Origin of the sequence: Roseospira navarrensis, from assembly GCF_009601025.1 — a bacterium.
Classification (GTDB): domain Bacteria; phylum Pseudomonadota; class Alphaproteobacteria; order Rhodospirillales; family Rhodospirillaceae; genus Rhodospira; species Rhodospira navarrensis.
Genome location: NZ_WIVE01000013.1, coordinates 1 through 57,671, shown reverse-complemented (window position 1 = coordinate 57,671; position 57,671 = coordinate 1). Strand labels below are relative to the sequence as shown.

General features: G+C 72.0%; 50 protein-coding genes and 2 tRNA genes (1 of these 52 running past the window's edge). 29 read left to right on the top strand and 23 right to left on the bottom strand.

Annotated features, from left to right (window positions below):
* The 14 genes from GHC57_RS06360 to GHC57_RS06295 form a co-directional block, all read left to right on the top strand.
* Positions 1-674: the 3' portion of an ABC transporter permease gene (locus GHC57_RS06360; RefSeq protein WP_153342332.1), read on the top strand. It extends 208 nt beyond the left edge of the window; 674 of the gene's 882 nt are visible here — the last part of the coding sequence; its start codon lies off the left edge, out of view; it ends in the stop codon at positions 672-674.
* Between the two features lie 25 nt (positions 675-699).
* Positions 700-1,500, top strand: coding sequence for an ABC transporter permease (locus tag GHC57_RS06355; protein WP_153342330.1), 801 nt, complete (start codon positions 700-702; stop codon positions 1,498-1,500).
* 46 nt (positions 1,501-1,546) lie between these two features.
* Positions 1,547-2,701 carry an ABC transporter substrate-binding protein gene (locus GHC57_RS06350; RefSeq protein ID WP_153342328.1) on the top strand — a complete coding sequence of 385 codons (1,155 nt, stop codon included), beginning with the start codon at positions 1,547-1,549 and terminating at the stop codon, positions 2,699-2,701.
* Positions 2,702-2,856: 155 nt separating this feature from the next.
* Positions 2,857-3,984, top strand: a complete 1,128-nt coding sequence (locus tag GHC57_RS06345; RefSeq protein WP_153342326.1) for an ABC transporter ATP-binding protein — start codon at positions 2,857-2,859, stop codon at positions 3,982-3,984.
* Positions 3,985-4,270: 286 nt separating this feature from the next.
* Positions 4,271-5,683: an aminotransferase family protein gene (locus tag GHC57_RS06340; protein WP_246152166.1), complete on the top strand. Its 1,413-nt coding sequence runs from the start codon at positions 4,271-4,273 to the stop codon at positions 5,681-5,683.
* Positions 5,680-6,609, top strand: a complete 930-nt coding sequence (kce, locus tag GHC57_RS06335) for a 3,5-dioxohexanoate:acetyl-CoA acetone transferase (protein WP_153342323.1) — start codon at positions 5,680-5,682, stop codon at positions 6,607-6,609. The genes GHC57_RS06340 and kce overlap by 4 nt, the downstream gene beginning before the upstream one ends.
* Positions 6,610-6,697: 88 nt before the next feature.
* On the top strand, positions 6,698-7,729 hold the full coding sequence (locus GHC57_RS06330) for a histone deacetylase family protein (protein ID WP_153342321.1): 1,032 nt from the start codon (positions 6,698-6,700) through the stop codon (positions 7,727-7,729).
* Complete coding sequence (locus tag GHC57_RS06325) at positions 7,722-8,918, top strand: NAD(P)/FAD-dependent oxidoreductase (protein WP_153342319.1); 1,197 nt, start codon at positions 7,722-7,724, stop codon at positions 8,916-8,918. The genes GHC57_RS06330 and GHC57_RS06325 overlap by 8 nt, the downstream gene beginning before the upstream one ends.
* On the top strand, positions 8,915-10,216 hold the full coding sequence (locus GHC57_RS06320) for a M20 family metallopeptidase (RefSeq protein ID WP_153342317.1): 1,302 nt from the start codon (positions 8,915-8,917) through the stop codon (positions 10,214-10,216). The genes GHC57_RS06325 and GHC57_RS06320 overlap by 4 nt, the downstream gene beginning before the upstream one ends.
* 417 nt (positions 10,217-10,633) lie before the next feature.
* Entirely contained in the window at positions 10,634-12,037 is a 1,404-nt protein-coding gene (gene lpdA / locus GHC57_RS06315) for a dihydrolipoyl dehydrogenase (protein WP_170294722.1), read from the top strand.
* 13 nt (positions 12,038-12,050) lie between these two features.
* Positions 12,051-13,055, top strand: coding sequence for a lipoyl synthase (gene lipA, locus GHC57_RS06310; protein WP_425500647.1), 1,005 nt, complete (start codon positions 12,051-12,053; stop codon positions 13,053-13,055).
* Positions 13,056-13,059: 4 nt separating this feature from the next.
* A complete protein-coding gene (locus GHC57_RS06305; protein ID WP_153342313.1) occupies positions 13,060-13,551 on the top strand; it encodes a type II toxin-antitoxin system RatA family toxin in 492 nt (163 codons plus the stop codon).
* 135 nt (positions 13,552-13,686) lie between these two features.
* On the top strand, positions 13,687-14,490 hold the full coding sequence (locus GHC57_RS06300; protein WP_153342311.1) for a hypothetical protein: 804 nt from the start codon (positions 13,687-13,689) through the stop codon (positions 14,488-14,490).
* Between the two features lie 184 nt (positions 14,491-14,674).
* Positions 14,675-14,750: transfer RNA gene (locus GHC57_RS06295), tRNA-Glu, on the top strand.
* Positions 14,751-14,852: 102 nt separating this feature from the next.
* Here the strand turns inward: GHC57_RS06295 and GHC57_RS06290 are convergent.
* A complete protein-coding gene (locus GHC57_RS06290) occupies positions 14,853-15,917 on the bottom strand; it encodes a hypothetical protein (RefSeq protein WP_246152165.1) in 1,065 nt (354 codons plus the stop codon).
* Between the two features lie 122 nt (positions 15,918-16,039).
* Between GHC57_RS06290 and GHC57_RS06285 the strand changes: the two genes are divergently transcribed.
* Positions 16,040-17,290, top strand: coding sequence for an MFS transporter (locus GHC57_RS06285; protein ID WP_343031125.1), 1,251 nt, complete (start codon positions 16,040-16,042; stop codon positions 17,288-17,290).
* Here GHC57_RS06285 and mobA read toward each other — a convergent pair.
* The 13 genes from mobA to GHC57_RS06220 form a co-directional block, all read right to left on the bottom strand.
* Entirely contained in the window at positions 17,271-17,897 is a 627-nt protein-coding gene (gene mobA / locus GHC57_RS06280; protein ID WP_153342307.1) for a molybdenum cofactor guanylyltransferase MobA, read from the bottom strand. The two genes, GHC57_RS06285 and mobA, sit on opposite strands and share 20 nt — an antisense overlap.
* On the bottom strand, positions 17,894-18,703 hold the full coding sequence (locus GHC57_RS06275; protein ID WP_153342305.1) for a HesA/MoeB/ThiF family protein: 810 nt from the start codon (positions 18,701-18,703) through the stop codon (positions 17,894-17,896). Before GHC57_RS06275 ends, mobA begins: the two co-directional genes overlap by 4 nt.
* 33 nt (positions 18,704-18,736) lie before the next feature.
* Positions 18,737-20,338, bottom strand: coding sequence for a c-type cytochrome biogenesis protein CcmI (gene ccmI / locus GHC57_RS06270; protein WP_153342303.1), 1,602 nt, complete (start codon positions 20,336-20,338; stop codon positions 18,737-18,739).
* Positions 20,335-20,919: a cytochrome c-type biogenesis protein gene (locus tag GHC57_RS06265; protein WP_343031124.1), complete on the bottom strand. Its 585-nt coding sequence runs from the start codon at positions 20,917-20,919 to the stop codon at positions 20,335-20,337. The genes ccmI and GHC57_RS06265 overlap by 4 nt, the downstream gene beginning before the upstream one ends.
* Positions 20,916-21,458: a DsbE family thiol:disulfide interchange protein gene (locus GHC57_RS06260; RefSeq protein ID WP_153342301.1), complete on the bottom strand. Its 543-nt coding sequence runs from the start codon at positions 21,456-21,458 to the stop codon at positions 20,916-20,918. Before GHC57_RS06260 ends, GHC57_RS06265 begins: the two co-directional genes overlap by 4 nt.
* Positions 21,455-23,503, bottom strand: coding sequence for a heme lyase CcmF/NrfE family subunit (locus GHC57_RS06255; protein WP_153342299.1), 2,049 nt, complete (start codon positions 23,501-23,503; stop codon positions 21,455-21,457). The genes GHC57_RS06260 and GHC57_RS06255 overlap by 4 nt, the downstream gene beginning before the upstream one ends.
* 467 nt (positions 23,504-23,970) lie before the next feature.
* Complete coding sequence (gene ccmE, locus GHC57_RS06250) at positions 23,971-24,477, bottom strand: cytochrome c maturation protein CcmE (protein ID WP_170294721.1); 507 nt, start codon at positions 24,475-24,477, stop codon at positions 23,971-23,973.
* Positions 24,474-24,770 (bottom strand): heme exporter protein CcmD, encoded by a 297-nt coding sequence (gene ccmD / locus GHC57_RS06245; RefSeq protein WP_153342297.1) that lies wholly within the window; start codon positions 24,768-24,770, stop codon positions 24,474-24,476. Before ccmD ends, ccmE begins: the two co-directional genes overlap by 4 nt.
* Before the next feature lie 64 nt (positions 24,771-24,834).
* The gene (locus GHC57_RS06240; RefSeq protein WP_153342295.1) at positions 24,835-25,563 is read right to left on the bottom strand and encodes a heme ABC transporter permease; all 729 of its coding nucleotides are present in this window, start codon (positions 25,561-25,563) and stop codon (positions 24,835-24,837) included.
* Positions 25,564-25,675: 112 nt separating this feature from the next.
* Positions 25,676-26,344: an SCO family protein gene (locus tag GHC57_RS06235; protein WP_153342293.1), complete on the bottom strand. Its 669-nt coding sequence runs from the start codon at positions 26,342-26,344 to the stop codon at positions 25,676-25,678.
* A 33-nt stretch (positions 26,345-26,377) separates the two neighbouring features.
* Positions 26,378-27,145, bottom strand: a complete 768-nt coding sequence (locus GHC57_RS06230; RefSeq protein WP_170294720.1) for an urease accessory protein UreH domain-containing protein — start codon at positions 27,143-27,145, stop codon at positions 26,378-26,380.
* 99 nt (positions 27,146-27,244) lie between these two features.
* Entirely contained in the window at positions 27,245-28,315 is a 1,071-nt protein-coding gene (locus GHC57_RS06225; protein ID WP_153342291.1) for an alpha/beta hydrolase, read from the bottom strand.
* Positions 28,316-28,359: 44 nt separating this feature from the next.
* The gene (locus GHC57_RS06220; protein ID WP_153342289.1) at positions 28,360-29,127 is read right to left on the bottom strand and encodes a DsbA family protein; all 768 of its coding nucleotides are present in this window, start codon (positions 29,125-29,127) and stop codon (positions 28,360-28,362) included.
* Positions 29,128-29,470: 343 nt separating this feature from the next.
* On the opposite strand from GHC57_RS06220, the gene GHC57_RS06215 reads away from it, so the two are divergent.
* Positions 29,471-32,278: a phosphoenolpyruvate carboxylase gene (locus GHC57_RS06215; RefSeq protein ID WP_153342287.1), complete on the top strand. Its 2,808-nt coding sequence runs from the start codon at positions 29,471-29,473 to the stop codon at positions 32,276-32,278.
* A 470-nt stretch (positions 32,279-32,748) separates the two neighbouring features.
* On the opposite strand, the gene GHC57_RS06210 is transcribed toward GHC57_RS06215, so the two are convergent.
* The gene (locus GHC57_RS06210) at positions 32,749-34,095 is read right to left on the bottom strand and encodes a glutamine synthetase family protein (protein WP_153342285.1); all 1,347 of its coding nucleotides are present in this window, start codon (positions 34,093-34,095) and stop codon (positions 32,749-32,751) included.
* Between the two features lie 223 nt (positions 34,096-34,318).
* Here GHC57_RS06210 and GHC57_RS06205 point away from each other — a divergent pair, with 223 nt between their 5' ends.
* From GHC57_RS06205 to GHC57_RS06195, 3 genes are read left to right on the top strand one after another with little or no spacing between them, the layout of a single operon-like run.
* A complete protein-coding gene (locus tag GHC57_RS06205) occupies positions 34,319-34,735 on the top strand; it encodes a hypothetical protein (RefSeq protein ID WP_153342283.1) in 417 nt (138 codons plus the stop codon).
* The gene (locus tag GHC57_RS06200; protein WP_153342282.1) at positions 34,722-35,678 is read left to right on the top strand and encodes a transporter substrate-binding domain-containing protein; all 957 of its coding nucleotides are present in this window, start codon (positions 34,722-34,724) and stop codon (positions 35,676-35,678) included. The genes GHC57_RS06205 and GHC57_RS06200 overlap by 14 nt, the downstream gene beginning before the upstream one ends.
* Complete coding sequence (locus GHC57_RS06195; RefSeq protein ID WP_153342280.1) at positions 35,675-37,780, top strand: HAMP domain-containing histidine kinase; 2,106 nt, start codon at positions 35,675-35,677, stop codon at positions 37,778-37,780. Before GHC57_RS06200 ends, GHC57_RS06195 begins: the two co-directional genes overlap by 4 nt.
* Here GHC57_RS06195 and GHC57_RS06190 read toward each other — a convergent pair.
* A complete protein-coding gene (locus GHC57_RS06190) occupies positions 37,767-38,642 on the bottom strand; it encodes a thermonuclease family protein (RefSeq protein WP_170294719.1) in 876 nt (291 codons plus the stop codon). The genes GHC57_RS06195 and GHC57_RS06190 overlap by 14 nt on opposite strands.
* A gap of 100 nt (positions 38,643-38,742) precedes the next feature.
* Here GHC57_RS06190 and GHC57_RS06185 point away from each other — a divergent pair, with 100 nt between their 5' ends.
* Both GHC57_RS06185 and GHC57_RS06180 read left to right on the top strand, forming a co-directional pair.
* Positions 38,743-39,528 carry a dienelactone hydrolase family protein gene (locus GHC57_RS06185; protein WP_153342276.1) on the top strand — a complete coding sequence of 262 codons (786 nt, stop codon included), beginning with the start codon at positions 38,743-38,745 and terminating at the stop codon, positions 39,526-39,528.
* Between the two features lie 307 nt (positions 39,529-39,835).
* Complete coding sequence (locus GHC57_RS06180; RefSeq protein WP_246152168.1) at positions 39,836-40,285, top strand: hypothetical protein; 450 nt, start codon at positions 39,836-39,838, stop codon at positions 40,283-40,285.
* Positions 40,286-40,395: 110 nt separating this feature from the next.
* On the opposite strand, the gene ribA is transcribed toward GHC57_RS06180, so the two are convergent.
* Complete coding sequence (gene ribA, locus GHC57_RS06175) at positions 40,396-41,565, bottom strand: GTP cyclohydrolase II (RefSeq protein ID WP_153342271.1); 1,170 nt, start codon at positions 41,563-41,565, stop codon at positions 40,396-40,398.
* 203 nt (positions 41,566-41,768) lie between these two features.
* On the opposite strand from ribA, the gene GHC57_RS06170 reads away from it, so the two are divergent.
* Positions 41,769-42,443 carry a winged helix-turn-helix domain-containing protein gene (locus GHC57_RS06170; protein ID WP_153342269.1) on the top strand — a complete coding sequence of 225 codons (675 nt, stop codon included), beginning with the start codon at positions 41,769-41,771 and terminating at the stop codon, positions 42,441-42,443.
* A gap of 115 nt (positions 42,444-42,558) precedes the next feature.
* On the opposite strand, the gene GHC57_RS06165 is transcribed toward GHC57_RS06170, so the two are convergent.
* The 4 genes from GHC57_RS06165 to GHC57_RS06150 form a co-directional block, all read right to left on the bottom strand.
* Positions 42,559-43,923 carry a TRAP transporter large permease gene (locus GHC57_RS06165; RefSeq protein WP_343031123.1) on the bottom strand — a complete coding sequence of 455 codons (1,365 nt, stop codon included), beginning with the start codon at positions 43,921-43,923 and terminating at the stop codon, positions 42,559-42,561.
* Positions 43,911-44,462 carry a TRAP transporter small permease subunit gene (locus tag GHC57_RS06160; protein WP_153342267.1) on the bottom strand — a complete coding sequence of 184 codons (552 nt, stop codon included), beginning with the start codon at positions 44,460-44,462 and terminating at the stop codon, positions 43,911-43,913. Before GHC57_RS06160 ends, GHC57_RS06165 begins: the two co-directional genes overlap by 13 nt.
* A 67-nt stretch (positions 44,463-44,529) precedes the next feature.
* Complete coding sequence (locus tag GHC57_RS06155) at positions 44,530-45,567, bottom strand: TRAP transporter substrate-binding protein (protein WP_211369130.1); 1,038 nt, start codon at positions 45,565-45,567, stop codon at positions 44,530-44,532.
* 61 nt (positions 45,568-45,628) lie between these two features.
* Entirely contained in the window at positions 45,629-46,489 is an 861-nt protein-coding gene (locus GHC57_RS06150; protein ID WP_153342265.1) for a branched-chain amino acid aminotransferase, read from the bottom strand.
* A gap of 146 nt (positions 46,490-46,635) precedes the next feature.
* Here GHC57_RS06150 and GHC57_RS06145 point away from each other — a divergent pair, with 146 nt between their 5' ends.
* From GHC57_RS06145 to GHC57_RS06115, 7 genes are all read left to right on the top strand, one after another.
* Complete coding sequence (locus tag GHC57_RS06145; protein ID WP_153342263.1) at positions 46,636-48,582, top strand: autotransporter assembly complex protein TamA; 1,947 nt, start codon at positions 46,636-46,638, stop codon at positions 48,580-48,582.
* A 1-nt stretch (position 48,583) separates the two neighbouring features.
* Positions 48,584-53,116 carry a translocation/assembly module TamB domain-containing protein gene (locus GHC57_RS06140; RefSeq protein ID WP_153342261.1) on the top strand — a complete coding sequence of 1,511 codons (4,533 nt, stop codon included), beginning with the start codon at positions 48,584-48,586 and terminating at the stop codon, positions 53,114-53,116.
* A complete protein-coding gene (locus tag GHC57_RS06135) occupies positions 53,116-53,745 on the top strand; it encodes a hypothetical protein (protein ID WP_153342259.1) in 630 nt (209 codons plus the stop codon). Before GHC57_RS06140 ends, GHC57_RS06135 begins: the two co-directional genes overlap by 1 nt.
* A 124-nt stretch (positions 53,746-53,869) precedes the next feature.
* Positions 53,870-54,670, top strand: coding sequence for an AzlC family ABC transporter permease (locus GHC57_RS06130; RefSeq protein WP_153342257.1), 801 nt, complete (start codon positions 53,870-53,872; stop codon positions 54,668-54,670).
* Entirely contained in the window at positions 54,667-55,023 is a 357-nt protein-coding gene (locus tag GHC57_RS06125) for an AzlD domain-containing protein (protein ID WP_153342255.1), read from the top strand. The genes GHC57_RS06130 and GHC57_RS06125 overlap by 4 nt, the downstream gene beginning before the upstream one ends.
* A 39-nt stretch (positions 55,024-55,062) precedes the next feature.
* Positions 55,063-55,881 carry an alpha/beta fold hydrolase gene (locus GHC57_RS06120; RefSeq protein WP_153342253.1) on the top strand — a complete coding sequence of 273 codons (819 nt, stop codon included), beginning with the start codon at positions 55,063-55,065 and terminating at the stop codon, positions 55,879-55,881.
* Between the two features lie 178 nt (positions 55,882-56,059).
* A tRNA-Arg gene (locus GHC57_RS06115) sits at positions 56,060-56,136 on the top strand.
* 88 nt (positions 56,137-56,224) lie between these two features.
* Here GHC57_RS06115 and GHC57_RS06110 read toward each other — a convergent pair.
* The gene (locus tag GHC57_RS06110; protein ID WP_153342251.1) at positions 56,225-57,421 is read right to left on the bottom strand and encodes an autotransporter outer membrane beta-barrel domain-containing protein; all 1,197 of its coding nucleotides are present in this window, start codon (positions 57,419-57,421) and stop codon (positions 56,225-56,227) included.
* A gap of 57 nt (positions 57,422-57,478) precedes the next feature.
* Positions 57,479-57,671, bottom strand: a 193-nt coding sequence (locus tag GHC57_RS19495) for a hypothetical protein (RefSeq protein WP_211369129.1), incomplete at its 5' end; no start/stop codon positions are given.

The following is a 57,671-nucleotide window of genomic DNA, read 5'->3' as shown; positions in this document are numbered from 1 at the left end:
ACGACATCCTGTTCCAGACGCTTCGCATCGCCGCCATTTCCACGATCATTTGCGCCGTCGTGGGCTACATCCCGGCGTATTTCATCGCGTACACGCCGACCCGTCACAAGACCCTGCTGCTGCTGTTGCTGATGCTGCCCTTCTGGGTCAGCTACATCATCCGCACCATGTCCTGGATCAACATCCTGGGTGTGTCGGGCGCGGTGAACAGCACGCTGATGGCGCTGGGGATCATCACCGAGCCGATCCAGATGCTCTACAACGAGGCCACGGTGATCCTGGGCCTGGTCCACTTCCTGCTGCCGTTCATGATCCTGAACATCTACGTCAGCCTGGACGGCATCGACCGCAGTCTGGCCGACGCCGCGCGGTCGCTGGGCTGCACCGGCTGGCAGGCCTTCCGCGAGGTCACGCTGCCGCTGTCCGTGCCCGGGCTGGCCGCCGGGGCGCTGCTGTGCTTCGTGCTGGGGGCGGGCACCTACATCACCCCCATGGTGCTGGGCGGCCCGCGCAACGCCATGTTCGCCAATCTGGTCTACGAGGCCATCGTGACCCAGCTCAACTGGCCGCTGGGCTCGGCGCTGTCGCTGCTGCTGCTGGCGCTGCTGGGCACGCTGGTGATGGTCTACAGCCGCTTCCTGGGCATCGACCAGATCGCCAAGAGCTTCCGCTAGCCGGGACCGAGGAGGAGACACGCCCATGAGCCTCGCCTGGACCGCGATCCGCCTCGGCACCGTGCTGGTCTACCTGTTCATGTTCGCGCCCATCGCGGTGGTCATGCTGCTGTCGTTCAACGCCAACCAGTTCGGCAGCTTCCCCATGGAGGGGCTGTCGCCGCGCTGGTTCATCGCGCTGATCGAGAACGACGCCATCGTGCGCGCCTTCCAGACCTCGGTGGTGCTGGGGCTGCTGACGGCGATCATCTCCACCACCATGGGGGTGCTCGCCGCCCTGGCCATGGTGCGCTACGACTTCCCCGGCAAGCGCCTGATCTCCACCGCCCTGATCGCGCCCATCCTGGTGCCCGAAGTGGTGCTGGCCGTGGCCCTGCTGCTGTTCCTGCGCTTCCTGGATGTGCCGCGCAGCTTCTTCCTGCTGCTGATGGGCCATGTGATCTTCACCCTGCCGTTCGTGGTGCTGGTGGTGCAGGCGCGGCTGGTGGGCATCCGCCGGGAATACGAGGAAGCGGCCATGAGCCTGGGGGCCAACGCCTTCGAGACCTTCCGCCGCGTGACCCTGCCCCTGATGCTGCCCGCCGTGATGGCCGGCAGCCTGTTCGCCTTCACCATCTCGTTCGACGACATCACCGGCACCCTGTTCTGGAAACCGGGCGGGGTGGAGACGGTGCCGACGCAGATCTTCGCCATGCTGCGCAACTCCATCAGTCCCGAGATCAACGCGCTCGGCACGGTGATGGTGGTGTTCACCGTCGCCCTGCCGCTGCTGGGCGCGGCCCTGGCCCGCCGGCTGGCGGCCGGCATGGCGTCCGGATCGCGGTGACCCCCGTTCAGGCGAGCGTTCACAGTCCAACCGAGGAGACCAAGCCATGGATGACACGACCCGGTATCAGCGCCTGCTGGAGCGCTATCGCAACGGCGACATCGACCGTCGCGGCTTCCTGACCCTGCTGGGGGCGGCCGGCCTGTCCGTCGGCCTCGTCGGCGGTCCGATGGCGGCCCTGTCCCGAAAGGCCCGCGCCGCGACCCCCGACCAGGTGCGCTTCGACGGCTGGGGCGGGGTCGTGTCGGAGGCCTTCCGCGAATACGCCTTCGAGCCCTACACCGAGAAGACCGGGATTGAGGTCGTGGACGGCACCTTCGGCGGCGCCGACGAATACCTGGCCCGGGTGCGCGCCAGCCAGCCCGGCGAATTCAACATCGCCCACCTGTCTGGCGTGTTCGACTACGCGCGCTATCACAACCTCGACCTGTCCACGACCCTGGACGAGGCCAACATCCCCAACCTGGATCTGGTCATCGGCACGCTGCAGACGCCGTTCCGCAAGATCACCGGCGGCAACCTGTCGGCCGCGCCCTACGACTATGGCACCACCGGCATCGCCTACAACCGCAAGCACGTCAGCGACGACGAGGCCAAAGAGCTTGGGGCGAACCTGCTGGTGAAGCCCGAGTTCAAGGGCAAGATCGGCGGCTGGGGCGAGTGGAAAACCCGCATTTGGTATGCCGCCCTGCAGACCGACCAGGACCCCAACGGCATCGAGGACATGGACGCCGTCTGGGACAAGCTGCGCGAGCACCGCGACCTGCTGCTGAAGTACTGGGGATCCGGCGCCGAACTGATGAGCCTGCTCGCCGAGGAAGAAATCTACGTCACCGAAGCCTGGTCCGGCCGCGTCAAGGCGCTGCAGGAGCAGGGCCACGACATCGGCTATCTGGACCCGCCCGGCGGCCTCGCCTGGCAGGAATGCCTGTTCGTCATGAAGGGCAGCCCCATGGCCGCCTGCGAAGAGCTGCTGAACTTCATGCTGGAACCGGAAGTCGCCATCGCGGTCGCCGAGGGCCAGAACTACCCGCCGGCGCTGGACCCGAACAAGGTGGACCTGCCGGAGTCGGTGACCTCGCTGCCGGCGTTCGATCCGACGGGCACGCTGGAGTCGCTGAACTTCTTCGATCCCGACTACTGGAACAGCAACGAAGCCGACTGGTCCAAGACCTTCGGTCGCGTCCAGAAGGGGTACTGAGGCAGCCGCTCGTCTGCCTGCGCGGGCCGGACGGGGGTTGAACCCCCGTCCGGAAGCGTTTGCCGACCGGGTGCGGACTGAAACGGGTCCGGGCGGGAGTGCAACTCCCGCCCGGCAATGACGGCGAAACCAACGACGCCACGGACTCACCGCCCATGACCGATGCCAACCAGAACGCCGTCGAACTGCGGGACGTGGAGAAGCGCTTCGCCGAGTTCGTGGCGGTGCGCAAGACCGACCTGACCGTGCCGGAGGGGTCGTTCGTCACCCTGCTCGGGCCGTCCGGCTGCGGCAAGACCACCACGCTGCGCATGATCGCCGGGCTGCTGGACCCGACCGAGGGCGACATCCGCATCAAGGGCAAGTCGGTCACCGAAGTGCCGATCCACAAGCGCAACCTGGGCCTGGTGTTCCAGAACTACGCCCTGTTCCCGCACAAGAGCGTGTTCGACAACGTGGCGTTCGGCCTGAAGTACCGCGATGTGCCCCGCGACGAGGTCAAGAGGCGGGTGAAGGACGCCCTCCAGCTCGTGCAGTTGCCGCATGTGGAGGACCGCCGCCCCAACCAGCTTTCCGGCGGGCAGCAGCAGCGCATTGCGCTGGCGCGCGCCATCGTCATCCAGCCGGATGTGCTGTTGCTGGATGAGCCCCTGTCCGCGCTGGACGCCAACCTGCGCGAGGAAATGCGCGTCGAACTGAAGCGCATCCAGCGCGAACTGGGCATCGCCACCGTGTTCGTCACCCACGACCAGTCGGAGGCCCTGGCCATGTCCGACACCCTAGTGGTCATGAACAGCGGCTGGGTCGAGCAGATGGGGCCGCCCGATCTGGTCTACAACGAGCCCGCCAGCGCCTTCGTCGCCGACTTCCTGGGGCACTCCAACATCCTGCCCGGCCGGGTGGCCGGCGAGGAGGGCGGCTTCGTCAAGGTCATCACCGACGCGGGCGCCACCATCCTGTGCCACACCCGCGACCGCGCCGGCCGGCCGGAGGGCGAGCGCGTGCGGCTGGTCATGCGGGCCGAACGCCTGCTGCTCGCCGACCGCCACGACCCGGCCCCGGGCACCAGCCTGATGACCGCGCGGGTCAAGACCGTGGACTACCTGGGCCAGAGTGCGCGCTACTTCCTGACCACCACCGGGGCCGACGGAGACCCCGGGGCGGGCGTGGAGCTGCAGGCCATCAACCCCATCGACCGCGCCCCCTTCCCCGAGGGCAGCGAGGTCTGGATCCGCGTGCGCGGCGACGACTGCGTGTTGCTCGACGGCGATGCCGATGCGTAAGGGCCGGTCATCATGACCCGGATCGGTCCGCACCGCCTGCCGCGCGCCGTGAGCGAGGAAACCCAGTGGCCGCCGTGGCGGGCGCGCCGCCGGCCGTTGGCCCTTTGATACTGCGCGGCGATGAACCGGACTCGTCCGGTTCATCGCCTCCGCCGCTTCGCGGCGCCGGCCCAGTCGGGCCGGCCGGTCGACAAAAAGGTCAACCTTTTCGTCCGCCGGGATGACGGCCCGCTGTCGTTCCGCCGCCTGTCCCGATCTCACGGTCCCGATCTCAAGGGGGGTCCCCATGGACCACGTGCCCACTACGCCGTCCCCGGTGCCCGAAGCGCCGGAGGACTACGCCCCCGCCGTCCCCGACATGGACGCCGGCCCGGCGCGCTCGCACCTGTTCTACCAGTCCCGCCAACGCCGGCCCCTGCTGGACCGCGCCCAGGGCGTCCACATGTGGGACGTCACCGGCAAGCGCTACCTGGACGGCTCGTCCGGCGCCATGGTCAGCAACATCGGCCATTCCGACCCCGTGGTGCTGGAGGCCATGCGCCAGCAGATGGAGAAGTCCACCTTCGGCTATCGGCTGCATTTCGAGAATGCGCCGGCCGAGCAGCTCGCCCGGCTGGTGGCCGGGCTGAGCCCGCCCGGGCTGGACCGGGTGTTCTTCGTCTCCGGCGGGTCCGAGGCCGTGGAAAGCTGCCTGAAGCTGGCGCGGCAATACGCCCTGGCCATCGGCGAGGGCAACCGTTTCAAGGTGATCTCGCGCTATCCCAGTTACCACGGGGCCACCCTGGGGGCGCTGGCGGTCACCGGCTACACCACCATGACCGCGCCCTTCGCCCCCATGATGCACGAGATGCCGAAGATCCCGGCGCCGACCTGCTATCTGGATCGCGACGGCCTGACGATGGAAGAGCGCGGCCGGCGCTACGCCGACATGCTGGAGGCGGAGATCCTGCGCCAGGGGCCGGAGACGGTGCTTGCGTTCATCATGGAGCCGGTCGGCGGGGCCTCCACCGGCGCGCTGGTGGCGCCCGACAGCTACTATCCGCGCATCCGCGAGATCTGCGATCACTACGGCGTGCTGTTGATCCACGACGAGGTCATGACCGGCGCCGGGCGCACCGGGGCCTTCCTGGCCGGCGAGCACTGGGGCCTCGTGCCGGACCTGATCGCGCTGTCCAAGGGGTTCGCGGCCGGCTATGCGCCGCTGGGCGCCATGGTGGCGTCGGATAAGGTGGTCGAGGCCGTCATGGACCACGGCGGCTTCATCCACGGCTACACCTACGCCGGCAACCCGCTGGCCTGTGCGGCCGGGCTCGCGGTGCTGCGCGAGACCGTGCGCCGTGATCTCTCCGGCAACGCGGCCCGCATCGGGGACCTGCTGAAGGCGCGGCTGACGGCGCTGATGGACCGCTTCGGCTTCATCGGCGACGTGCGCGGCAAGGGCCTGCTGCTGGCGCTGGAACTGGTCGCCGACCGCGAGACCATGGACCCGCTGCCGCCCGACCGGATGGCGGCGGCGCGGCTGGTGGACCTGGCCTACGACCGGGGCCTGATCGTGTATTGGCGGCGCACCCGGGGCGGTTATGTGGGCGATCACGTGATGGTCTGCCCGCCCCTGATCCTGACCGAACCGGAGATCGACGAGATCATGGATCCCCTGACCGACGCCCTGGAGGTGCTGGAATGGGAGTTGGGGCTATGACGACTCCCGTCATCATCACCTGCGCTGTCACGGGCTCGGTTCATACGCCGACCATGAGCCCGCACCTGCCCATCACGCCAGACGAGATCGCGGAGGCGGCCATCGAAGCCGCCGAGGCCGGCGCGGCCATCCTGCACCTGCACGCCCGCGATCCGGAGACCGGCCAACCCTCGCCCGACCCGGACGTGTTCATGCGCTTCCTGCCGCGCATCAAGCAGGCCACCGATGCGGTGGTGAACATCTCCACCGGCGGCGGCATGCCCATGACGGTGGAACAGCGCATGCAGGCCGCCGACCATGCCGCGCCCGAGATGGCCTCGTGCAACATGGGCACCATGAACTTCGGGCTGTTTCCGGCGCTCGACCGCTGGTCCGACTGGAAACACCCGTGGGAGCCGGCGTTCCTGGAGGCCAGCCGGGACTTCGTGTTCAAGAACACGTTCCAGGATATCGAGGTGCTGCACCACGCCCTGGGGACCGGCCACGGCACCCGGTTCGAGTACGAGTGCTACGACCTGGGCCACCTGTACACGCTGGCGCACTTCGTGGACCGGGGCATTGCCAAACCGCCGCTGTTCCTGCAGTTCTGCCTGGGGATCCTGGGGGGCATCGGGGCCGATCCGGACACTCTGATGACCATGAAGCGCACGGCGGACAAGCTGTTCGGGGACGACTATCAGTTCTCGGTCCTGGGCGTGGGCCGCCATCAAGTGCCGCTCGCGACCATGGCGGCGGCCATGGGCGGCAACGTCCGCGTCGGCCTGGAGGACAACCTTTTCCTGGAGAAGGGTGTTCTGGCCGAGAGCAACGCCCAGCAGGTCCGCCGCATCCGGCAGGTGCTGGAGGGCCTGGGCCGCCCCGTCGCCACGCCCGCCGAGGCCCGCGCCCGGCTCGGCCTGAAGGGCGGCGACCGGGTGGCGTTCTAGCCTTTTTCCCCGGCCCCGGACCCCGTAGGCTGCCCGCGCGCCCCGGGCGGGGCGCAAACGGTCAGGGTCCGGGTGGAGTATCGTGGTCATGCATGCCTTTTTCGATCCCGTTCAGAAGTCCCACGCGCCGGACACGTTCCTGGTCTCCGGGGCGTGGCGGCCCTGCCCGGAGGTGCCGGCCCGCGCCGACGTGTTCGTCGAGGTCGCCGCCGGTCTGGGCCTGCCGGTGTCCGCGCCGCGTGATTTCGGCCTCACCCCGCTGGCCGCCGTCCATACGGCCGAGTACCTGCAGTTCCTGCAGACCATCCACGGCCGCTGGCAGAGCCTGGGCGGCAGCCGCGATGTGCTGCCCAACGTCCACCCGGACCGCCGTGACGGCCCCTATCCGCGCTCACCCGTAGGGCAGGCGGGCTTTCATCTGGGCGATACCGCCTGCCCGGTGACGGCGCAGACCTGGGCCGCCGTCTACCGCAGCGCCCAATGCGCCGTGGCGGCGGCGGATGTGGTGCGGGGCGGCGCCCGTCACGCCTATGCCCTGTGCCGCCCGCCCGGGCACCATGCGGCGGCGGACCTGACGGGCGGCTTCTGCTACCTGAACACCGCCGCCATCGCCGCCCAGCACCTGCGCGCCCGCCATGACCGGGTCGCGGTGCTGGACATCGACCTGCACCACGGCAACGGCACGCAGGCGATCTTCTATGGCCGGGGGGACGTCCTGACGGTGTCGCTGCACGCCGACCCGCTGGACTTCTACCCCTTCTTCTGGGGCCATGCGGCCGAACGCGGCACGGGCGCCGGCCTCGGCGCCAACCTGAACCTGCCGCTGCCCCTGGGCACGCCGGACGGGCCGTGGCTGGCCGCGCTGGATGCCGCGCTGGCCCGCATCAACGCCTTCGCCCCCGGCGCGCTGGTGCTGGCCCTGGGTCTGGACGCCAGCGCGGACGATCCCTTCGGCGGCCTGAAGGTCAGCCCGGAGGGTTTCCGCGCCGCCGGGCACCGCATCGGCGCCCTGGGCCTGCCCACGGTGCTGGTGCAGGAGGGCGGCTACCTGTCCGACTCCCTCGGCCCGTGCCTGCACGCCGCGCTGAGCGGCTTCCAGGAGGGCCGCCGCCATGACTGAGACCGCCACTGAGACGGCCGACATCCTCATTCTGGGCGCGGGCATGGCCGGCGCCTCCGTGGGCTACGCGCTGGCCGGGCGCGGGGTCTCGGTGCTGCTGCTGGAGCGCGAGGACCAGCCCGGCTACCACAGCACGGGCCGGTCCGCCGCCCTGTTCAGCGAGACCTACGGCCCGCCCCTGGTGCGCCGCCTGTCCGCGGCCAGCCGGGCGTTCCTGGACGCGCCGCCGGACGGCTTCACCGAGGTCCCCCTGCTCACCCCCCGGGGCCTGCTGGCCATGGGTCTGCCCGGGCAGGACGAGGCGATCGACGCCCTGGTGGACGAGGCCTGCGCCGGCGGCGGCCCGGGCACCATGGAGCACCTGGACGCGGCCGCTCTGCTGGAGGCCGTGCCCATCCTGCGCCCCGGCGTGTTCACGTCGGGGGCTCTGGAGCCCGGGGCGCGGGACATGGACGTGGATGCGCTCCACACGGGGTTTCTCAAGGGGCTGCGCCGCATGGGCGGCCGCGTCCTGGCCGGGGCCGAGGCCGCCGCCTTGTCCCATGCGGGCGGCGTGTGGCGGGTCGCCACGCGGGGCGGCGCGGTCTGCGAGGCGCCCGTGGTCGTCAACGCCGCCGGGGCCTGGGCCGATGAGGTCGCCGGGCTGGCCGGTGTGCGTCCCCTGGGCCTGACGCCCAAACGCCGCACCGCCCTGCTGGTGGATGCGCCCGCCGGGGCCTCCGTGGCCGGCTGGCCCATGACCGGCGATCTGGACGACACGGTGTACTTCAAGCCCGATGCCGGGCGGTTGCTGCTCTCGCCCGCCGACGCCACCCCGGTGCCGCCGCAGGACGTGCAACCGGAGCTGGAGGACGTGGCCGTCGCCGTGGACCGCTTCCAGCGCATCACCACCCACACGGTGGAGCGCCCGCGCGCCACCTGGGCCGGGCTGCGCAGCTTCGTGCCGGACGGCGTGCCGGTGGCCGGGTTCGCGCCCGAGCCCGACGCGGGCGGCGCGTCCGGCTTCTTCTGGCTCGCGGGCCAGGGCGGCTACGGCATCCAGACCGCCGTCGGGCTGGCCCGGGCGGCCGCCGCGCTGGCGCTGGGCGAGGCCCTGCCGGACGATGTCGCCGCAAAGGGCGTGACCGCGGCGGCGCTGGCGCCTGAGCGCCCCACCCTGTCCGTCCCCAACCCGGAGGCGCCGCGATGACTCCCACCCGGCAGCACGGCCCGGCCATCGCCGAGGCCGTCGCGGCGCAGCGGGACGCCGCCGTCTCGCTGCTGTGCGCCCTGGTGCGCGAGGACAGCCAGATGGGCCGCGAGCAGGGCGCACAGGACCTGATGACCGGCCTGTTCGGCGGCATGGGCCTGGACGTGGACCGCTTCGCCGTGGACCTGGACGCCATCCGCGACCGGCCCGGCTTCTCGCCGCCGGTGCTGGACAGCTACGCCGGGCGGGAGAACGTGGTCGGTGTGCATCGGCCCGCCGCGCCCGCGCCGGGCGGTCGCTCGCTGATCCTGAATGGGCATATCGACGTTGTGCCGCCCGGGTCCGAGCGGCTGTGGACCGACCCGCCGTTCGAACCCGTGGTGCGGGACGGCCGGGTGTTCGGACGCGGCAGCGGCGACATGAAGGCCGGCATCGTGGCCTATTGCATGGCCTTCCTGGCGCTGGCCGAGTTGGGCCTGGAGCCGGCCGCGCCGGTGATCCTGCAATCCGTGATCGAGGAAGAGTGCACCGGCAACGGCGCCCTGGCCTGCCTCGCCCGGGGCTACACCGCCGATGCGGCCATCATCCCCGAACCCTTCGCCCAGTCGCTGCTGGTCGGGCAACTGGGTGTCATGTGGGCGCGCATCCGGGTGGCGGGCAAGCCGGCGCACGTGCTGGACACCTCGGCCGGGCTCAACGCCATCGAGGCCGCCTACCGGCTGTTCGACGCCCTGCACCCGCTGGAAGCGGCGTGGAACGCGCCCGACCACCGCCATCCGCTGTACGCGGACCATGCCCACCCGGTGAACTTCAACCTGGGCCGCATCGCGGGCGGGGACTGGGCCTCCAGCGTCGCCGCCGAAGCCGTCATCGACGTGCGCCTGGGGTTCTATCCCGGCATGCCGCTGGACGAGGTGCGCGCCGCCCTGGAAGGCACCATCGCCGCCGCGCTGGCGGATGACCCGCGGTTGCGGGGGATCACGGCCGACGTGTCCTACCAGGGCTTCCAGGCCGAGGGCTGCGTGATGGACCCGGACCACCCCATGATGACGCTGCTCTCGGATCTGCACGCCCGCGTCATGGGTTCGCCCATCGACCGGCTGGCCTGCACCGCGACCACGGATGCGCGCTTCTTCCAGCTTTACGGGGACATCCCGGCCACCTGCTACGGGCCGGAGGCGACCCACATCCACGGCATCGACGAGTCGGTGTCCATCGACAGCATGATGCAGGTGGCCACCGTGCTGGCGCTGTTCATGGCCGACTGGTGCGGCCTGTCCCCTCGGCCCCGGCGGTGATCGGTGGGGCGACCCTGGACGGGTTCTGAGGCCGGCCCAATGTGTAGAAGCCCCGGTTCGGCCTGGAGCGCAGCCCTCACGCACCTCAAGGAGTCGAAGGGACAGGCTTTCTGCATGCCGGACGGGGCTTGCAGCCCCGTCCGGACCGTTTCGCCCAACGGATGGGGATGATAACGCTCGGGGCGGGAGTGAAACTCCCGCCCGGCATCACGACACCACCTTGGTGCCTTGGTGGTTTTCTGGACAGCGAGGACACGGTGGGCGGGTCGCCTGAGACGAGTCCCTCCACCCGGCACGGCAGCGGATCCCGGTTCGGCCTGGAGCGGCGCTCTCATCAGAGGTATGACGGATCGGAGCACTCGGGCTTTCGGCCGAAAGTCCCCCTGACCCCATTCCCCGACCCGGGAGGCTAAACGCGTGAGCGAAACGACCTTTGACGTGATCGTCGTCGGTGGCGGCCCCGGTGGCTACGTCGCCGCCATCCGCGCCGCCCAGTTGGGCCTGAAGACCGCCGTGGTGGAACGCGAGCACCTGGGCGGCATCTGCCTGAACTGGGGCTGCATCCCGACCAAGGCCCTGCTGCGCTCCGCCGAGGCGCACCGCATCATGCGCCACGCCGCCCACTTCGGGCTGGCGGCGGACAACCTGCGCGTGGACCTGCCGGCCGTGGTCAAGCGCTCGCGCGCCGTCGCCGGGCAACTCACCCGGGGTGTGACGCACCTGCTGAAGAAGAACAAGGTCACGGTGTTCGACGGCCACGGCACGCTTCAGGGCGGCGGCCGGCTGTCGGTCACCAAGGACGGCCAGGGCGTGGCCGACCTGAAGGCCGATCACATCATCCTGGCAACGGGCGCCCGCGCCCGCACCCTGCCGGGCCTGGAGCCGGACGGCAAACTGGTCTGGACCTACAAGGAGGCCATGGTCCCCAAGGCCATGCCGAAATCCCTCCTCGTGGTCGGCTCCGGCGCCATCGGCATCGAGTTCGCCAGTTTCTTTCACGAACTGGGCGCCGAGACCTCGGTCGTGGAGGTCATGGACCGCATCCTGCCCGTGGAGGACCCGGAGATCTCCGCCTTCGCCCGCAAGGCGTTCGAGAAACAGGGGATGCGGATTCATACCGCGACCACCGTGACCGACCTGAAACGCGGGTCCGACTCCGTCACCTGCACCCTGAAGGGGCCGGACGGCAAGGCGCGCGAGATCACCGTGGATCGGGTCATCCTGGCCGTCGGCATCGTCGGCAACGTGGAAAACCTGGGCCTGGAGAAGACCAAGGTCCGGGTGGACCGCAGCCACGTCATCACCGACGACTGGAGCCGCACCGATGAGCCCGGCGTCTACGCCATCGGCGATCTGACCGGGCCGCCCTGGCTCGCCCACAAGGCCAGCCACGAGGGTGTGATCTGCGTCGAGAAGATCGCCGGCGTGCCGGACGTGCATCCGCTGAACACCAACCACATCCCCGGCTGCACCTATTGCCACCCCCAGATCGCCAGCGTCGGCCTGACCGAGCCGCAGGCCAAGGAGCAGGGCCGCATGGTGCGCGTGGGCCGCTTCCCCTTCATGGGCAACGGCAAGGCCATCGCCCTGGGCGAGCCCGAAGGCATGGTCAAGACCGTGTTCGACGCCAGCACGGGCGAGTTGCTGGGTGCGCACATGATCGGGGCCGAGGTCACCGAGCTGATCCAGGGCTACGCCGTGGGCATGACCACGGAAACGACCGAGGCCGAGTTGATGCACACCGTGTTCCCGCACCCCACCCTGTCGGAGATGATGCACGAGTCCGTTCTTGACGCCTACGGACGGGCCATCCATTTCTAGCATCATGAATGACATGAGCATGACATCGGCAGCCCGGGACGCGACCCCGGAGGCCCCAGAGGCTGAGACAGCCGAGGAGGCCCGCGCGGCCCGCCCGCGCCATCCGGAGAAGGCCCGGCGGCCCGACCAGGCCTCGCCGCGCAAGCCGCACTGGATCCGGGCCAAGGCGCCCACCTCGCGCGAGGCCGCCGAAGTGCGCCGGCTGATGCGGGACAAGAAGCTCGCCACCGTGTGCGAGGAGGCCGCCTGCCCGAACATCGGCGAGTGCTGGCAGCGCCGCCATGCCACGTTCATGATCCTGGGCGAGACCTGCACGCGGGCCTGTGCGTTCTGCAACGTGCGCACCGGCCGGCCGGACGCCCTGGACGAGGGCGAGCCGGACCGGGTGGTGGACTCCGTGGCCTCCATGGGCCTGAAGCATGTGGTCATCACCTCGGTGGACCGCGACGACCTGCCCGACGGCGGGGCGCGCCAGTTCCAGCGCTGCGTCGCCGGTATCCACGCCGCGGCGCCCGAGACCACGGTGGAAATCCTGACCCCGGACTTCCGCGACAAGCCGGGCGCGCTCGAAGTCGTCATGGAAAGCCCGCCGGAGGTGTTCAACCACAACCTGGAGACCGTGCCCCGGCTGTACCCGTCCATCCGCCCGGGGGCGCGCTATTTCGCCAGCCTGCGCCTGTTGCAGCGGGCCAAGGAACTGGCGCCCCAGGTCTTCACCAAGTCCGGCATCATGGTCGGGCTGGGCGAGACCCGCGAGGAGGTCTGGCAGGTCATGGACGACCTGCGCGCCGCCGACGTGGACTTCCTGACCATCGGCCAGTACCTGCAGCCGACCCGCAAGCACGTCGCCGTCGCCGAGTACATCACGCCGGAGGCGTTCGAGGACTACGCCCGCGCCGCCCGCGCCAAGGGCTTCCTGCTGGTCTCCGCGACGCCGATGACCCGCTCCTCCTATCACGCCGACCGGGACTTCGCCGCGCTGCGTCAGTCCCGACTCGATCGCCTGAGGACCGCCTGATCCCATGCCCACACACGGCGAAAAGCGATTCCTGCCCTATGAACCCTGGGAGCTGTACGACCTCGTCGCGGACGTGGAGAAGTACCCCAAGTTCCTGCCGTGGTGCCTGGCCTCGCGCATCAAGAAACGCGAAGGGGACGTGTTCTATGCGGACCTGGTGATCGGCTTCAAGATGGTGCGGGAACGCTTTACGTCGCGGGTCCAGTTGACCAGCGGCAACCGGATCGACGTGTCCTATGCCGAAGGGCCGTTTCAGTACCTGAACAATCACTGGATCTTCGAGAAGGTCGAGGGCGGCACCGTCATCGACTTCTATGTGGACTTCGAGTTCAAGTCGGCGTTCCTGCAGAGGATCATGGGCGCACTGTTCAACGAGGCCGTGCGCCGCATGGTGGCCGCGTTCGAGCGCCGGGCCGAGCAGCTCTATGGCCGCCGGCCCGCCCAGCCGGGCGGCGCGCCGCCGCCGCACCCGCGTCCGTCCACATCCACCACCTGATCCGCCCGGTGTGCCTGGGCGACGGCCTCGACACGTGGGCGTGGCTCCGGTAGACACGATGTGGACCAAACCGGATCGGCGGGAGGACCGGCAATGATGGGCGTCGGGCGGACAAGCCCGGGCCGCAGGGCCCTGGTGGTAAGGCTGGCGCTGGCCGCGACTCTGGCCGGCGGTCTGGCGCTTCCGGCCGCGGCCCAGACCGCGATGCCCGAGGACGCGACCCCGGAGACCACGGCGGACGCACCGGACGCCGCGCCCGGAGCCGGGGGGGCCGAGGGGGCTGACGAGGGCGAAACGCCCGCCGATGCGCCCCCCATCGTCATCAGCGAGGTCGAGGCTCAGGCCTGCGCCGCCCGGCTGGAGCCCATGGCCGCCAGCTTCCCCGAGCCCATGGAGAGCATCTACCTGCGCCGCCTCGCGCATGGCGCGTATCAGGTCTGGGCGCCCCGCGACCTTGGGCCCAACGCGCCGCTGCGTCCCTGGTGCAACACCACCCTGACCGCCATCGCCGGCGTGCCCTATCTGTCGGTGGAGACCCGGGCCATGATGATGGACCTCGTCGCCTCCGCCGGGGACGGACCGCCGCCCCCGCCCGATGCCGAAGCGCCGGTGGAGGCGCCGCCGCCGCCGGTGGTCGTCGAGGGCGAGGACGACGCCGAGGCCCCCAAGGGCCTGCCGGCCGCGTTCCAGCGCATGCCGCCCCGGGGCGGACGGTCGGCGGCCGTGCTGGGCCTGCCGCTGCCGCTGATGCCGGGCCTGTACCAGGCGTCCGGGGGCGAGGTGGCGGCCTGCACCGAGGCGGGCGGCCAGCCGAGCGTGCGGGTGGACCGGCTGAGCGGCGCCATCCTGGACAGCGTATGCCTGCTGCCCGACGGCGCCCTGACCCCGCTGCCGACCGTCGCGGCCGAGGTGGCGACCATGCCCGGTCTGTCCCGGTAGCGCACGCGCCCGACCAACCCGCCGCGCCCATCCGAAGACAATGCGGGGCAAAAGGGGCCGAGAGAGGTGGCCGCACAGCGCACCCGACCGGGCCGGTCCGCTGTGCATGGGAAAGCGCGGCACCGCGCGTTGCGGCTGTTGACAGACCCCCCGGCGCCGCCGTACAAACCGCGTCTGGCCTTCAGTCCCCTTCGTCTAGAGGCCTAGGACACCGCCCTCTCACGGCGGCAACAGGGGTTCGAATCCCCTAGGGGACGCCAAATTACTTACCATTCAGCACGTCGTTGAAAAGCCGGGCTTTTTTAGGCCCGGCTTTCAGCGTTTGGTCTTCCGGATGGTGCCGTCGCGCCGCCAAGACGCCCCTACGCCAGCGACGCCATCATGGGCGCCGAATCCTCGATCTTGGTGATGTTGTTCAGGCCCTGGCGGATGTCCGACATGATGAATTCGGAGCGCTTGACCGGCCCGCCGGTGGTCGGCTTGGGGAACAGCCGCACCCAGGCGTTCATCTTCACCGTCAGGCCGCACAGCACGCCGCCGATGGTGATGTGATAGGCCTGGATCAGGTCCTTGACCTTCTGGAAGCGGTCGGCGGATATGTCCTCCCACATGGCCTTGGTGGATCGCTCGAAATTCTCGAAGCGGCCGGTGATGGCGGCCGTCAGTTCGTTGATGGTGTTCTCGATCATGTCGCAGGAGCGCAACAGGTTCTGGTCCTGGCGAAGCTGATAGTTCTTGCGGATGTCGTACATCGAGTTGATGAACACTTCCAGAAGTGGCGCGAGGCGGTCCAGGCACTGCTTGTAGTACGACAGGGACAGGAAGATGTCGCCGTAATCTTCCAGGAACGTAGGGACCTCCATGATCTCGATGCCCAGGGCGTCCGCCATCTGCTGCAGGCGCTGGCGCGCCCGCTTGATGTCCGGGTCGCGGAACAGGGCCACCACGTCCTCGAAACGCTCCACCTGCACGTTCTCGCTGCCGTAGATCTCGGCGATCAGCGGCCGCGTGAACTGGGTCATGTACTGGGTCAGCTCCTGGTTCTTCTCCGGCGAGAGTTGCAGGGCCGCCGCGTTGGTCAGCGGCACACCCATCCGGCGCAGGGTGATGCGCAGCGAGAACACGTCGTAGCTGTGCAGCATGGACAGTTTGCGGATGATGACGTGATCCGGGTGCACCTCTTCGGGCGGCCAGTTCATCATCTTGGGCAGGTCGGCGATCTCGATCTGACCGCTGCCGGTCTGCACGTCCTGGAACAGCTCGATCACGCTGCGCAACTGAGCGTTCTTGATCATCCGCGCCTGACCGAGCGCCGGCGTCTCGAACGGGATGAACGACAGCGGCAGCGTGAACAGGGAGTCCATGTCCCCATCCTCGATGGGGTTCAGGATCTTCTCGTCGGACATGTAGCCCGATTTCGGGACCATGAGGGGCGTCTCCCTGATCGGAAGCGTGCAACGGTGACGCGCGCATGGTAGCGATTTCGGCCCGGCCTGCCCATCACAATTCAGGGCCGACCCCGCCCCGCCGCCCACCGAAAGACCCATCCGTGACCGAGTCCGCCGCCGTCCCCCACCCCCATCCGCGCCTGCTGGTGCTGTCCGCCTGCGCGGGCCTGGTGCTGTGCATGATCGGGGTGTTCGCCTTCGCCGCCCTGCTGCCCACGTTCATGCGGGACTGGGACCTGAGCAACACCGAAGCCGGGTGGATCGGCGGCATCCTGTTCGCGGGCTATGCGGTGGCGGCGCCGGTGCTGGTGTCGCTGACCGACCGCCTCGACGCCCGCCGGGTGTTCGTGGCCGGAGCCGTGGTCGCCGCCGGGGCCAACCTGGCCTTCGCGCTGTTCGCCGAGGGCTTCTGGAGCGCCCTGGCGCTGCGGGCCCTGGCCGGGGTCGGGCTGGCCGGCACCTACATGCCGGGACTGCGGGTCATGGTGGACCGCATCGCGCCCGCGCGCCGGGCCGGCGCGGTGCCGCTGTACACCGCGTCGTTCAGCCTGGGCAGCGCGCTGTCCTATCTGGTGCCCGCGCTGGTGGCCGAGGCGGCGGGCTGGCCGGGCGCGTTCGTGGTCTCGGGCGCGGCGGCGCTGCTGGCCGCCGGGACCGTGGCGTGGATGGCCCCGCACGCCCCGGACCAGCCGGCGGATCCCCGCACCCGCGGCGCGCTGCTGGATTTCCGCCCGGTGCTCGCGAGCCGCGCGGCCATGGGCTACATCCTGGGCTATGTGGCGCACATGTGGGAACTGTTCGCCTTCCGCGCCTGGGTGGTCGCCGTGCTCGGCTTCGCGTTGGTGGCCGACGCCGGACCGTGGGGCGCGGCCGCCGGCGGCCCCGGGTCCCTGCTGGAGCCGGGCGCGGTCGCGAGCTGGGGCGCGCTGGTGGCCATGGCCTGCAGCATCGGCGGGGCGAGGCTGGCCACGCGGCTGGGCCGGGCCCGCACCACCCAGGCCTATATGGTCCTCTCGGCGGTGACGGCGCTCGGCTTCGGCTGGCTGGCGGGCGGCCTGTCCTATCCGCTGGTGGCGGGGCTGGCGATCCTCTATGCCGGGCTCATCCAGCTCGATTCGGCGGCGCTGACCACGGGGGCGGTGGAGACCGCGCCCGCCGGCCGCCGGGGCGCGACGCTGGCCCTGCACTCGCTGCTGGGGTTCGGGGCCGCGTTTCTGGGGCCGGTGGCGTTCGGCATTGTTCTGGATCTGGCCGGCGGCCGGGAGTCCACCGCCGCCTGGGGACTCGCCTTCGGACTGGTCGGGCTGGTGGGGCTGGCCGGCGTGCCCGCGCTCAGACGGGCGAGGGCGTGAGGCGGCGCGCGCGGTCAAGGTCGTCCGGGGTGTTGAGGGACAGGAAGGGGTCCACGGGCTCGACCGCCCAGGGCGCCTGCGCCACCCGATGCCGCCCGGTCCAGGCCCGCACGGCGCGCAGGCCCTCGTCCGCCAGGGCGGTGCGCAAAGCGGGCGCAAGCGCGACCGGCCACAGGGCGGTGGCATGGTGGACCCGCCCGCCCGAGGCCGCGCAGGCGATGTCCGCCCCCGCGTCCGCCCGGGCCGCCGCGAGCCGGTCGCGCAGGTCGCGCGGCACAAGGGGGGTGTCCACGGGCACGGTGACCACGGCCGACACGTCCGGGTGCCCCGCCCGCACCCACTCCAGCACCGCCAGCAGGCCGGCCAGCGGCCCGGCGGGGTCGCCGTCGGGCTCGGTCAGGGAATCGGCCACCACGGGCAGGTCCCAACGGGCGAAGCGCGCGGGGTCACCGTTGGCGTTCAGCACCACCGGCCCCGGCCAGGGCGTGAGACGGTCCAACAGGTGATCCAGCGCGGCGCGGCCGTCGCCCAGCGTCAGCAGCGCCTTGTCCGCGCCGCCCATCCGCCGCCCCTGGCCGCCGGCCAGGATGCCCAGCGCCACGGTCATCCGGCCGCGCCGGTCCCGACGTCGGCATGACCCGACAGGTCCGTGATCGTCGGTGCGCGCCCGCACAGGGGGCAGGCCGGATCCGGTTTGACGGCGATGGTGCGGAACTCGCCGGCGAGCGCGTCGTGGATCAGCAGCCGACCGGCCATGGAGCGGCCCAGGCCGAGGATCTCCTTGACCACCTCGGTGGCCTGCAATGAGCCCATCACCCCCGCCACGGCGCCCAGCACCCCGGCCTCGCCGCAAGAAGGCACGGCATCGGGCGGCGGCGGTGTGGGGAAGATGCAGCGGTAGCACGGCCCGCCCGCGTGGGTCTTGTACACGGACAACTGGCCGTCGAACCGCAGCACGGCGGCCGAGACCAGCGTCTTGCGGGCGAAGTGGCAGGCATCGTTGAGCAGGAAGCGCGTTTCGGCGTTGTCGGTGCCGTCGCACACGATGTCGTAGCCGTCCAGCAGGTCCGCCACCGTGTCCCCGGTCAGGCGGACCGGGTGCGGCACCAGGGTGACGTCGGGATTGAGGCGGGCGACGGCGCGCCGGGCGCTTTCCACCTTGGGCAGGTCCAGGGTGTCGCCGCCGTGCAGCACCTGGCGTTGCAGGTTGGACAGGTCCACGGTGTCGGCATCCACGACGCCGATGGTGCCGACGCCGGCGGCCGCCAGATACAGAATCAGGGGCGAGCCCAGTCCGCCCGCACCGACCACCAGCACGCGGGCGGACAACAGCCGCGCCTGCCCGGTACCGCCCACCTCGCGCAACACGATGTGGCGGGCGTAACGCCGGATCTGTTCCTCGGTGAAGTCCATGGGCGCAACGCCGTCCCGGTGCGAATTGGGGGGCTACTGGGTCGCGTCCGCCGAGGACGGCAGGGCGTCAAGCTGCCGCTGAATGGCGGCGTGGGCCGGTTCGCCCTCGGGAATGCGGGCCAGCAGCCGTTCCCAAAGGCTGCGGGCGCGGTCCACGTTGCCGTCCTTGGCCGCGCCCAGGCCGACGAAGTACAGCGCCTTCGGGTGGTCCGGCCGGGACTCCAGGAGGGTGTCGAACAGGCCGAACACCGCCTCCGGCGGGTCCGGCTCCCCGGCCGCCTGGGCGGCGGCAATCAGGGTGTCGGCGTGGCCTTCCAGCACATCCGGGTCCTCCGGCGCCTGGTCGAGCGCGCGGGCGCTGGCCGCCACGGCGTCGTCCCAGCGGCCGAGCACGCCGTAGGACTGGGCGAGGCGCATCCAGCCCTCGACGTCGTCCGGATTCTCCTCCAGGCGCGCGGCGAGCCCCTCCACCATGCCCTCGATCATGGCGCGCTCGTCCTCGGAGAAGCCCTGCCCGGGCGCGCGACCGGCGTCCGCCTCGGCCCGCATCTGCGCACCGGGGGTCGGACCGCCCTCGGCGCTCCCCCCACCCTGGGCAGAGCCCTCGGGCGCGGCGGGTGGATCGATGCGCTCCACCGGCGCGCCGGCCTCCAGGTCCAGCGGGTGGGCGGGCTTGACCGAGGCCGGCATGATCCCGTTCTGCTGCGCGACCATGCTCATGCTCTGGCGCAGCATGCCCATCCACGGGGCGTCCTGCGGCGACTCCGCCGACAGGTCGCGCCAGATGGCGAGCGCGCGCGCCGGCTCGCCGTCCTGCGCCGCCGCCATGCCCAGATAGAAGCGGGCGCGCGGCTCGGTGCGGTCGAGGCGCAGCGCCTCCAGGAACAGGCCGCGCACGCGCGGGGTCATCTGGCCCTGCTCGCTCAGCAGGCGGGATTCGGCCAGTTCGGAGATCAGGGTCGGCTGGTCCTCCGCCCCCACGCCCAGTTCGCGGGCGCGGTCCAGGGCCTCGACCGCGAGGCCGTGCTGTTCGGCGCGGCGGTAGGCCCGGCCCAGTTCGAACCACGCCTGCGCCTCTTCGGGGCGCTGCTCCACCACGGCCTGCAGCATCTCGATGGTCTCGCGCAGATCGTCGGGGAGCGCGGCCATGCTTTCCTGGGCGGCCAGGGCGATGCGCTGGGCGTGCGGCTGGCCCGGCAGCATGGGCGAGCCGATCACCAGATAGAGCGCCAGCGCCCCCATGGGCACGACCGCGATGACGCCGGCCAGGGTGGCGATGCCCCATGGCCCCTGCTCGATGGCGCGGGGAATCAGGTCCATCATGCGGATCGGGGCCGCGTCGGCCTTGGTCGCCGCGCCGTCGCCCTCGCCCTTGGCGCCGTCCGGGCCGCCGGTGGCGGCCAGCATGCGGCGCTGGACCTCCAGCCGCGCGGCGGCGGCCTGATCCTCGCTCAGCAGGCCGCGGGCCAGATCGCGGTCGATCTCGGACAACTGGTCCTTGTAGACGGTCAGGTCATACTCCGCCCGGTCCGCCGATCCGCCCTTGTCCTCGGACGTCCGGGTCAGCAGCGGGAACATCAGCATCGCCATGACCAGGGCGGAGAACAGGGCGACCATCAACCACAAGACGATCATGCCGCGCCCCCCGGTTTATGGTCATCGGAGCGACCGCCGGCGGGATCGTCGTCCAGCAGGGCGTTCAGGCGCGCCTGTTCGTCGGCGCTGAGCGGCGGCGGCGCGGCCGCCTGGGTGGCGCGGTGGCGGTAAAAGCCATAGGCGGCGGCGACCCCGCCCAGCAGGATCAGCGCCGGGCCGAACCACAGCACATAGGTGGTGGGCTTGAAGGGCGGCTTGAGCAGCACGTAGTCTCCGTAGCGATCGACGAGGTACTGTTTGACGTCCTGGTTGCTGTCGCCTTCCAGCAGGCGGTCGCGCACCAGGATGCGCATGTCCCGGGCCATGTCGGCGTTGGATTCATCGATGCTCTCGTTCTGGCAGACGACGCACCGCAGGTCCCGGCTGATCTCGCGCGCGCGCTGTTCCAGCGCGGGATCGTCCAGCATCTCGTCGGGCTGGACCGCCGCCGCCGGGCCGCCCGCGCCCAGCATCAGGGCGCCCACGAGCAGCGCGGCCGCGAGGCCCGCGCCGCGCCTGCGTCCCTGCTTCCGTCCTGCCGGTCCGGCCCGCATCGCCGGTTCTGGTCTGCCCCGTCTCATCCCTTCTGCAGGTCCTCGATCAGCGGTCTCAACGTGTTGGTCCAGGCCTCTTCCGAGATCGGGCCAACGTGCTTGTGACGGATCACGCCGTCCTTGTCGATCACGAAGGTCTCGGGCGCGCCGGTGATGCCGAACTCGATGGCGATCCGGTTGGTGGTGTCATAGCCGACGGCGTCGTACGGGTCGCCGTGCCGGCCCAGCCAGCGCAGCGTGTCCTCGGGCTGGTCCTTGAACGCGATGCCGTGCAGCGGCACCAGCCCCTCGGCCTGGATGCGCTTGAGCATGGCGTGTTCCTGCAGGCAGGCCACACACCACGAGCCGAAGAAGTTGACCAGCACCACTTCGCCCTGGATCGCGGCCGGGTCGGTCAGGGCCGGGTCCCGCCCGGGCAGACCGGGCAGGGAGAAGTCCGGCACCGGGCGGTCCAGCAGCACGGTGGGCAGCTCGCGCGGATCCTTGGTCAGGCCGACGATGAAGAACCCGATCAGGATCGCCACCACCAGAAGGGGCAGCAGGGAGACAAGGCGTCGGGTCCTCATCGCGCGGCCCCCTCGGTCGCGGGACCGCTGCCGGTCCCGGTTCCACCGCCGGCCACCATGGTGCTGGCCAGCGCCGGTTTGCGCGCGGGCGCGCCGATGCGGTGCCGCCGGTCGGAGAGAGAGACCACGCCGCCCAGTCCCATCATCAGGGCACCGTACCACAGCAGCGGCACGAACGGCTCGTAGTAGAACCGCGTGACGAACGCGCCGGGGCCCTGCTCCGGCGACGGATCGCCGATGACCGCGTAATGGTCATGCAGGAACGTGGTGTGGATGGCCGCCTCGGTGGTGTCCATGGTGCGGGTGTTGTAGCTGCGCTTCTCCGGGTCCATCCGGGCCACCACCCGGCCCTCGCCGTCCATCAGGGTCAGGTGCCCCCGGATGGCGTCGTAGTTGGGGCCCTCGACCCGCTCGGCGCCCTCGAACCGATAGACATGACCGGCCATGTCCAGCGTGTCGCCGGGTTTCATGACCTGGATGGATTCGCTCTTCCAGGCGGTGTTGCCGACCACGCCCATCACCAGGATCGCCGTGCCGGCGTGCGCCAGCGTCATGCCGTAGGCCGAGCGCGGCAGGCCGGTCGCCCGCTTCAGGCTGACCCCGGGGGCGGCGCGGAACAGGTGCACCCGCTCCGCCCACTCGATCAGGGTGCCGATCAGCAGCCACGCGCCCAGGCCCATGCCGAAGGCGGCCCCGACATGGACGAACGACCCGCCGGCGAGGATGTACGTCGCGGCGAACACCCCGGCCGCCGCCACCAGCGCCAGCCACAGGCGCTTGGCGGCCCCCAGCGCGTCGCCGCGCTTCCAGGCCAGCATGGGGGCCAGGGCCATGACGATGAGCATGGGGATCATCAGGGGCACGAACACCGCGTTGAAGAACGGCGGCCCCACCGACACCTTGCCCAGTTCCAGCGCGTCGGCGAACAGCGGGTAGAGCGTGCCCAGCAGCACGGTGGCCGCCGCCGTGCTCAGCAGCACGTTGTTGAGCAGCAGCGCGCCCTCGCGCGAGACCGGGGCGAACACCCCGCCGCTCTTCATCTGCGGCGCCCGCCAGGCGTACAGGCTGAACGAGCCCACCACGGTGATCGCCAGCAGGGCCAGGATGAACACGCCGCGCGTCGGGTCGGTGGCGAAGGCGTGCACCGAGGTGATGACGCCCGAGCGCACCAGGAACGTGCCCAGCAGCGACAGCGAGAAGGTGACGATGGCGAGCAGGATGGTCCAGCTCTTCAGGGTGTCGCGCTTCTCCACCACGATGGCCGAGTGCAGCAGCGCCGTGCCCGACAGCCAGGGGATGAACGAGGCGTTCTCGACCGGATCCCAGTACCACCAGCCGCCCCAGCCCAGTTCGTAGTAGGCCCACCAGCTTCCCAGCGCGATACCCAGGGTCAGGAAGATCCAGGCCAGCAGCGTCCACGGCCGCACCCAGCGCGCCCAGGCGGCGTCCACCCGGCCCTCGATCAGGGCGGCGATGGCGAACGAAAACGCCATCGAGAAGCCCACATAGCCCAGGTAGAGCATGGGCGGATGGAAGGCGAGCCCCGGATCCTGCAGCAGCGGGTTCAGGCCGCGTCCGTTCAGGGGCGCGGGGTCGATGCGCTCGAACGGGTTCGACGTGAACAGGATGAACAGCAGGAAGCCGACCACGATCATCGCCTGAACCGACAGGGCGCGCGACCGCAGGCCCGGCGGCAGATTGCGACCGAACAGCGTGACCGCCAGCCCGAACACGGCCAGGATCAGGATCCACAGCAGCAGCGAGCCCTCGTGGTTCCCCCACACGCCGGTGATCTTGTAGAGCAACGGCTTGTCGGTGTGGGAGTTGAGGTAGACGTTGCTGACCGAGAAGTCAGAGACGATGAAGCTGTGGGTCAGCGCGGCGAACGCCACGGCGATGGTCAGGAACAGGGCCACGGAGGCCGGCCGCGACAGGTTCATCAGGGCCAGATCGCCCCGCTGCGCGCCCACCATCGGAAAGATCGCCTGCACCATCGCGACGCACAGCGCCAGGGTCAGGGCAAAGTGACCGATCTCGGGGATCATTCAGGAGTCCTCCCGTTCGGAAACCCGGGGTGTTGTCCCCCATTCGGCCCGTGGTCCTGCGACAACCACGGGGCGGGCCGCGCCATCACGGCGTCGGTCCGGCCAGTCTTCCGTCAATCCCCGCTGACACATTGACCGAACGCGCGCCGGGACGCAAGGAAAGCCGGGCCCTCTCCGGGGCAAAGAGTTCAGGTTCACATGACGGCGCCGTCCGCACCGTCGGGGCCCGCCTCCCGAGATCCCTCGCCTCGCTGCGCTCGCTCGGGATGACAAACTCAATTCATCGGATGTCATCCTGAAGCCGCGACACGGCTGACGGATCTCGAACGCGGGTCTCCGACCCGTAGAGACGCCCTGCAACAGCGATCCCGTTACCCTGAACCTGGTGTCCCGGGGCTCCCTCTGGGGCGCTCGGTCCATCGGACGGACCGACCGCGCCCGCCGAGGGTCCGCGTGTCCCCGCGCGATCAATAGGTCGGCCCGGGCTGGCCGGATGTGCCGCCGCCGGACATTCCGTCGGCGGCGGCCTCGGCGCCGTCCGCGCCGTGTTGCCATTGACCGCTTTTCTTGAGGGCGTCGGCGACCTCCGGCGGCATATAGTTCTCGTCGTGCTTGGCCAGCACGCTGTCCGCCTGGAACAGGCCCGAGCCGGCCGTCAGCCGGCCCTCGGTCACCACACCCTGCCCGGGCCGGAACAGGTCGGGCAGAATGCCGGTGTAGGTCACCGGCACGGTGTGGACCAGATCGGTGACCACGAAGCGGACGGTCTCGCCGTCCTTCTGCACGCTGCCTTCCTCGACCAGCCCGCCCAGGCGGAAGCGCTGGCCCTCGGCCACCGGCCGTTCCTGCAGGTCGGACGGGCTATAGAAGTACAGCAGGCTGTCGCTGATGGCCGTCAGCACCAGCGCCGTGGCCGCGCCCAGGGCGAGCATGCCCAGGCCGATGAAATACAGTCGCCGTTTCTTGCGGGTCACGTGCGGCCTCCGTCGTCGGGGGATGGAGCGTCGGCGCGGCCCTCGGCCCCGCCGGTCCCTTCGCGTTCGGTTCCGGTTTCCTGAACGGTCGCCCGGCCGTCGCCCGGGGCCTTCGCCCGCCGGCGCCGGCCGCCCCCGGCGGCCTGAAGCTGGGCCAGGGTCCGCTCCTCGCGGCGCAGGCTGGCCCACACATACACGAACAAGGCGACCATGATGGCGGCCGCCACCGCATACGACGGCCACACGAACACCGCGTAGCCGTCCATGTCGAAATAGGCAATCAGGCTGTCCACTGGATCACTCGCTCTTGTCCCAACGGCCTGTCATGGCGGCCATTGACGTCCCGGTCCGCGCGGCTCACGCCCCGTGAACCGCGGCCATGCGCAGCGTGCGCACCTTGGCGGCCGCAATCTCCCGCCGCATCCCCAGCAGCAGGGTTGTCACATAATACGCCTTGAAGGCCAATGCCATGGTCAGCAGAGGGATCAGCATCGCCGTGTCGATGGCGATGCCGCTTTCGCCCATGGGGTTGACGCTCGCCGGCTGGTGCAGCGTGTTCCACCAGTCCACCGAGAACTTGATGATCGGGATGTTCACCCAGCCCACCAGGGCGAGCACGGCCGCCGCCTTGGCGCCACGCTGGCGGTCGTCGAAGGCCCCGGCCAGCGCCATGTAGCCCAGGTACAGGAACAGCAGGATCAGCATGGAGGTCAGGCGGGCGTCCCACACCCACCAGGTGCCCCACATGGGCTTGCCCCACAGCGATCCCGTGACCAGGCAGATGAAGGTGAACGCGGCCCCCACCGGCGCCGAGCACTGCGCCGCCAGATCGGCCACCGGGTGGCGCCAGATCAGCGCCACGGCGCTGGCGATGGCCATGGCCGTATAGACGAACAGGCCCATCCAGGCGGACGGAACGTGCACGTACATGATGCGCACGGTCTCGCTCTGCTGATAGTCGGGCGGCGAGAACACCAGCGCATAGGCCAGCCCGACGCCGAAGGCGAGGATCATGATCCCCGTGCTCCACGGCAGGATGGCGTTGGCGATACGCAGGAAGCGGGTCGGGTTGGCGTAGCGGTGCATGGTCGGGTCCGGCCGGGCTCGGATGGATCGGGTGTGTTCTGATGCGTTGACGGGACCTTAGCCGCAAGTCGGGGCGATTTCCAGTCGAACCGGAGGCGGGATCAAGGCAGCCTCACGACGCGGCCCCGCCCGACAGAGTCTCGCGCAGACGGTCGGCCATGGCGGCCGGGTCCTCGCCGTGCCTGAAGAACGCCGCCAGGGTGCCGTCGGGCGCCATCAGATAGGTGATGGCGCTGTGATCCAGCAGGTAGCCGATGGCGCTCTCCGGCTGCTCCACCTTGGCGTAATAGACCTTGTACGCCCGGGCGGCGGCTTCCACCTGCTCCAGACTGCCGGTCAGCCCCACCATTCTGGGATGGAAAAAGGACGCATACTCCGCCACATCGGCTGGGCGGTCGCGCTCCGGGTCCACGCTGACGAAGATCGGCTGGACCTTCTCCACCAGCGCCGGGTCGAGCTGCTCCAGCGCGGCCGTCATGGTGGACAGGCTGGTGGGGCACACGTCAGGGCAATAGGTGTAGCCGAAGTAGATCAGCAGGTACTGCCCCGGCCACGACTCTTCGGTCACCGTCTTGCCGTCGCCGTTCACCAGCGTGAACGGGCCGCCGATGGACGCGGGGCCGGAGTAGTCCCCGTCCGCCGCGGCATGGGTGGGCGCGGCCCCGTCGCCGCCCCCGCCGGTCAGGCCGAGGTGCTCCAGACGCGGCAGGATGGCGATGGCCGCCACGCCGGCGATCACCAGCGCGCCGCCCACCACCGAAAGACCCTTCACGATCCCCATGATCCCTCCGTCCCTTTCCGATCCAAGGGGCCGTCAGGCCACCAGCCCGACCGCCAGATACGCCAGCACGGCGGCGTTGATGAGCATCAGGGTCGGCACGGCCACCGCCATCGCGCCCCGGAACCGGGCCGCCGCCACCTGCCCGACCAGGCCGACCACCAGCAGGCTCGGCACCGTGGCCAGCGCGAACACGCCCATGGCCACCGCGCCCGTCAGCACCTCGCCGCTGGACGCCGCCGCCGCCAGCGCGCCGTACAGCAGGCCGCAGGGGATGAACCCCAGCATGACGCCCAGCCCGTACCCGCGCCAGCCCGTGGGGTCGCGGAACAAGGGCCGGGCGGCGTCGCCCACATGCGCCGACCACCACGCCTCCAGCCGCGAGCCGCCCGGGATCGCCACCCGCAGGCGGGGCAGCGCGTAGCCCACGAACAGCACCGCCGCCAGCACCAGCAGGGCGGCCGACAGCCAGTCCAGCAGGCCGGTGCGGGTCAGCGTGCCGGCCAGGGCCGACAGGCTGGCCCCGAGAATCATATAGGTGGTCATCCGCCCCAGATGATAGGGCGCCAGCGCCGCGCCGGTCAGCCGGTGGAATTCCCGCATGCGGTCGGCCGGCACCGACTCCAGCCGGGCCGCCGTCTGCGACAGCACGAACGGCCCGCACATCCCGGTGCAGTGCGTGAACCCGCCGGCCAGCCCGGCCAGGGCGAGACTCGCCAGCAGACCGCCCTCGTCGCCGATCACGACGTGGCAGTGCGCGAGCCCGGAGGCCAGCAGGTCCATCAGTTCGGCTTGCGGCTCCACAGTGTCATCCCTCGGTCTGGTCCCTCACCCTGCGCGGCGTCGGCGGGGTGATCCATGATGTATGTCAACGGGCGCCCCGCGATGCGGGCCGCCATCCGGTCAGTACGCCGGAACGGATGGCCGCGCGCGCGGCGCGGGGTCGAGCCGTCCGGCCAGCCAGGCGCGCGCCCGGTCGTCCGCGCCCGAGGGCAGCGGGGCGGCCGGATCGCGGATCCAGGCCGCGATGTCCTCCAGCGGCGCGACCCCGCCCAGGTCCCGCAACAGCATGTGCCAGCCGTCCCGGTAGAGCGCGGGCCGACGCAGCGGATCGGCCCCGTCTCCGGTCATGGCACGAAAGGCCGCCTCGGTCGGCGCGGACGGGATCACGTGATCGTTGACGCCGGTCAGGGCGAGCACCGGGGGCGGCACGGCCGGCGCGGCCCGCAGGGCGGCGTCCATCAGGTCCACCAGCCCCTGCACGGTGGCGGCGCGGGTGTCACGAATCATCAGCGGGTCGCGGCCCAGGCGGCGCAGCATCTCGATGTTGTCGGACGGCCAGATGTCCAGCCCCTCGCCGGAGACCCGCGCCCCGGGCGCCACGGCGGCGGTCACATCCAGCACCGCGCGATAGAGCCACGGCATGGTCTCGCGGCCCCAGACGGCGGGGGCGCACAACACCAGGGCATCCGCGTCGAGGGGTCGGTCCGGGTCGGTGGCGGCGACCATGGTCACGGCCCCGCCCATGCTCTCGCCCAGCACGACCACCGGACGGCCCGGCCAGCGGGCGCGGGCCAGCGCGACCAGATCGCGCACGTCCTGGGCCAGCCGGTCGGCCCCTGGCCAGCGGCCCCGCCCGGGCGCCCGCCCGAACCCGCGCTGGTCGGGCGCCCAGACGGCGAGTCCGCGATTGGCGAGGAACGGCCCGGCCTCGATGAAGGCGTTGGCGTAGTCGTTGAAGCCGTGCAGGGCGATCACGACCGCGCCCGGCGCCTCGGTCCGGCACCAGCGCGTCAGGGGCAGCCGCAGCCCATCCCCCGCCACGAAGGCCCCATCGGCGTCCTCCAGGCGCGGCGCCGGTCCCGGGACGGTCTCCCCCGGCGGCGGCCGCCACGGCTCGCCGGCACAGGCCGCCAGCGCGGGCGCCGCCACGGCCGCCCCCGCACTGGTCCGCAGCAGGGCGCGGCGCGTCATCCGGGCCGGAGCCTCCGTCACGGCAGCCCTCGCCGATCCCGGGGCTAGCCCTCGGCGCGGGCGGCCTCGATCATCGCCTTCAGGCGCTCCAGCGGCACGGCGCCCGGCGCCAGCTCACCGCCGATGACGAAGGCCGGCGTGCCGGTGATGCCCAGGGCCCGGGCGAGCTTGACGTTCTGGCTGAAGGTCTCGTCGATGGTCGGATCCGCCATGTCCACGCGCAACTGCTCCACGTCCAGGCCCACTTCGGCGGCGACCTGCATCACGGCGGCCTCGGACACGCCGCCGCGCATGGCCATCAGGGCGCGGTGGAATTCGGGGTACTTGCCCTGGGCGCGCGACGCCACCGCCGCGCGCGCCGCCATCACCGACTCCGGCCCCAGGATGGGCAGTTCGCGGATCACCACGCGGACATTGCCGTCGGACTCCACGGCCCGCATCAGGTCGGGGAACACGCGCTTGCAGTAGCCGCACTGGTAGTCGGAGAACTCGACCACCGTGACGTCGCCGGACGGATTGCCCAGCACGTCGGCGGCGTCGGCCGCCGTCAGGGCGTCCCGGTTCTCCTGGATGGCCGCGCGGGCGCGCGCCGCCTCTTCCTGCGCCTGCTTGTCCTGGAGGACCTCCAGGGCCATGGCGATGATCTCGGGGTTCTCCAGCAGAGTCTCGCGGACCAGCGCCCGCACCGCGTCCGCCTGGGCGTCGGTCAGGCCATCCGCCGCCCGCGCCGGTTGAGACGGCGCGGCCGTCCAGGCCACCGCCGCCATACCCAGGATGGCCAGCACTCGGGTCAGGGTTGCACGCAGTCTCATCGGTCTCCGGTCTCCCTCCTGGGCCCCGGACGCCGGGGCGCGGGGCGCGATGAACCGGACGGATCCGGCGCATCCCCCATCAGCATGACGATACGCGCTTCATAATGGGCGTTCAGGGGAAACGCCACAAGGGGACCATCCGGTCCGGAATCGACACGATCGCCGAACGACCGGACTCCGCCCCGCACCGGGTTGCGCCGCGCGCGTGAGCGGCTACCTTGGGGGCGTGGGGCGCTCGGTCGAAGCGCCGCCCCTGCCCGCGCGTCTCTCCACCGCCGCGCCTTGTCCCGTTCTACCGCCCGATCCACCGCGCCTCCGGCCGCTCCGAAGGGACGTCCGCCCCATGCAGGATACCTATACCTCCCGGCTGTCCGACCAGACCGCCCTGCCCAAGATCGACCACGATCTTCGCTTTCTCATGGACGCCTTCGCCGAGGTGCTGCGCGAGATCGGCGAGGACGCGGTGGCCGACCGCCTGCCCTGGCCGCCCGGGAACAACGGCGACGTCTCGCTGGACCTGTCGGCCGTCAACGCCTGGCCCGACGACCCGGCGGATCCGGTGGTCGAACGCTGCGTCGAGGCCCGCTCGGTCGCCTTCCAGCTTCTGCAGCAGGCCGAGGAAAACGCGCTCGCCCAGAGCCGCCGTCAGGTGGAATCGCAGGGGCCGCTGGAGGCCGATTCCGGGTCGTGGGAGCACGTGCTCGCCCGTCTGGCCCGCGACGGCTGGACCCAGGAAGAGATCGCCGCCGCACTCGCCCGCGTGCGGGTCGAGCCGGTGCTGACCGCCCACCCCACCGAGGCCAAGCGCGCCAGCGTGCTGCACCATCACCGGGTCATCTATCGCCTGATGGTGGACAGCGAAAACACCATGTGGACGCCGGGCGAGCGGGACTCCCTGCGCGAAGAGACCAAGGCCGCGCTGGAACGGCTGTGGCGCACCGGCGAGATCCTGCTGGAAAAGCCCACGGTGCAGGGCGAACTGGGCATCGTGCTGTACTTCCTGGGCGAGATGTTCCCCCAGACGCTGCCCTGGCTGAACCGCCGCCTTGAAACCGCGTGGCGCCGGGTGGGGTTTGATCCGGCGCTGCTGAACGATCCCACGCACCGCCCCACCGTCACCTTCGGGGACTGGGTGGGCGGCGACCGCGACGGCCACCCCCTGGTGACGCCGGACATCACGGCCTGGACCCTGGACCAGCTTTCGGCGCGGGCGATCGAGAACCTGCGCGACCGCCTCGGCCGCATGGCCGCCGGCCTGTCGCTGACCCTGTCGCGGCAGGTGGTGCCGCCGGCTCTGACCCGCCGCCTGACCCGCATGGCGCAGGATCTGGGGCCGGCCGCCGACGAGGCCTTCAACCGCAACCGGGGTGAGCCCTGGCGGCAGTTCGTCAACATGATGATCCTCGCCCTGCCGGACCCCTCCGGCCCGCCCGCGCCCGGCCGCTATCGCCGCGCCCGCGAGCTGCTGGCGGATCTGGAGGTGCTGGCCGACACCCTGGTGGCGTTGGGCGCACGGCGTCTCGCCGACCGGGATGTGGGGCCGGTCCACGCCATGGTGCGGTCGTTCGGGTTCCACCTGGCCACCCTCGACGTGCGCCAGAACAGCGCCTTTCACGACCGCGCGGTGGCGCAGTTGCTGGCGGCCGCCCGCATGGAAGACGCGGACTTCGCCCGCTGGGACGAACCCCGACGCGTGGACCTGCTGAACCGCGAACTGGCCTCGCCGCGCCCGTTCATGCACGACGGCACCCGAGCGGGCGCCGAGGCCGCCAGCGTCATCGGCTGCCTGCGGGTGCTGGCGCAGCGCGTGGATGAACGCGGCCCCGACGGCCTGGGGGCGCTGATCGTCAGCATGACCCGGGGCCTGTCGGACCTTCTGGCGGTGTACCTGCTGGCGCGCGAAGCCGGGCTGCTGACCTATCCCGACGGCGTGGCGGTCTGCCCGCTGCCCGTGGTGCCCCTGTTCGAGACCATCGAGGACCTGGAGAACGCCCCGGAGATTCTGGAGGCCTTCCTGGATCACCCCGTGACCCGCGCCAGCCTGGAGGCCCAGCGCCGCGACGCCGGCACCGACCGGCCGACGCAGCAGGTCATGGTGGGCTACAGCGACAGCGGCAAGGACGGCGGACTTGTGGCCGCCCAGTGGGGCCTGTTCCGCGCCCAGAGCGCCATGGTGCGAGTCGCCAACCGGCACGGCGTGCGCCTGCGCGTGTTCCACGGGCGCGGCGGCACCATCAGCCGGGGCTCGGGGCCGACGCACCGCTTCGTCCGCGCCCAGCCGCCGGGCGCCATTGATGGCGACCTGCGCCTGACCGAGCAGGGCGAGACCATCTCGCAGAAATACGCCAACGTGGTGACGGCGGCCTACAACCTGGAACTGCTGACCGCCGGCACCCTGAACGCCACCCTGCGCGCCGCCCGGCCGCGCGACGACCACGGCCTACCGCCGATCATGGACCGGCTGGCCACCGACAGCCGCAAGCGGTACCGGGAGCTTCTGGACGCCGACGGGTTCATGTCGTTCTACGCCGAGGCCACACCCATCGACGTGATCGAATCCAGCCGCATCGGCTCACGCCCGGCGCGCCGGTCGGGCCAGCGCACCCTTGAGGACCTGCGCGCCATCCCCTGGGTGTTCGCCTGGAGCCAGTCGCGCTTCCTGGTCTCGGCCTGGTTCGGCATCGGCACCGCGTTGCTGACTCTGCGGGAGAGCGACCCGGAGGGCTTCGAGCGGCTGGCCGCCTGCAAGCGGGCGACCATCACCTGGCCGCCACTGCACTACCTCATCAGCAACGCCGCCACCGGCCTGGCCAGCGCGGACCGGGACATCATGACCCGCTACGCCGGGCTGGTCCGCGACACCGAGGTGCGCGACCGCCTGCTGGGCCTGATCCTGGAGGAATACGACCGCACCCAGGCGGCGCTGGAGGCCATCTATCAGGGTCCGCTCGCGGAAAAGCGGCCGCGCGTGAACCGTGTTCTGGCTCTGCGCGGGCCGGCCCTGGAGCCGATCCACGCCCGGCAGGTCCAGTTGCTGGAGATCTGGCGCGACCTGCGCGCCGATGGCCGCGAGCACGAGGCGGACCGTTGGCTGCCGTCGCTGTTGCAGACCGTCAACGCCATTGCCGCCGGCCTGGGCGCGACGGGGTAGCAGGGCGCGGGGACGGGGAGACCGGCGTGTGCCGGACGGGCCTTGCAGCCCCGTCCGGACCGTTTTTTGGGTCTTCGCGGAAAACCGGGGTCTCGTGGTTTCCGGACCGTTGCGGCCCCCGAGACACCCCCACCCCTCCACAGTCCATGGGGAGGGAGTCCGGTCGCGTGTCATGGTCGCGGACTCCTCCCCCATTCATGGGGGAGGTTGGGAGGGGGTTCCGGCGTCCCGCACGCGGCGCACTGCCCGCCGCGCTACGGCGGTCGAGTGCGCCCTACCTGTCTTCGGGGTGGTTTCGTGCGCCCGCCTCCCGTGTGCCGGACGGGGCTTGCAGCCCCGTCCGAACCGTTTCGCCCAATGGATAGAGATGACAACGGTCCGGGCGGGCGTGCAACGCCCGCCCGGCATCACCGATTCTTGTTTTTCTCGCCGCGGCGCCCCTTTGAGGCGCGCGGCTCGGTCGAGCGGGATCACAAATACCAAGCAAACTCGTGCGGGGCGATGACGGCCTGGAACTTCTCCATCTCGATCCACTTGGTGGCCGTGTAGAGGTCCACGTATTCGTCGCCCAGATAGTCCCGCACGATGGCGCCCCGACCCATTTCCTCCAGCGCGCGCCGCCAGGTCCAGGGCAGGGCGCGGTCCACGGTCTCGCAGGCGTTGCCGGTGGCCGCCGGCCCGGGGTCCAGTCGCGCGGTGACGCCGTGATGGGCGGCGGCCAGGATGGCGGCCAGCACCAGATAGGGATTGGCGTCCGCGCCCGGCACCCGGTGCTCGATCCGGCGGGCCTCGCCACCCGACGCCGGCACCCGGAACGCCACCGAGCGGTTGTTGTAGCCCCACGACGGGTTGACCGGCACGTAGAGGTTGGGCGCGAACCGGCGATAGGCGTTGGCGTGCGGCGCGAAGATGGCCATGCTCTGGGCCATGGCGGCGCGCATGCCGCCGACCGCGTGCCGCAGCAGGGGCGCGCCCGCCTCGGTGCCGTCGTCGAACAGGTTGCGGCCATCCGCATCGGTCAGGCTCAGGTGAATGTGCATGCCGTTGCCCGCCTGATCCGGGTAGGGCTTGGACATGAACGTGGCCTCGAAGCCGTGGCGCTCCGCCACCCACTCCACCACCCGGCGCAGCAGCAGGGCGTGATCCGCCGCCCGCAGTGGATCGGGGACATGCTTCAGGTTGATCTCGAACTGCCCGGGCGCGAACTCGGAACTGGCGGTGAAGGCCGGCACGCCCTGGGCCTGACAGGCGCTTTCCACCGCGCGCAGCACGTTCTGGAAGTCGTCCAGGTCGGCCATGCCGTAGACCTGGGTCCGGGTGTCGCGCCGGCCGGTGACGGGCGAGACCGGCGGCCGCGGGGACTGGCCGGGGCCGCGCTCCGGGTCGATCAGGAAGAATTCCAGCTCCACCGCCACCGTGGCCGTCAGGCCGTCCGCCCGCAGCCGGCCCAGCACCCGCTCCAGGATGTTGCGCGGGTCCACCATGGCCGGCGCGCCGTCCTGGGTGCGCAGGGTCAGCATGACCTGGGCGCTGGGCACGTCGCCCCAGGGCACGGGGGCCAACGTGCCCGGGATCGGCGCCGCGATGCAGTCCGGATCGCCGTCCGAAAAGCCCCGGCCCAGCGGATCGTTGCAGTCCCCGGTGACATCCAGAAGCGCAATGGATTCGGGGATCTGCATCCCCTCGTCGAACAGGGTGCGGGCGTCGGCGACCGGATAGCGCTTGCCGCGCACCACACAGCACAGATCGAAGAACAGGCCATCCACATAGACGATGTCGGGATGGCGGGTGAGAAAGGACTCGAACTCGGACGACATGTTCCGTCACCCTCAAGACCCGGCGAGGTTCAGCGATCAACAGTTGGCCGGGTTGCCATGTCATGTCAATTGAATGTCGTAACCCCTCGTATGACTGTGGCATTTCGAGTCGCCCGTTGCTAGGATCAAGCGTGCGAGGCGTCTCTCGTGGTCACGAGGGAGCGGCCCGCCCCGACACATCCGCATCCAACCGCAACAGGCGAGAGCAAGGAGGCGCGTCCCCATGGCAGTCCGGAACCGTTCGGCATCGATTGCCGTGTGTCTGCTCGCCGCCGGGCTGGTGATGCCGGGCGGCCCCGTCCTGGCCCAGAGCGAGGACGCGCCGTCCGTGGCAGATGCCGCCGGCGTCCCGGCCGGCACCAGCGTCCGGCTGGGCAACTGGCGCATCCACCACATCGAGGATCTGCGCCTCGGCCAGCCCACCCTGGACCCGAAGACCGGGGCGATCTATCACCCGGTGGCCATCACCGGCACATCCATCTCGTTCTACGTGATCGGCGCCGGGGAACAGGAGCTGTGGGAGGTGCCGATCATCTGGGCCGGCACGCAGCCGACCGGCAATCGGTTCCACCGGCTGGATTACTTCGGCATCCTGGAGGACTCCGGCAGTCTCTATATCTACAGTCGTGAGACCGAGTAACCCCCAGGCGAACGGCGCCGCGTCCCGCCGTCATCGGGGCCGGCGCGCCGCCACCGGGGCGGGCGCGGCGGTCCTCCTCCTGCTGCTGGCCGGCGCGGGAGTCTTCGGCCTGCGCGCGGCCCTGCCCGTCGCCGCCCCCCTGGCCGAGCCCCCCCGCCCGGCCGCCTCTTCGCTGCCCGGCACCCGGTCGCTGACCGTCGCGGTCCAGGAGGGCGCCCTGCCCCTGTCCGGCGCCGGCCCCGACGGCCGTCCGGCGGGCGTGCATGTGACCGTCGCGCGCGCCGTGTGCGAGCGGCTGGACATTGACTGCGCGTTCGCGATCCTGCCCGCCGACCGCCTGCTGGAGGCCCTGGAAGCGGGCGCGGTGGATCTGGTGGCCGCCGATCTGGCGGTGACTCCCGACCGCGCCGCGCGGGTCCGGTTCCTCGCCCCCCATGCCCGCGTGGCCTCGCTGCTGATCGGCCGCGCCGGCCTGTGGCCGGACCTGGAGGCGCGGACGGCGCCCGACCGGCTCGCCGGGCGGGTTGTCGTGGCCGCCTCCGGCACCGATCAGGCCCGGGCCCTGGCCGACATGGACGCCCCGGGGGCCACCGTCGTTCTGGCCGAGCATCCCCGGGCCGGGCTGGACGCCCTGCACCGGGGCGAAGCTGATGCGGCCCTGCTCCCGCTCGCCATGGCCCTGTCCGAACTCGCGGAGCCGCAAGGCCGCGATCTGGTGGCGCTGGGACCGCCGCTGTCCGCCCCGCCCGCCGGTGGGGCGGCGGCGCTGGCGCTGGCATCCGGCGACCGGGGCCTGGCCGAAGCCGCCGGAACCGCCCTGGCGGCCCTGGACCGGGCCGGCGCCCTGCGCAGTCTGGTGCGCGCCGGCGGCGACCCCGTGGCCACGGTGATCCCCGCCCGCGCGCTCCCCCATGGCGCGGCAGCGTCGGAGGCCCGCCCATGACCCCCGCGCGCGACCGCTCCGACGACGAGGCGTCCACCCGTGGGGCCGGTCGGCCCCGCGTCGGGCGTCCCCGGCCGGTCCTGGGCGCCCTCGTCCTCGGCCTGCTGGCCGTCCTGCTGCTGGCCGGCCCGAGCGCCCTGGTGGGCTGGCGGCTGCTGGAGACCGAGGCCCGGACCGCAACCATGCCGGCGGTCCACCACGCGGCCCTCGACCATGCCACCGTCGCCCGCGCCGCCGAGGGCCTGCGCGGCCTGACCCGCCAGATCCGGCATGCCGCGCCGGGGCCGTCGGGGGCGGAGGCCCGCCGTCAGGCCCTGGCCCGGCTGCGCGTGCTGACCGCCGATCCCCTGTGGCGCGCGGGCCTGCCGCCGGACTTCGGCGTCGCCCTGGAGACCGCCACCGCCGCCGCCGCCCGACTCGCCACGGCCAGCGCGCGCCAAACGCTGTGGCATGCCCTGATCGCCGCCGCCCTGGACCGGCTGGAGCGGCTCGCCCAAAGCGCGCCCACACCCGGGCCGACGGTGGACGCGGACGACGCCGCGCCCGGTCGCGCGGTCCTGCTGGCGCGTCTGCACGCGGTGCTGGCGCAGGCGGGCGCCGCCTCCGGGCCGGCCCTGTCCGTGCTGGAGGCCGACGCCCGACGGCTGGCCGCGCGCGCCATCGCCGCCGGACCGGACCCCGATGCGCCGCGCCTCGGCGGCTCGCCCTTCGCGATCCACGGCGCGATCGCCGAGGCCCTCGACATCCCCGCCTATCGCCGCGCCGACCTGTCCGATCAGGTCACCCGCGATACCCTGTGGGCGCAGGCCGACGGCGCCCTCGCCCGCGCCGCCGACATCGCCCTTCAGGCCGCCGAGACCGGCCTGCGCGGCGCGGACGGTGTCCTGTCCGCCGAGACGGCGCGGCTGCGGGCCGCGCTGCTGGCGCTGGGACTCGCCGGGACGGCGGTGCTTCTGGCCGTGGGCTGGATCGCGCTCGCCGGCCACGCCCGGCCGCTGGCGCGGCTGGTGGCCCGCGCCCGGGCGCTCGGCTTCGAGCCCGCCAACCGACCGGCCGTGGGCGAAAGCGCCTCCTGGGCCACGCTGGAGCGGCTGGTCACGGCCACCGAAGCCGACGCGGCCGTGGACCGCGCCGCCCGCGATGCCGAGGCCGATGCGCGGCGCGATCAGGAAACCCTCTCCGGGGCGCTGCTGGGCGCGGCGCCGGAAGCGGTGGTCGGCCGCAATCTCGCCGAGGCGGCGCGGGTGCTGGATGGCCTGCTGGATGCCGTGCGCGCCCAGGCCACCCTGGCCCGGAGCGAGGCCCGCCTGCTGTCCACCCCCGGCGGCGGTCGGCGCGACGACGTGTCGTCGGAACGGGCGGCGCTGGCCGCCCATCTGGTGGGCGAGGCCTGCGCGGCGTTGGCCGACCAGGCGGGCGAGGCCGCGCACCTGGTCTCGGCCCTGCGGCTGATGTCGTCGCCCGAGGCGGGTGGGCGCGGCCGCGCGCCCCTCGCCATGGACCGGGTGATGCGCGAGGTGGCCACCGTCCTGACGCCCCGGCTGGCCTCTCGCGGCGTGCGGCTGGACCTGCGCTGTCCCATGTCGGCCACGGTGGAGGCCGCGCCGGGGATCCTCACCGCCGTGGTCTGCTACATCATCGAGGCCGCCATGCTGCGCGCCGAGGATGCCGTGGACCGCACCGCCGACGCCCCCACGTTCCCGCTGTCCGGCATCGTCGTGGATGTCGCGCTGGGCAGCGACGCCCGCGTGCGGCTGACCATCGACGACGACGGGCCGATGCCGGCCGAGGGCCTGCTCGCCCTGATCCACCCGCCGCGCATGGCGCGCGGTCTGCGGCGCGCGCCCGAGCGGCTGGCCCACGCCCTGCGCGAGGCCCCGGACGCCGCCGCCCTGCTGCTGGCGGACGGTCTGGCGCGCGCCGCCCTGGGCGAGGCCCTGGACATCGTCGAGGGCGCGGGGCGGGGCACCCGGGTGTCGCTGTCCCTGCCGCTGCAGGCCGGCGACGGCCCCGACGACTCGCTCCCGCCGGACTGGACCCGCGACGACAGCGGCGAGGACCCCGGCCTGCCGATGATCCGCACCGGCCTCACCCGAGGGTGACCCGGGTCTCCAGCGCCGCCGGGTGGTCGAGCAGGATCATCGGGCCGTTGGTGGCGAACAGCCAGCCGCGCACCTGGATGAACTGGCGGCGCAGCTCCAGCAGGTCGGCCACCCGGAAGCCGATCCGCGACGGCCGGTCGATGCGCACCGTAAAATCCCGCCGCCAGTCGTCGCCGTAGTTCAGATAGATCCGCCCGCGCACCTTGGCCGCGTCCCGCACCGTGCCGCGCACGATCTGGAAGGTCCCGAGCCAGGGCCACGTCGCGCCCGGCGCACGGGGGCGATAGAGCGGATCGCGCCACAGGCCCCGGCCGGCGCGGCGGGCCGCGGCCTCGACGCTCAGCAGCGCAGGCGCGCCCGCCGCCGCCCCCGGCATGGTCGCCACCCGGGCCAGACCGGCGGCCAGCAGGCCGGCTTGCAGCCACGGACCGTCCGACCCGCCCACGCGGACCTGCGCCAGCCCCCGCCCGTGCCGATCGCGGGCGACCTCGGGACTCCACAGCGCCACGGAGGCCCCCACGGCCCGAGCCGCCAGCCACGCCCGCGCGGCCTCGGCATAGGCCGTCACCCGCGCGGTCTCCGCCGCCGTCGCGCCCTCCGGCAGGTCCGCCGGATCGGGCAGGCGGAGCGCGCACAGCCGCACCCGGCGGCCGTCCTCCAGGATCAGGCTGGCGTCGCGCCCCAGCGCGCGCACACGCCCGCCCGGCTCCGGCTCCAGGTCGCGGGCCGGCGCGCCGCCCCGGGCGCCGCCCGGCCGCAGCGCGATCCAAGCCGCAGCCCCCGCCAGCACCGACCGGCGCCCGCAGGCGGTCGATATCGCTGCGGGCCGCTTGATCCCTCCCGTGCCTTCGCCATGTATCATCTGGACGCATTCTAAAGGATCTGGCCAACCGGCAGGGCCGAACGGGTTTCCGCGAGCCCCGCCCCATCCACAACCATACGCATGTCCGGGAGAGACGACCATGCTCGATGACACCCAGATCGGCCGCCGCACCGTCATGAAGGGCCTCGCCGGGGCCTCGTTCGCCGCCGTGCTCGCCGATCCGATCCTGGCCCGCGCCGCCGCCTCGGAGACCGAGACCGTCACCCTCACCCTGTCATCCGGCAAGACCGTCTCGGCCGCCCTGGCCCTGCCCGAGACCCTGCCCGCGCCCACGGTCATGCTGATCCACGAGTGGTGGGGCCTGAACGACCAGATCAAGGCCACGGCGCGCGAGTACGCCGCCAACGGCTATGTGGCGCTGGCCATTGACCTGATGGACGGGTCCGTGGCGACCACACCCGACGAGGCCCGCGCCCAGATGCAGGCCGTGGACGGGGCCGACGCCACCGAGACCTGCACCGCCTGGATGGACTGGCTGCGCGCCCACGAGGCCGGGACCGGCACCCTGGCGACGGTGGGCTGGTGCTTCGGCGGCGGCTGGTCGCTGAACGCCTCGCTGGCGGCGCCGGCGGACGCCACGGTGATCTACTACGGCCGTCTGGTGCAGGAGGCGGAGCCGCTCAAGGCCCTCAAGGGGCCGGTGCTGGGCCACTTCGCCACCCAGGACGGGTTCATCAACGCCGAGATGGTGGGTGGCTTCGAAGCCGCCATGGCCGAGGCCGGCAAGGCCGACAGCCTGACGGTGCACTGGTACGAAGCCGACCACGCCTTCGCCAACCCGTCGGGCGGGCGCTATGACGAAGAGGACGCGCGCCTGTCCTGGTCGCGCACCCTCGCCTTCCTCGCCCAGCACCTGAAGGCGTGATGCGGCCCGTGGCGAGTCCATACGCTGGGGTGATCGGGTGACGACACGTTTGGCGAACGGCGAGACGTCGTAGGGCGGGGCACCCCGCCCTTCGCGCCAGACCCCCCTCCCAACCTCCCCCATGGAATGGGGCGGGTTGGGGAGGGGGTGTTCCGGTGGCCGCCATGGGCCAGACACCACGCGACCCCGGTGTTCCGAGATGAACCGGATTCGTCCGGGTCCTCGCCGATCAGCAAGAAGACCGAAGGGTTCTGGACTTGCCGCCCCGTTTCTTGCACCGTCTGGCGATGAGAAACGGGGCGTGACGATGGGGCGGCAACCGGATCGACTGACCAGGGACGGGCGGCGTCCGCCGCTCGCCCTCAACGACCCGCGCGCGGTGGACGCGGCGCTGCGGGCGGCGGTGGGCCAGCTCGACGCCGTGCTGGCCGAACAGGAGAAAGCCGCCACCCGGATCCTGGGCCTCGCCGAACTGCTGATGGCGCGCGAGCCCGATCCCGCCACCCGGCTGCGGATCGAGGCCATCATGGAATCCTGCGCCTTTCAGGACGTGGCCGGCCAGCGCGTGCGGCGGGTGCGTGGCCTGCTGTCGCGGCTGACCACGCTGAAGGCCGGCGCCCTGCGGTTGACGGACCGGCCGGTGGAGACCCCAACGGACACGGCCGGCGCGGCCCCGGAGGCCGAGTCCATCAGCACCAGTCAGGGCGGCCTGACCCAGGCGGACGTGGACCGCCTGCTCGGCAAGGGCGGGACCTGACCCTGCCGGGAGACATCCCAACGGCATCTAACGATGGCCGTTGGACGCCGTGGCCGGCCGGGGCGGCGGAGGCAATGAAGCGGACGACTCCGGCTCATTGCCGATCCAGATCAGAACAGATGACCGCTGCGGCGGGCCTTGGCGCGCAGATAGCCCACGTTGTGGGCGTTGGCGGGGAAGGTGTGCGGCACCCGCTCCGTCACCTCGATGCGGTGGCGAGCCAGGGCGCTGATCTTGCGCGGATTGTTGGTCATCAGCCGGACCCGCTGGAACCCCAGGTGGCGCAGCATCTCGGCGGCGGGGGAGTAGATGCGCTCGTCGTCGTCGAAGCCGAGCTGCTCGTTGGCGTCCACGGTGTCGAAGCCGCCGTCCTGCAGGCGGTAGGCCCGCAGCTTGTTCACCAGCCCGATGCCGCGTCCTTCCTGCGCCAGATAGAGCAGCACGCCCGCGCCCTGCTCGGCGATGGCCAGGATCGCCCCGCGCAACTGTTCGCCGCAGTCGCAGCGCAGCGAGCCCAGCAGGTCGCCCGTGAAGCACTCGGAGTGCAGACGGGTCAGCACCGGCTGATCCGGATCGGGCCGGCCGATCACGATGGCCAGATGCTCGATGCCGCCGTCCACGGGGCGGAAGGCGACGACGCGGGTGTCCTCGGCGCCGTCAAGGGGCACGCGGGCCTCGCCCACCGGCCGGAGGGCGCGGGCGGCGGCCTCGTGATGCTCCAGGATGTCCTCGGCGGCCACGGCCACCAGATCGTGTTCGGCGGCCCAGGCGGCGGCCTCCAGCGCCGGCCCCGGGCACGGCGCGGCCAGAGTCGCGGGCAGCAGGCGCGCCAGCTTGGCCAGGGTCACACTCGCCCCCGCCCCGCTGTCCGGCGGCAGCGGCTCCACGGTGGTGCCGGCCGGCGGATGGGTGGGCTCCTCCCGATCGGGATCGGCCAAATGGTCCAACTGGTCCACGGTCAGCGGCCCGGGCAGGGTCAGGCGCACCGGCTCCGACCCGGGCGCGGCCAGCCGCAGCACGGAGGCCCGGCGCGCCGTGACCAGCAGCGCCGGCGTGCTGCCGGCCAGGGCGGTCAGCCGGGCCACGATACCGTCGTCCAGGCCCTCGGCCGAGACGCAGACCACCGCATCCCCCGGGCCGATCACCACCACGGGCGCACCGCGCCGCAATTCGGCGACAGCGCGGCCGACCCGGTCGAGGGCCGTGACCGCGTAGGGAGAGAGGAGGTCGGACCCCTCGCGCAGGGTCTCCAGCGAAAGGGGGCGCGGAACCGGACTCATGACCAGGAAGCTGCCTCTGATCGGGGCCGCCCGGCGACCCCGCGCAAGGACTGGCGACGGCGCCCGGAACGGACTAAGAAGAGGCCATGAGAGGTAAGCAAGGATCGCCCGGGACGCAAGAGCCCAGCGCGCCGGGACCGGCCCCCGGATCGGTTTCGGGACCGGCAGGTGCCGCCGAGTCGGGTCGTGAGCCCCCCCGTCTGTTGCTGATCGACCCCCTGGACGCGCCCCGCCGCGCCCTGGCCCGTCAGCTCGTCACCCACCTGGGCGCGGCCGCGCTCACCGAGGCCCGATCGGTGGCCGACGCCCTGACGGCCGCGCCGCCGGGCGACCCCGCGCCCTGGGACGCGGTCGTGGTCTCCGCCACCGACGGGGCGGCGGCCGGGGCCGCCATCGCGGCGATGCGGACCGCCCTGCCCGCCCTGCCCGTGCTGGTCATGGCTCCGCCGGACGAGGCGGGGCGCGGGACCGCCGCCGACTGGCCGGCGGGTGTGGTCCGGGTGGACCGGCCGGCGCGGCTGGCGACGCTGGCGGCCGCCTTGCGGGATCTGCTTCAGGGCGCCGCCGCGCCCACCCCCGCGGGCTTTGCGCTCGGGCCGTTCCTGTGCAACCCGTCGGGCCGCCTGATGACGGACCGGGCCTCGGGCCGCACCGTCTCGCTGACGGAAAAGGAAGCGGCCATCCTGGATTGCCTGCATGCCGCGGCCGCCCCCGTGTCGCGCGACAGCCTGCTGGCGGAGGTCTGGGGCTATGCCGACGGCGTGGCCTCGCACACCCTGGAAACGCATATCCACCGCCTGCGCCGCAAGATCGAGCGCGACCCGCGCGAACCGGCGTTGCTGGTCAAGGATACGGCGGGTTACCGCCTGGGCGGGTAGTGGCCTCGCGCCCCACCCGGTTCCGATGCGGAAACCCGACGGGGCACGCCGCTGAACCGTTCCGGGTTTGTCGGTGTGGACGGCCCAACAAACCCGGAACGGTTCAACGGGGGGCTCACTGCAGCACCGCGTGGGGCAGCCACATGACAATGTCCGGCTGCCAGATCAGCAAAGCCAGGACCAGCGCCTGCACCGCGACGAAGGGGATGATGCCCCGGTAGACGGCGCGCATGCTCACCATGTCGCGCGCCGCGCCCTTCAGATAGAACAGCGCGAACCCGAACGGCGGCGTCAGGAACGAGGTCTGCAGGTTCACCGCCACCAGCACCGTAAACCAGTAGATCAGGTCGGCCTTGGGGATGTGGTCGCCCAGGTCCATCAGGGCCACCAGCGGCGCGAAGATGGGCAGCAGGATCAGCGTGATCTCGATCCAGTCGAAGAAGAAGCCCATCACGAAGACCATCAGCATCATGGTGACCAGCAGGCCCCAACTGCCCAGGTCCAGCGCGTTGGCCGCGCCGACGATGAAGTGCTCGCCGCCGAGCTGGCGGAACACGAACGAAAACGCCGTCGCCGCCACGAAGATGAAGAACAGCATGGCGATGGTGCGCAAGGACCCGTCGATGGCCTCGCCCAGCACCCGCAGGCCCAGCCGGCCGCGCAGCAGCCCCAGCGCCAGCGCGGCGAAGGCGCCCACACCGGATGCTTCGGTGGGGCTCGCGAACCCGCCGATGATGGACCCCAGCACGGCCACGATCAGGCACAGCGGCAGCGCCAGCGAGACGAACACCTCGCGGCCCAATCCCCGGCGCTCTTCGGCGGTCAGGGGCGCGGCCGGCGGCGCCGTGCCCGGACTGAGCACCGCCCGGCCCGTCACATAGGCCATGTAGGCCGCCGCCAGCACCAGCCCGGGGATGAAGGCGGCCACGAACAGCTTGGCCAGATTGAGCGACAGCAGGTCGCTCATGAACACCAGCATCACCGACGGCGGGATGAGAATGCCCAGGGTCCCGGCGCTCGCCACCGTGCCCGAGGCCACGGACGGAGCATAGCCGGCGCGCAGCATGGTGGGCAGCGCCATGACCGTCAGCATGACCACCGAGGCCCCGATGATCCCGGTCGCCGCCGCCAGGATGGTGCCCATCACCACCACCGCCAGCGCCAGCCCGCCCGGCACCCGCCGCAGCACCTTCTGCAGAGCGCCCAGCAGGTCCTCGGCGATGGCGGTCTTTTCCATCACCACGCCCATGAAGATGAACATGGGCGCGGCCACCAGCACCGCGTTGTCGATGACGCCACCGAACATGCGGGCCGGGAACAGCGAGAAGTGGACCCAGCGCATTTCGCCCAGGGCCAGGGCGATGGCGGCGAACACAGCCGTGACCGACAGCAGCACCACCGGCACCGGCAGGGTGGAGAACAGCCCCACCACCAGCGAGACGAACATCAGTCCCGGCAGCACCCCGATCAGCGTGTCCACAGGTCGCCCTTCTCGAACGGAGAGTCCAGCAGGTCGGGCCGACGGAGGACCACGATCATGCGCAGCGCGACCGACAGCGCCCCCAGGCTGGTCAGGATCGCCGAGACGGGCACGGCGGACTTGATGATCCAGCGGTTGGGCAGGCCCAGCCCGCCGCGCGAGCCCTCGCCGCGCACGAAGGCGCGTTCGGCGAACTCGTAGCCGTACCAGGCCAGCACCATCAGGAACGGGATCACCAGACAGAGGATGGCCGCGACCTCCAGCCACAGCTTCAGGCGCGGCGGGATTTTGTGCCCCACCACGTCGATGCGCACGTGCGCGTCGCGGGTGTAGGCGTAGCCGAAGGCCAGCACGGCGATGGCGCCGTGCAGGTGCCACTGCAGCTCCTGCAACGCATAGGAGCCGGTCGAAATGAAGTTGCGGCCGATCACGTCGTACATGATGACCAGGGTCAGCACGACCAGCAGCGACCCCGCCCCCATGGCGACGACCTGACAGAGGCGCGACAGCACGGCGGCGAGGCGAAGGCAGACCAGCATGGTTGGGTCCCGGTGGGGACGGACGGCGGAGGGGGCGCGCCGGGGATCCGGCGCGCCCGGCGCGGCCCTATTTCAGGTAGCCCAGCGATTCCCACTCGTCATAGGACGCGCGGAAGGCGGAAATGCTCTCCCAGGCGCGCTTGAAATCGGCGTCCTCGGCGCTCTTTTCCTCGACCACCTCGGCCCAGGCCCCGCGGAAGGCGTCCAGCATCTCGTCGGACCAGCGGTGCACCTGGACATCGTTCTCGGCCTGCATCTTGGCCAGCGGGGCGAGCTGCACGGCCTCGCCCTCGGCGGTGGTGCGCATCATGGAGGCGGCGCAGACATCCTCGATGGCGGCCTGTTCGGACTCGCTGAAGCCCTCCCAGACATCCGTGTTGATGATAAGGCTGAGGAAGCTGGTCTGCTGGTGCCAGCCGGGGAAGTAGTAGTGGTCGGCATGCTCGTACAGGCCCAGAAGCTCATCCAGCACCGGGAAGCCGAACTCGGCCGCCTCGATGGCGCCGGTGTTCAGCGCGGTGACGGTGTCGGCCACACCCATGGACTGGGCCTCGACGCCCAGCTTGCCCATGACCGACGCGCCCAGCCCGAAGAACCGCATCTTGATGCCCTGGAAGTCCTCGACGGACTCGATGGGCTCACGGAACCAGCCGGAGGCCTCCGGCACCAGCACGCCGCAGTGAATGGTGGTCACGCCGTGGGGCGCGGTGATCTCGGCCCACAGCTCCTTGCCGCCGCCGTTGTACCACCAGGCGGAGTACTCGCGGATGTCGGGCCCGAAGGGGAAGGTGGTGAACAGCGGCGCGGAGGGAATGACCCCCTCGGCGAAACCGATGGAGTACCACGACGCCTCGACCGCGCCGGTGGAGACGGCGTCCCAGACCTCGCCGGTGGAGACCAGTTCGCCGGGGTTCTGCACCTCGAAGTCCACGCTGCCGTTGGTGATGAGCCGGATGCGGTCGGCCACGTCCCAGCCCGGCTTGCCCAGCAGGGGCAGGCTCTTGGGGAAGATCGACTGCAGTTGCATCTGGGCGGCGCCGGCGGAGGCCAGCGGGACCGCCACCAGCGCGGCGGCCGTGGCAAGCAGGGTGAGACGACGGGTCATGGACGGGGCTCCCTCGTGGTGTTTTTTGAATTCGGGGCGGGCACAGGGGGTCGAGCCGGCGTCACATGCAGTGCGTCTCGGGCAGGCGGCCGTGGGCGTAGTCCCAGTACAGTTCACGGGCGCGGTGGGCCACCGGGCCGTAGATCAGCTCGCGCTGTTCATAGCGGCGCACGGGCATCACCTTCATGTGGTTGCCGGTGGAAAAGATCTCGTCGGCGTCCAGCAGCTCTTCCGGCTCGATCTCGCGTTCCAGCACGACCATGCCGTCCAGCCGCAGCAGCTTCAGCACCCGCTGGCGGGTCACCCCGTTCAGGAAGGTGCCGTTGGGCGCGGGGGTCGAGACCACCCCGTCCTTGGCCATGAACAGGTTAGCGGTGGCGAACTCGGCCACCGCGCCCCACGGATCGGTGAGCACCGCGTTGTCGAAGCCGCGCGCGGCGGCCTCGCGCAGGGCGCGGCCGGCCAGCGGGTACAGGCACGACGCCTTGCAGTCCACCGGGGCCTGATCGGGCGCCGGACGGCGGTAGCTGGACAGGCAGGCGGTGAAGCCGCCCGGCTCCTTCATGGGGTTCTCGGCCAGGGTCAGCACGAACCGGGTGCTCGCCGGATCGGGCGAGACCCAGCCTTCCTCGCAGAAGAACAGGGGGCGGATGTACAGCGCGGTCCCGGGCGGGAAGCGGCCGATGCCCTCCCACGCCAGACGCTCGATCTCGGCGGCGCTCACGCCGGGGCGCATGCCCATGCGGATCGCCGAGTCCACGGCGCGCTGGCAGTGCAGGTCCAGGTCCGGGGCCACGCCCTCGAACGCCCGCGCGCCGTCGAACACGATGGACGACAGCCAGGTGGCATGGGTCAACGGCCCCAGGATCGGGGGATTGCCCTCCAGCCACTGCCCATCCACATAACTCCAAGCCTGGGTCATGGCCCCGGTGCTCCTTCTGTCGTCCGGTTCGCGGAAGGCGGCCGGCGGGTCGCGCAACCGATCCCGCCGTGTTCCATCCGGTGTAATATGGCACAAACCCGAACCGCAAGTGCCAACCGGGATCGGACATGGTATGCAGTAAACGCATGAGAACGAGGCATCTGTTTTCGGCGGGGCCGGCGCGCCGGTCCTGCGGACGGGCGGGCCTCGCCGCGCTTGTCGCCGGCGGGCTCGTGCTGGGTCCGCCCGGCGCGCTGCGCGCCCAGGGGGACGCCCAGGCGGACACCCAGGGAGACGAGGCGCCCGCCGCGCCATCCGCGGCGGAGAACGACGGGGACGGCGAGGGGGACCCGGCCCCCGCCCCGATCGCCGGGCCGCGCGTGGACTACACCGTAGACCTGACGGTGACGGACCCGGTCGAGGGCGTGGATCTGGCCGGGACGATGGAGGCCGCCTTCAACCTCCTCACGCTCCAGGACGAGCCGCCGGCCTCCCGGCTGGGGCTGCGCCGCCGCCTGGACTCGGACCTGGAAACCGCCCAAGCCGTGCTGCGCTCCGAGGGGTTCTATGCCGGCACGGTCACGGGCGAGATCGGCGAGGGCTCGCCCGCGCCCGTGACCATCACCGTGACCCCGGGGCCGCGCTACAGCCTCGCCGAAACGGCCGTCGCCTACCGCGACAACCCCACCGACACCGCGACCCTGCCGCGCACGCTGACGCCCCTGGGCCTGACCCAGGGCGATCCCGCCCGCGCCGACGCCGTGCTGGAGGCCGAGCGCGCCCTGGTCGAGCGCCTGCAGCGCGAGGGGCGGCCCTTCGCCGAGGCCATGGACCGCCGCGTGGCCGTCAACCACGCCCGCCGCACCATGGTGGTGCGGATCGAGGTGCAGGCGGGCCCGCCCTCCACCTTCGGCCCCGTGGTCTACGAGGGCCTGGATCGGGTGAAGCGGGACTTCCTGGACGATCAGGTGCCGTGGCGGGTCGGCGAGGCATTCGACAACCGCGAGCTGGACCGCTTCCGCAACAGCATTCTCACCACCCGCCTGTTCGACTCGGTGACCGTGCGCCCGGCCAGCGCGCCGGAGCCGGACGGCAGCCTGCCGGTGATCGTCAGCGTGACCGAGGCCCCGCCGCGCTCCATCGGCGGTGGCCTGCGCTACGCCACCGACGACGGCCCGGGCGCGCGTGTGTTCTGGGAGCACCGCAACCTGTTCGGCCGGGCGGAGCGGCTGCGCATCAACATCGACGGCGCCCTGACCGCGCAGAGGGTGGAAGCCGCGTTCACCAAACCGCGCTTCCTGCACCCCGACCAGTCGCTGTCCGTGACGGCGGAGGCGGAGCGCGCCGACCGCGACGCCTACACCGGCCTGACCGGCGAGGTGGGCGCCGCCATCGAGCGGAGGATCAACGACACCTGGCGGGCGTCGGCGGGCGCGCTGCTGGATTATGCCCAGTTGGACGACCAGTTGGGCGACCGGCGCACCAGCTATCTGGTGGGCCTGCCCGTGGGGGTCACGCGCGACGACACCGACGACCCGCTCAACCCGACCTCGGGCAGCCGCCTCTCCGCGACCTTCACGCCCTATTTCGGCGCGACCGAATTGACGCCGATCACCTTCGGCGTGGTGGATGTCTCGGGCTCGGCCTATCTGGCGCCGCTGGACAGCGACCGGCTGGTGCTGGCGGCGCGCGGCCGGCTGGCCAGTCTGTTCGGCACCGAGACCGTCAACGTCCCCGCCAACAAGCGCCTGTTCGCGGGCGGCGGCGGCTCGGTGCGGGGCTTCGGCCACCAGATGGTCGGACCGCTGGACCCCGGCGGCGATCCCATCGGCGGACGCTCCGCCCTGGAGGCGGGCTTTGAAGCGCGCATCAAGATCACGGACAGCATCGGCGTGGTGCCGTTCCTGGACGCGGGCCTTGTGACCGACAGCACGATGCCCGATTTCAGCGAGGACATTCTGTACGCCGCCGGCCTGGGGGCGCGCTATTACACCGATTTCGGGCCGCTGCGTCTGGACATCGCGGTGCCCCTGAACCCACGTGACGCCGACAACTTCGTGCAGGTGTACATCAGCGTGGGACAGGCATTCTGACATGGCCGACCCAGCCGACCGCATGACCGGGGCGCCGCATCGGGCGTCCCCGACGGACACGCCGCCGCCGCACCGCCGCCGGCGCCGCTGGTGGCGCGCGCTGGCGTGGGTGGGGGTGGGGCTGCTCGTCCTGCTGGCGGGGCTGGCGGGCGCGGGCTGGTGGGTGATGCGCACCGACGACGGCCGGGCGTGGCTGACGGCCACCGTGCTGGATCTGGTCAACGATTCCGAGGGCCTGACGGTGCGCCTGGGCGCGCTGGAGGGCGACCTGCCGTTCTCGCTGCGCCTGCGCGACCTGTCGGTGACGGACCCGGAGGGCGAATGGCTGAGCGCCGAGCGGCTCTCGCTGGCCTGGGACCCTTGGGGCCTGCTGGGCGGGCGGCTGCACGTCACCGAGGTGGGCGCCCGCGCCCTGTCGGTGGAGCGTCCGCCCGCGCTGCCGCCGTCCGATCCGCCCGACGCGCCCGACACGGACGGCGGCGGCTTTGATCCGCGCCTGCTCGGCCTGCTGCGGGTGGACCGGATCGCGCTGGAGGGCGTGTATCTGGGCGCGCCCCTGGTGGGCCAGCCCGTGTTGATGGACGTGACCGGCCGCGTGGCCGGCGAGGGCGATCCATCCGATCCGGATGCGGTGACCGCCACCCTGTCGGCCCGCCGCATCGACGGCCGCCCTCTGGAGGTGAGCGCCGACATCCGCCTGGACGGCCCGGACCTGGAGCGGCTGGCGCTCGATCTCCAGGCCTCGGAAGGGCAGGGCGGCATGGTCACCACCCTGGCCGGGCTGCCGGGCGCGGCCGGCTGGTCGGTGGACCTGTCGGGCGAAGGGCCGCTGGACGACTGGGGCGGCAGCCTGAACGCCGAGGCCGAGGGACTGGCCGTGCTGTCCGGATCCCTGCTGCTGGACCTGGGGGATCCGGCCGCGCCCGCGATCGTGCTCGACCTGAATGCCCAACCGCGCGAAGCGGCACCGCCCGCCTGGCGGGCCGTGCTCACCGAGCGGTTCGCGCTCGGCCTTTCGGCGGCCCTGGACGGCGACGGCCGCGTGAGCCTGGACGGCCTGCGGCTGGCCAGCGATGCCCTGGAGGTGACCGGCTCGGCCGCGCTCGACCCCGGCGCCGACAGCGGCGAGGGCACGGTCTCGGCCCGCCTGGAGGGCACCCTCTCCCGGCCCGACCTGCTGGCCCCGCTGGCTGCGCTGCCGCTGGCGCGCGGCGCCCTGACCGTGACCGCCGAGGGCGCCCTGATGGCCCCCACGGTCACCGCGTCGGTGCGGGCGGAGGACCTGAACGCCGGCGTGGGCGCGCGGCGGGTCACGCTGGACCTGACCGCCACCCCGGACGGCCCGCTGGATGGCGAGACGGCGACGGTCGGCTTCGACCTGACCGGGCGGGTCGAGGACCTGAGCGGTCCCGACGCCGTCACGGGGCTGTTCCCGCGTCCGCTGGACCTGACCGCGCGGGGCCGGGCGTCCTTGGCCGACCAGCGCGTGACCCTGGAGAGCCTGCGCCTGTCCGACGACGGCGGCGTGACGCTGGAGGCGGCGGCCGTGGCGACCCTGGCCCCCGCGCTGGATGTCTCGGCCGACGCCACCCTGACCCTGGAGGCGCTGGCCCGGCTGTCCCCCGTGCTGGGCGGGCTGGAACCGCAGGGCTCGGGTGTGCTCGCCCTGTCCGGGGTGACGGTGGATGCCGACACGGTGGTCTCGGGCGACGTGCGCCTGACGCTGGCCGACGCCGCGCTGGGGATCCAGCAGGCGGACGCGGCGCTGGGTCCCACGCCCGAACTGACCGGCCGCGTCACCTTTGATCCCGCCGAGGGCCTCTCGGTCGCCGACCTGCGCCTGGACGGGGGCGCGCTCGACCTGAACGGCCGGCTGGCCATTCCGGCGGACTTCGCCACCCTGGACGCCGACCTGACCGCCCGCCTGACCGATGCGGGCGCGGTGGCGGGCGATGCCGTGGGCGGCGCGCTGACGCTGGACGCCCGCCTGTCCGGCCCGCTCGGGGATCCGGACATCGACGCCACGGCGCGGATGCCCGCCGCCACCCTGGCCGGCATGGCCTGGGACGATCTGACGCTGACCGCCGATCTGTCCGGACTGGCGCGCGGCCCGTCGGGTCCCGTCACCCTGTCCGGCACCGGCCCGGGCGGCGCGCTGGACCTGTCCGCCGGGCTCGCGCTGCCGGGCTATGGCCGGGCGGAGGTCTCGGACCTGTCCCTGACCGTGCCCGGCGCGACCCTGACCGGGCAGGCCACCACCGATTTCGCCACCACGCTGAGCGACGGCGCGCTGGCGCTCTCCGTCGCCCGGCCGGGTGATCTGGCGGGGTGGGGCGCCCCGCCGCTGTCCGGCTCCTTGACGGCGGACGTGGCGCTGAACGCCCGCGAGGACGGCACCCAGGCCGTGACCCTGACCGCGACCGCGCCGCAACTGGCGCTGGCCGACGCGGGGGTTTCCATGGGCGCGCTCGACCTGCGGGCGGCGCTGACCGACGCGCTCGGCACCCCGGCGCTGGACGCCACCGTGGCGGCCCGGGGCGGCGAGGCCGGCGGCGTGTCGTGGGAGCGCCTGGACGTGACCGCGCGGGGGCCGCTGGCCGACCTGTCGGTGACCGCCGACCTGACAGGGGAGGGGCCGACCGGGCCGCTCACCCTGGCCACCGCCGCGCGGGTGCAGCCGCCGGGTCTGGCCGAGCCGGGGCGGGTGGTGCTGGACCGGCTCGACCTGGAAACGCGCGGCCACGCCATCGTCCTGCGCCAGCCGGCGACCCTGGACCTGGACACCGGCCCGCGTGTGGACCGGCTGGTGCTGACCCTGGACGACGGCGCCCTGACGGTCTCCGGCGGGCTGACCGAGGGCGGCGCCCTGGACGTGAGCGTGACCGGCGACGGCCTGCCGCTGGCCCTGGCCGATCTGGCCGCGCCCGACATGACGCTGGGGGGGCGGCTCGACCTGTCGGCCTCGCTCACGGGCCGGCTGCCCACACCGGAGGGCTCGCTCTCCCTGACCGCGCGCGACGTGGCGCTGGCCGGCACCGGCGAGGTGCCGCCCTTGGCCGCCGAGGTCTCCGGCCGCCTCTCCGGCGGACGCCTGACCGCCGACGCCACCGTCAGCGGCTTCGACCGGACGCCCGCCCGCGTCACGGCGGACGTGCCGCTGCGCCTGGGCGGCGCGGCCCCCATCCCGGAGGGCGAACCGCTGTCCGTCTCCGCGCGCTGGAACGGCCCCGTCGAGTCCGTGTGGGAGATGCTGCCCATGGTGGTCGAACACCGGCTGGCCGGCGATCTGGTGCTGGACGCCGATGTCTCCGGCACTCTGGCGGCCCCCGCGATCACTGCCGACGTGCGCCTGTCGAACGGACGCTACGAACACCTCACGGTCGGCACCCTGATCGACGACCTGTCGCTGAGCGCCAGCGCCCAGGGCACGGATCAGGTGGTCGTGTCGCTGTCCGGGACCGACGGCGCCGGCGGGCGGCTGTCGGGCGAAGGCGACATCCGCCTGACGCCGGACGGCCCGGTGGGCACGGTCTCCACCACCCTGAACGATGCCGTGCTGGTGCGCCGCGACGATGTCACCGCCAGCGCCGACGCCGACCTGTCCGTCTCGCTGGAGGGCGACCGGGGCGCGGTCGAGGGCCGCATCCGCACGCGCGAGGTCCGGGTGCGGCTGGAGAACCTGTCGGGCGGCGCGTCCGTTTCCACGCTGGACGTGGTCGAGATCGACACCACCGAGACCAGCGGACTGGATGTCCTGGACCGCGCCGCCGCCGAAGCCCGGGCGGCCGGCGAGACGGACGAGCAGGGCGCGTTTCCGATCAGCCTCGCCATCGACGTGGACATGCCGAACCGCATCTACGTCACCGGCCGGGGCCTGGAGTCGGAATGGCAGGGCAGCCTGCAGGTGCGCGGCACCGCCGCCGTGCCCCGGGTGACCGGCACCATCTCGGTCCGGCGGGGCTCGCTGGAGGCGGTGGGCAAACAGCTCGCCATCGAGACCGGCCAGGTCCAGTTCGTCGGGGGGGCGCGCATCGATCCCCTGCTGGACGTGGTCGCCCTGTACGAGACCGAGGAGGTGGAGGCCCGCGTCGGCCTGCGCGGCCCGGCCAGCGACCCCGAGTTCATCCTGGAATCGGTGCCGCCGCTACCCCGGGACGAGGTCCTGTCGCAGATCCTGTTCGACAAGGCGACCGGCGAGCTGACCACGCTGGAGACGGTGCAGCTCGCCCGCGCGCTGGGGACCCTGACCGGGATCACCGGCGGGGGCGGCGGCCTGGACGTGCTGGGCGCGGTGCGCGGCACGCTGGGTCTCGACGTGCTCAAGGTGGGCGGCGACGTGGCCGCCGGCGGGGCGGGCGTCGAGGCCGGACGCTACATCGGCGACGACATCTATGTGGGCGTGGAACAGGGCCTGGAGTCCGGCAGCGGCGGCGTCAGCGTCGAGGTGGACCTGGGCGCCGGGTTCAAGGTGGAGAGCAAGGCGCGCCGCTCCGGCACCGGCGAGGTGGGCGTGATCTGGAAGAGGGATTATTGATGAGACGTTTGGCGCTGCTCGGTCTGGTTCTGGCGGGCCTGATGGCCTCCGGGGCGCTCGCCGCCACCGATCCACTGCCCCCGGGGCCCAAGCCGCGCCCGCCGGGCGGGCTCGCCGCGCCGCCGCCGCCGGGCATCGCCATCTTCGGGCCGGAGGACTGGGGCTACCGGATGGAGGTGCCCTCGGACTGGCTGGTCCGGGTGCCGGAGCCCTACACCGTCGTGATGTCCGGCGCGGGCGGCACGGACGGCTACTTCGCGCCCATCGCGGTGCAGAACGTCAAGGCGCCCCGCCCCGAGGACCCCGAGGGCGCGGCCGCCGAGGTGCTGGCGGCGCACGTGAAGGCCATGCAGGCCCGTCACGACACCCTGCGCGTGGTGCAGGAAAACGCCTTCCGCCCGCCCGAGGGCGCGGCCGACGGCGGACGGACCGACCTGCCCGGCGGGCGACAGGTGGTGATGGACTGGCGCGGCCAGGACGGCATCCTGCGCCAGTGGGCCGTCGCCCGCCCCCGGCCCGACGCGGCGGTGGTCCACCTGTGGACCTACTCCGCCGAGCGCACCCTGTTCCATATCCGCCTGCCCGAGGCCCGCGCCGTGCTGGATGGCTGGACCCTGGTCACGGAGTGATCCGGAGCGGCGTACCCCAAGCCCGACCGGCCCCGCCCATGAGAATTCGGCGCTTGTGGTGACGGGACCCGGGCGGTATGTGGCGGACGGTGCCCGTGCCCGCCCGCCCACCGGAGACCCGTCCATGCCGCCGCCCGCGTCCCCCTCCCCCGCACCCGAGTCCGCGACCGGCCCCGACGCCGGGCGCGGCGCGTGCCTGTGGGCCGGCGTGCGGGCCATCCTGCCCATCCTGCCCGGGATCGTCCCCTTCGCCCTGGTCGCCGCCTACGGCGCCAAGGAAGCCGGCCTGTCCCTCGCCGGCGCGCTGGGCCTGTCCACCATCGTCTTCGCGGGCGCCGCCCAGATCGCCTTCGTCTCGCTGCTGGCCACGGGCGCGGTGGCCCCGGTGATCCTGGCCACGGTGCTGGTCATCAACCTGCGCATGGTGATGTACAGCGCCTCGCTCGCCCCGCACCTGCGCGATGCCCCGTGGTGGGCGCGCGGCCTGATGAGCTACATCGTCACCGATCAGGCCTACGCCGTCTCCATCACGCGCTTTTCCGATGCACCCCGGATGCGGCACAAGGCATGGTTCTACATGGGCACGGCGGCCCCGCTGTGGATCATCTGGCAGGTGTTCACCGTCGCCGGCATGCTGGCGGGCGCCGAGGTGCCGCCGGAATGGGGCCTGGAGTTCACGGTTCCGCTGGTGTTCCTGGTGCTGCTGGTCCCCGCCATGCGCGACCGGCCCAGCATCGAGGCCGCCGTGGTCGGCGGCGGCGTGGCGGTGATGCTGGCCGGGCTGCCCTTCAACCTGGGCCTGATGATCGGCGGCCTGTCGGGCATCGTCTGGGGCGTGCTGGCCGAGGACCGCCAGACCCGCCGCCAGCGTCGGGCGCGCGCCCGGCCCGGAGATCGCGCCGCGGAACAGGAGGCCGACCGATGAGCCTCGCCACATGGATTCAGCCGCCGTTCGGCCCCGTTCAGTTCTGGACGCTGGTCGTCCTGTCCGGCCTGGGCACCTGGATGCTGCGGGCCTCGTTCATCCAGCTTGCCGGGGCGTTCCAGGTGCCGCGCTGGCTGTCGCGGGCGCTGCGCTATGTGCCGCCGGCGGTGCTGGCGGCGCTGGTGGTGCCCGCGCTGGTGCAGGCGGACGCCCTGTTCACGCCCGCCTGGGACTGGACCCGGCCCGCCGCCGGCGCGGTCGCGGTCGCGGTGGCGGCCCTGACCCGGCGCGTGATCCTGACCCTGGTCGTGGGCATGGCGGCGTTGTGGACCTTCTCGGCCCTGGGGTGGTAGAGAGAGCCTCTATCTAAGCATACGCCACCGTAGGCCCGCATGACCGCTCCCGCCGTGCCGCATCAGGACCGCGCCGTCATCGTGGACGGGGTGCGGCTGCCCGTCCGATTGCTCACGCCGCCGGGGCCCGCGCCGGATGCGCCGCGTCTGGTGTTCCTGCACGAGGGGCTTGGGAGCATCGGCCTGTGGCGGGACTATCCGGCGGCCCTGTGCGCGGCCACGGGCCTGCCCGGCGTGGTGTACGAGCGCCAGGGCCACGGCGGCGCCGATCCCCTGACCGCCTGGCCGCGCCCGGTGGGCTATCTGGAGCATGAGGCCGAGCACGTGCTGCCCCGCGTTCTGGACGCGCTGGGCGTTGCGCGCTTCGTGCTGGTGGGGCACTCGGACGGCGGCTCCATCGCGCTGCTGCACGCGGCGCTGCGCCCGGCCGGGCTGCTGGGCACGATCACCGAAGCCGCGCATGTGCTGGTCGAGCCGATCACGCTGGCCGGCATCCGGGCGGCCCGGCAGGCCTTCGTCCAGGGCGACCTGCGGGCGAAGCTGGCGCGCTGGCACGGCCGCAATACGGACGGCGTGTTCTGGGGCTGGAACGCGACCTGGCTGACCCCGCCGTTCCCGGACTGGACCATGACCGACCGCCTGCCCGCCATCCGCGCCCCGGTGCTGGCGATCCAGGGGGAGGGCGACGAGTACGGCTCGCCCGATCAGGTGGCGCGCATCTGCGCCGGGGCCGGCGGCCCGGCCCGGCCGCTGATGGTGCCCGACTGCGGCCACGTCCCGCACCATCAGGCGCGCGACGCCGTGCTGGCGGCCATGACCGAGGCGATCCGGGACTGGACCGGCGCGCCGGCCCGGTAATACCGCCCGGCCTATGAAGTGACTTCATAGGCCGGGCGGCCGGTGCGACTGCACCGGCGCCGCGAAGCGGCGTATGGCATTTGTCCTGACGAGTCAGGACAAATGCCGGCCAGTATACTCCCCATTTTGGGGCTACACCCGGCGGGGCCGGTCACGCTATGGTATGCGCCTGCCCCGGGCGCCCGTAGCTCAACTGGATAGAGCATCCGCCTTCTAAGCGGACGGCTGCAGGTTCAAGTCCTGCCGGGCGCGCCATTTCTCCTGATGTCGCAATGGTTTGCGCTGAGTCAGCGGCTGTCGGACGCCCTCCGACGGGGCGCGCCATGCCTGCCCACACCCGCCCTCAGAACTGAAACCGCGAGGTCAGGGCGAAGCTCGTGCTGGTGGATTCGGTGCGGGCCACCTCGGTGCGGCCCGAGGCCTCGACGCTGAACGCCGGCGAGATCTGAGCCCGCAGCCCGCCGCCCACCAGAGCCCCGAACCGCTCGCCGCCGATGCTGGTGATGTAATCGTACTCCAACCGCGTGGTCAGGAAGGGCTGCAGGCGGCTCTCTGCGCCGTACTCGAACACATAGCCCAGCTCACCCTCCAGGTGGAGCTGCCCGAGGAAGGCGTCCGAGGTCTCCACCGCGATGCCGGACGCGGTGTCGTAGCCCTCGAACGCCTCGTGGCTGTAGGTGATGCCGCCATTGCCGAACACCGTGACGCGTTCGCCCACCATGGTGTTGTACGACAGGCTGGTGGCGGCAATGACCCTGTGGGACAGATAGTCGTACTCGCCCGTCCCGAGCACCGAGCCGGCGGGCTCGCGGGTGGTGTTGGCGCCCACCCCGTAGGACGCGAGGCCGTCCACCGACAGGGTGTCGGTGAGCAGCGCGGCCCCGTACACGGTCGCGAACGTGTAGTGCACCGTGCGGTCGCGGTTGGTGTTGAAGTCCACGTCCACATGCTCATAGCCCAGGCTGGCGCCGGCCAGGATATCGTCGGGCACGCGGACATCCGCGCCGACCATGACGCTGTACTGCCCGGCCCAGAACTTGTCGGGCCGACGGAAACCGCCCGAGACGGTGCCGGCCCCATCCGCCCACAGGCCCAGGCGACCCAGAGCCCAGCTTTCGGTGCCCTCGCCGCCGGACAGGCCGGTCAGGGGGCCTGACGCGAGATCCTCGCGCCGCACGAAGGGCACGGCGGGCTGGCCGGTCAGCAGCATGGAGGAGGTCCGCCGGTTGACGAGGGCGATCAGGCGGCGATTGGTGATGCGGGTGTTGGCGGTGGCCGACGCTTCCGTTCCGGACTCGGCGGCGCGGGCCTCCGCCTCAGAGGACGGCGTCGGGCTGGGGGCGGGCGATGGCGTGGGCGACGGCGAGGGGGAGGGTGAGGGCGACGGTTCGGGAGACGGCTCTGGCCCCGGCTCGGGACCGGGCTCGGGCTCGGGATCCCCTGTGAACTGGGCGTGGGCGGGCCCGGAGGGCAGCGCCGCGCCGGCCAGAAGGACCGCCAGCACGATTCCCAGGGACCATGACAGTTTCCGCAACCCCATGGCCCGATCCTTCCCATGTTGGCGGGGGCGCCCGCGCGCGTCCCGTCCCTCACGGGCTCATGTTGCGGGAATTTGCATCAATTGCAACAGTTTCTCGCCAAGTCCCAGGGCAACGGGTTCAGGTTCACGCGATCGCTCTCGCAGGTCTTTGCAGCGGATCGGAGACCCACGCTCGAGATCCTTCAGCCGCTTCGCGGCTTCAGGATTGTCTGTTTGATTTGTGGCATTGTGGAGATGCCGGGTTGCGGGG

Coding starts and splice junctions, on each gene's coding strand:
- GHC57_RS06355 (WP_153342330.1), top strand. CDS start 700: ATGAGCCTCGCCTGGACCGCGATCCGCCTCGGCACCGTGCTGGTCTAC.
- GHC57_RS06350 (WP_153342328.1), top strand. CDS start 1,547: ATGGATGACACGACCCGGTATCAGCGCCTGCTGGAGCGCTATCGCAAC.
- GHC57_RS06345 (WP_153342326.1), top strand. CDS start 2,857: ATGACCGATGCCAACCAGAACGCCGTCGAACTGCGGGACGTGGAGAAG.
- GHC57_RS06340 (WP_246152166.1), top strand. CDS start 4,271: ATGGACCACGTGCCCACTACGCCGTCCCCGGTGCCCGAAGCGCCGGAG.
- kce (WP_153342323.1), top strand. CDS start 5,680: ATGACGACTCCCGTCATCATCACCTGCGCTGTCACGGGCTCGGTTCAT.
- GHC57_RS06330 (WP_153342321.1), top strand. CDS start 6,698: ATGCATGCCTTTTTCGATCCCGTTCAGAAGTCCCACGCGCCGGACACG.
- GHC57_RS06325 (WP_153342319.1), top strand. CDS start 7,722: ATGACTGAGACCGCCACTGAGACGGCCGACATCCTCATTCTGGGCGCG.
- GHC57_RS06320 (WP_153342317.1), top strand. CDS start 8,915: ATGACTCCCACCCGGCAGCACGGCCCGGCCATCGCCGAGGCCGTCGCG.
- lipA (WP_425500647.1), top strand. CDS start 12,051: ATGAGCATGACATCGGCAGCCCGGGACGCGACCCCGGAGGCCCCAGAG.
- GHC57_RS06305 (WP_153342313.1), top strand. CDS start 13,060: ATGCCCACACACGGCGAAAAGCGATTCCTGCCCTATGAACCCTGGGAG.
- GHC57_RS06290 (WP_246152165.1), bottom strand. CDS start 15,917: ATGGTCCCGAAATCGGGCTACATGTCCGACGAGAAGATCCTGAACCCC.
- mobA (WP_153342307.1), bottom strand. CDS start 17,897: ATGACCGTGGCGCTGGGCATCCTGGCCGGCGGCCAGGGGCGGCGGATG.
- GHC57_RS06275 (WP_153342305.1), bottom strand. CDS start 18,703: ATGGACTTCACCGAGGAACAGATCCGGCGTTACGCCCGCCACATCGTG.
- ccmI (WP_153342303.1), bottom strand. CDS start 20,338: ATGATCGTCTTGTGGTTGATGGTCGCCCTGTTCTCCGCCCTGGTCATG.
- GHC57_RS06265 (WP_343031124.1), bottom strand. CDS start 20,919: ATGAGACGGGGCAGACCAGAACCGGCGATGCGGGCCGGACCGGCAGGA.
- GHC57_RS06260 (WP_153342301.1), bottom strand. CDS start 21,458: ATGAGGACCCGACGCCTTGTCTCCCTGCTGCCCCTTCTGGTGGTGGCG.
- GHC57_RS06255 (WP_153342299.1), bottom strand. CDS start 23,503: ATGATCCCCGAGATCGGTCACTTTGCCCTGACCCTGGCGCTGTGCGTC.
- GHC57_RS06240 (WP_153342295.1), bottom strand. CDS start 25,563: ATGCACCGCTACGCCAACCCGACCCGCTTCCTGCGTATCGCCAACGCC.
- GHC57_RS06235 (WP_153342293.1), bottom strand. CDS start 26,344: ATGGGGATCGTGAAGGGTCTTTCGGTGGTGGGCGGCGCGCTGGTGATC.
- GHC57_RS06225 (WP_153342291.1), bottom strand. CDS start 28,315: ATGACGCGCCGCGCCCTGCTGCGGACCAGTGCGGGGGCGGCCGTGGCG.
- GHC57_RS06220 (WP_153342289.1), bottom strand. CDS start 29,127: ATGAGACTGCGTGCAACCCTGACCCGAGTGCTGGCCATCCTGGGTATG.
- GHC57_RS06215 (WP_153342287.1), top strand. CDS start 29,471: ATGCAGGATACCTATACCTCCCGGCTGTCCGACCAGACCGCCCTGCCC.
- GHC57_RS06210 (WP_153342285.1), bottom strand. CDS start 34,095: ATGTCGTCCGAGTTCGAGTCCTTTCTCACCCGCCATCCCGACATCGTC.
- GHC57_RS06205 (WP_153342283.1), top strand. CDS start 34,319: ATGGCAGTCCGGAACCGTTCGGCATCGATTGCCGTGTGTCTGCTCGCC.
- GHC57_RS06195 (WP_153342280.1), top strand. CDS start 35,675: ATGACCCCCGCGCGCGACCGCTCCGACGACGAGGCGTCCACCCGTGGG.
- GHC57_RS06190 (WP_170294719.1), bottom strand. CDS start 38,642: ATGATACATGGCGAAGGCACGGGAGGGATCAAGCGGCCCGCAGCGATA.
- GHC57_RS06185 (WP_153342276.1), top strand. CDS start 38,743: ATGCTCGATGACACCCAGATCGGCCGCCGCACCGTCATGAAGGGCCTC.
- GHC57_RS06180 (WP_246152168.1), top strand. CDS start 39,836: ATGGGGCGGCAACCGGATCGACTGACCAGGGACGGGCGGCGTCCGCCG.
- ribA (WP_153342271.1), bottom strand. CDS start 41,565: ATGAGTCCGGTTCCGCGCCCCCTTTCGCTGGAGACCCTGCGCGAGGGG.
- GHC57_RS06160 (WP_153342267.1), bottom strand. CDS start 44,462: ATGCTGGTCTGCCTTCGCCTCGCCGCCGTGCTGTCGCGCCTCTGTCAG.
- GHC57_RS06155 (WP_211369130.1), bottom strand. CDS start 45,567: ATGACCCGTCGTCTCACCCTGCTTGCCACGGCCGCCGCGCTGGTGGCG.
- GHC57_RS06150 (WP_153342265.1), bottom strand. CDS start 46,489: ATGACCCAGGCTTGGAGTTATGTGGATGGGCAGTGGCTGGAGGGCAAT.
- GHC57_RS06145 (WP_153342263.1), top strand. CDS start 46,636: ATGAGAACGAGGCATCTGTTTTCGGCGGGGCCGGCGCGCCGGTCCTGC.
- GHC57_RS06140 (WP_153342261.1), top strand. CDS start 48,584: ATGGCCGACCCAGCCGACCGCATGACCGGGGCGCCGCATCGGGCGTCC.
- GHC57_RS06135 (WP_153342259.1), top strand. CDS start 53,116: ATGAGACGTTTGGCGCTGCTCGGTCTGGTTCTGGCGGGCCTGATGGCC.
- GHC57_RS06130 (WP_153342257.1), top strand. CDS start 53,870: ATGCCGCCGCCCGCGTCCCCCTCCCCCGCACCCGAGTCCGCGACCGGC.
- GHC57_RS06125 (WP_153342255.1), top strand. CDS start 54,667: ATGAGCCTCGCCACATGGATTCAGCCGCCGTTCGGCCCCGTTCAGTTC.
- GHC57_RS06120 (WP_153342253.1), top strand. CDS start 55,063: ATGACCGCTCCCGCCGTGCCGCATCAGGACCGCGCCGTCATCGTGGAC.
- GHC57_RS06110 (WP_153342251.1), bottom strand. CDS start 57,421: ATGGGGTTGCGGAAACTGTCATGGTCCCTGGGAATCGTGCTGGCGGTC.